Source organism: Microbacterium sp. NPDC055502 (assembly GCF_053643635.1).
Genome location: NZ_JBSHKJ010000002.1, coordinates 561,721 through 619,391, shown reverse-complemented (window position 1 = coordinate 619,391; position 57,671 = coordinate 561,721). Strand labels below are relative to the sequence as shown.

Genomic DNA, 57,671 nt, shown 5'->3' with positions numbered 1-57,671 from the left:
GGTCCCGGAGAACGTGGAGGGCGGCGAGTACCGCGCGCGTCGCCTGGCCCGCCTCCGCCGGCGGATCCGGCCGCTGCTGCTGCGGCGTACGAAGGAGCTGGTGGCGGCCGACCTCCCTCCGAAGCAGGAGCAGGTGCTCGAGGTGGAGCTCAGCGCGGCGCACCGGTCGCTGTACGAGACGGTGCTGCAGCGGGAGCGCCAGAAGGTGCTGGGGCTCCTCGAGGACCTCGACCGCAACCGTTTCATCGTGTTCCGTTCGCTCACGCTGCTGCGGATGCTCAGCCTCGCACCAGGACTGGTCGACCCCGCGGACGCCCGGATCGGCTCGCGCAAGCTCGACGTGCTGCTGGAACGCGTGGTCGAGCTCCAGGCGGAGGGCCACCGCGCCCTGGTGTTCAGCCAGTTCACGTCCTTCCTCGACCTCGCGGCGGAGCGACTCGCGGCTGCCGGGATCCCCTACGCCCACCTCGACGGTGCGACGCGGCGACGGGATGCGGTGGTCGAGGGCTTCCGGACGGGCGAGCAGCCGGTCTTCCTGATCAGCCTGAAGGCGGGCGGGTTCGGTCTGACGCTCACCGAGGCCGACTACGTGTTCCTCCTCGACCCGTGGTGGAACCCGGCCGCCGAGGCGCAGGCCGTCGACCGCACGCATCGCATCGGCCAGCCGAGCCAGGTGTTCGTCTACCGGATGATCGCGACCGGCACGATCGAGGAGAAGGTGCTCGCCCTGCAGCGCCGCAAGGCCCGGCTCTTCACTGCCGTGCTCGACGACGATGCCCTGTTCGCGCAGTCGCTCTCGGCCGACGACATCCGCGGGCTCTTCGAGGCCTGAGGGTTATCTCCGGCTCGTCCGACCGGTCGCCCAGGGACACCTCGGTACAATCGAACGGTTCATCTTCGAGAGGAATGCAATGCGGATCACGGGACTCGGCCACGCCGGGATGTTCATCGAGACGGTAGGCGGGAACATCATCTGCGACCCGGTCCTCGGGCCCTCGTTCTTCGGCTCCTGGTTCCCGTTCCCCGACAACCGCGCGCTCGACTGGGAGCGATTCGGCCGCGAGGCAGACTTCCTGTACATCTCGCACCGGCACCGCGACCACTTCGACCCCGCCCTCCTGGAGCGGTACATCCGCAAGGACATCGAGGTGCTGCTGCCGGAGTATCCGATCGACGACCTGGAGCAGGACATCCGGGCGCTCGGGTATACGAACATCACCTACGCGCCTGCGGGCGAGATCATCCAGCGCGGTGATCTCAAGCTGATGATCACGCCGCTGCGGGCGCCGAGCGACGGCCCGATCGGCGACTCCTCGCTGAGCGTCGACGACGGCACGGGCTCGATGCTCAACCAGAACGACTCGCACCCTCTCGACCTCGAGAAGCTGCTGCACTTCGGCAAGCCCGATGCCTACTTCACGCAGGTCTCCGGCGCGATCTGGTGGCCGATGGTGTACGACCTGCCGCTCGACGCGAAGCAGAACTTCGCCCGGCTCAAGCGCGAGGCCCAGAACAAGCGGGCGATGTACTACATCGACAAGGTCGATGCCCCGCACGTGTTCCCGATGGCCGGTCCGCCGATGTTCCTGCGCGACGACCTGTTCGACTTCAACGGCACGGGCCGCAACGGCGAGTCGATCTTCACGGATCAGAAGCAGTTCCTGGCGCATATGAAGGAGCTGTCGCCGCAGTACGACGGCCAGCTGTTCATCCCCGGCACGGTCGTCACGATCGACGGCGGCGAGGTCACGACCGCGCAGACCCTGTACACCGAGGCCGAGATCAGCCGCATGTTCGACGACAAGTGGGACTACCTGGAGGAGCAGCGGGCGTCGCGACAGCAGGAGATCCGCGACGAGGAAGCTTCCCGCGCGGAGATCATCCCGCCCGCCGAGATGCTCGAGGCCCTCAAGAACTGGTGGGAGCCGCTGCTGAAGAAGTCGCGCACGATCCGACTCGGCGTGGGCGGCCACGTGCGGTTCCGCATCGGCGAGCTCGACATGGTGGTGGACTTCCCGCGTGCCAAGGTCCGCGAGTACGCGGGGGAGGAGTGCGTCTACTGGTACACGATCCCCGCCGACCTCGTCTCGACCAACATCCGTGATCACGAGATCGACTGGTCGAACTCGATCTTCCTGTCGATGCAGTTCTCCGTGGGCCGCAGCGGCAAGTTCAACGAGTTCCTCACTACGTTCCTCAAGTGCCTGTCGGTGGACCGCATCGAGTACGTCGAGAACTGGTACCAGGAGCAGACCGACCAGACCGAAGACGCCGAGGTGGGCGACTGGGTGGTGCAGCGCCGGTGTCCGCACCTGCGCGCCGACCTGACCCGCACCGGCTCGGTCGACGAGGACGGCGTCCTGACGTGCAGCATGCACGACTGGAAGTGGGATCTGAAGACCGGGCGGTGCCTCTCCACGAGCGGCCACCCGATCCGCGCCCGCAAGATCGACGACGTCACCGACGCCGTGCTCCAGGAGGCGAGCTGAGCGGACGCGGTCTCCCGCTCCGATAGACTGACATCGCAAGCAACCTTTAACACCGTCCTGTGAGGCGGAGAAGGGAGCGGCTGATGAGCGTGCGCACTGTGCTGCACCAAGCCGACATCTCACGAGCGCTGACCCGGATCGCGCACGAGATCCTCGAGTCGAATCGAGGCGCCGACGGCCTCGTCCTCCTCGGGATCCCGACCCGCGGCGTCACCCTGGGGCATCGCCTCGGCACCCTGATCAGTGAGATCGCGCAGGTCTCGGTCCCCGTCGGCTCGCTCGACGTCACGCTCTTCCGTGACGATCTGGCCAAGCACCCGACGCGGTCCCCGCAGCCGACCGAGATCCCGGCCGGCGGCATCGATGGGAAGACCGTGGTGCTGGTCGACGACGTCCTCTTCTCCGGTCGCAGCATCCGTGCCGCGCTGGACGCCATCCAGTCGATCGGCCGCCCGAGCGCCGTGCGCCTGGCGATCCTCGTCGACCGCGGTCACCGCGAGCTCCCGATCCGACCCGACTTCGTCGGCAAGAACATCCCGTCCGCCCGCACCGAGCGCGTGAACGTCCGTCTGTTCGAGACGGACGGCGCCGAGGAGGTGACCATCGGCGAATGAGGCACCTCCTGGACACCCGGACCCTCGACCGCGCCACGGCGCTGCGCATCCTCGATGTCGCGGAGGACATGTCGGACACGCAGTCGCGCGAGGTCAAGAAGCTCCCGACGCTGCGTGGCAAGACGGTCGTCAACCTCTTCTTCGAGGACTCGACCCGCACCCGGATCTCGTTCGAGGCCGCGGCCAAGCGGCTCTCCGCCGACGTGATCAACTTCGCCGCGAAGGGCTCCAGCGTCTCCAAGGGCGAGAGCCTCAAGGACACGGCGCAGACCCTGGAGGCGATCGGCGCCGATGCGGTCGTCGTCCGTCACCCCGGCTCGGGCGCCCCGCAGACCCTCGCGACGAGCGGTTGGATCTCTGCGGGCGTCGTCAACGCGGGTGATGGCACGCACGAGCACCCGACGCAGGCACTGCTCGACGCGTTCACGATCCGCAAGCGCCGCTATGGCGCGGACAGCCGTGGACGCGACCTGACCGGGCTCCGCGTCACGATCGTCGGCGACGTGCTGCACTCGCGGGTCGCGCGCTCGAACGTGTGGCTGCTGACGACCCTGGGCGCCGAGGTCACGCTGGTCTCGCCGCCGACGCTGGTGCCGCAGAACGTGTCGCTCTGGCCGGTCCGGGTCGTCTACGACCTCGACGAGGCGCTGGCGGCCGGGCCGGACGCGGTCATGATGCTGCGGATCCAGCTGGAGCGCATGAACGCCGCGTATTTCCCGACTGAGCGGGAGTATTCGCGCCGGTGGGGTCTGGACGCACGGCGTGTGGCCGCTCTTCCGGCCGGTAGCATTGTGATGCACCCCGGACCCATGAACCGGGGACTGGAGATCTCCTCCGAAGCAGCCGATTCCCCCCGCTCGACGGTGCTGGAACAGGTCTCGAACGGGGTTTCCGTGCGGATGGCTGTGCTGTACCTGCTGCTGGCGGGCGAACGAGACGACGAACGAGGGGGAGACCTGTGAGCGAGACCCTCGTCATCACCGGTGCACGGCTGCTCGGCGCGGAGAGCGCCGACCTGATCATCGAGGACGGCCGGATCGCCGAGATCGGCTCCGGGCTCAGCCGTGCCGGCGCGCGCGTGATCGATGCCGGCGGCCTCATCGCCCTGCCGGGTCTGGTCGACCTGCACACGCATCTGCGCGAGCCCGGATACGAGGCGTCGGAGACGATCCTCAGCGGCACCCGCGCGGCGGCGGCCGGTGGCTTCACGGCCGTGTTCGCGATGCCGAACACGTCGCCCGTGGCCGACACGGCCGGCGTCGTCGAGCAGGAGCTGGCCCTCGGCGAGGCTGCGGGCTACGCCACGGTGCAGCCGATCGGCGCGGTCACGGTGGGCCAGAAGGGCGAGCGCCTCGCCGAGCTCGGCGCCATGGCGACCTCGCGTGCGCAGGTGCGGGTGTTCAGCGATGACGGCTTCTGCGTGTGGGACCCGCTGATCATGCGCCGCGCGTTGGAGTACGTGAAGTCTTTCGGCGGTGTGATCGCCCAGCATGCCCAGGACCCCCGCCTGACCGAGGGCGCCCAGATGAACGAGGGCACCGTCTCGGCGGAGCTCGGCCTCACGGGCTGGCCCGCGGTCGCCGAGGAGTCGATCATCGCGCGTGACGTGCTTCTCGCCGAGCACGTCGGCTCGCGCCTGCATGTGTGCCACCTGTCGACGGCCGGCTCGGTCGACATCATCCGCTGGGCCAAGAAGCGCGGCGTGAACGTGACGGCGGAGGTCACTCCGCACCACCTGCTGCTCACCGACGAACTCGTCCGCGGCTATGACGCGCGGTTCAAGGTCAACCCGCCGCTGCGCCGCGAGGAGGATGTCCTCGCGGTGCGGGAGGGCCTCGCCGACGGCACGATCGACATCGTCGCGACCGATCACGCCCCGCACCCGAGCGAGCACAAGGCGTGCGAATGGCCGGCGGCCGCGAACGGCATGGTGGGGCTCGAGAGCGCACTGCGCGTCGTGCACCAGGCCATGGTGCAGACCGGCCTGCTCGACTGGCCGGATGTGGCCCGCGTGATGAGCGCGGCACCCGCGCGCATCGGCGGTCTGGCCGGGCACGGCACCCCGCTCGAGGTCGGGCAGCCGGCGCAGCTCGCGCTGTACGACGCGGCGGTCGACGGCGTGTTCACCGAGGCGGACCTGCGCGGACGCAGCACGAACTCGCCGTACCTCGGCCGCGAACTGCCGGGCCGCGTGCAGTACACGCTGCACGGCGGCGTGCTGACCGTCGACGGCGGAGCTGTCGTCGAGGAGCTCGGCGCATGAGCGCACGGGACCTCGCGGTCGCGATCCTGATCGCCCTCGCGCTGCTGGTGCTGCTCGCGATGCTGTTCGCCTGGCGACGACGAGTGCGGCGCGATGCCGCGTTCACCGCGCCCCTCGGTGTGCCGGAGCACGCGGAGGTGATGCGCCGCGACGAGGTGCTGTACGTGTCGACGACGACGCACGAGCAGCCCCTCGAACGCGTGGCCATCACGCCGCTCGCCTTCCGGGCCCGCGGGGAGCTGGCGGTGACCGACCGCGGCGTCGCGCTGGCCCTCGACGGCGCCCCCACGGTCTTCCTCGCGCGCGACCAGCTCGTCGCGGTCGACCGGGCCACCGTCACGATCGACCGCGTGGTCGAACCGGGCGGCCTCGTCCGCATCGCGTGGCGCGTCGCCGACACGACGATCGTGGACAGCTACCTCCGGCTCACCGGCGGCGATCCCCAGAACCTCATCTCCGACCTGCAGCGGCTCGTCCCCGCTGCCCCCGACACAGGAGCAACGTCATGACCAACCAGACATCCTCCCCGGCGGACTCCCCGTCCCGCCTGCCCGATCCCGCCGTGCTCGTCCTCGAGGACGGCACCCGTCACGCCGGTCGCGCGTACGGCGCCCGCGGCCGCACCCTCGGCGAGGTCGTGTTCGCCACCGGCATGTCGGGATATCAAGAGACCATCACCGACCCCTCGTACGCGGGTCAGATCGTGCTGCAGACGGCGCCGCACATCGGCAACACCGGCATGAACGACGAGGACACCGAGTCGCGCCGCATCTGGGTCGCCGGCTACATCGTCCGCGACCCCTCGCGCGTGGTCTCGAACTGGCGGGCCAACGCCTCCCTCGACGACGTCCTCGTGGAGGACGGCATCGTCGGCATCAGCGGTATCGACACCCGCGCGGTCACGCGCCACATCCGGTCCGCCGGATCCATGCGCGGCGGCATCTTCTCGGGCGACGACGCCGCTCTCGACGCGGAAGAGCAGCTGCGCATCGTGCGGGAGGCCCCCGAGATGACCGGACTCAACCTGTCGGCGCAGGTCTCGGTCGAGAGCGCGACCGTGACCCCGGCGGTGGGGGAGCGCATCGGCAACCTCGCCGTGCTCGACCTCGGCGTGAAGCAGGCGACGATCGACAACCTCGCCGCCCGCGGGTTCGACGTGCACGTGCTCCCGCAGGACGTGAGCATCGACGACATCCGGGCGATCGAGCCGGTGGCGGTGTTCTACTCCAACGGGCCGGGCGACCCGGCCGCCTCGGGCGACCACGTGGAGCTGCTGCGCGCCGTGCTGGACGACGGACTGCCCTTCTTCGGGATCTGCTTCGGCAACCAGCTGCTCGGCCGTGCCCTCGGACTCGGCACCTACAAGCTGCCGTTCGGCCACCGCGGCATCAACCAGCCCGTGCTCGACAAGCAGACGGGCAAGGTCGAGATCACGGCCCACAACCACGGCTTCGCGGTCGAGGCGCCCCTGGAGGGCTCCTTCGACAGCCCGCGCGGCTACGGCAAGGTCGAGGTCAGCCACGTCGGCCTCAACGACAACGTCGTGGAGGGCCTGCGCGCCCTCGACATCCCCGCGTTCTCGGTGCAGTACCACCCCGAGGCCGCGGCCGGTCCGCACGACGCCAACTACCTCTTCGACCGCTTCCGCGACATGGTCATCGCGAACAAGAAGGACGCCCAGTAATGCCCAAGCGCGACGACATCTCCTCCGTCCTCGTCATCGGCTCCGGCCCGATCGTCATCGGCCAGGCCTGCGAGTTCGACTACTCCGGCACCCAGGCGTGCCGCGTGCTGCGCGAAGAAGGGGTCAGGGTCATCCTGGTCAACTCCAACCCGGCCACCATCATGACCGACCCCGACTTCGCCGACGCGACCTACATCGAGCCGATCACCCCGGCCGTGATCGAGACGATCATCGCCAAGGAGAAGCCCGACGCGATCCTGCCGACCCTCGGCGGCCAGACCGCCCTCAACGCGGCCATGGCGCTGCACGAGCAGGGGATCCTCGAGAAGTACGGCGTCGAGCTGATCGGCGCGAAGGTCGACGCCATCCGCAAGGGCGAGGACCGCCAGATCTTCAAGGAGCTCGTGCTGGAGGCCGGCGCCGACGTCGCCCGCAGCGTGATCGCGCACACCATGGACGACCTGCTCGCCGGCGCCGAAGAGCTCGGCTATCCGCTCGTCGTGCGGCCGTCGTTCACGATGGGCGGCTTGGGTTCCGGCTTCGCGTACGACGAAGAGGACCTGCGGCGCATCGGCGGTGCGGGTCTGCGTGACTCGCCCACCACCGAGGTGCTCCTGGAGGAGTCGATCCTCGGGTGGAAGGAGTACGAGCTCGAGCTCATGCGCGACACCGCCGACAACACGGTGGTCGTGTGCTCGATCGAGAACGTCGACCCGGTCGGCGTGCACACGGGCGACTCCATCACGGTCGCGCCCGCGCTGACCCTCACCGACCGCGAATACCAGAAGCTGCGCGACATCGGCATCGACATCATCCGCGCGGTCGGCGTCGACACCGGCGGGTGCAACATCCAGTTCGCGGTGAACCCGGAGAACGGGCGCATCATCGTCATCGAGATGAACCCGCGCGTGTCGCGGTCCAGCGCCCTGGCGTCGAAGGCCACCGGCTTCCCGATCGCCAAGCTGGCCGCCAAGCTCGCCCTCGGCTACCGCCTCGACGAGATCCCGAACGACATCACCGGCGTCACCCCGGCCAGCTTCGAGCCCACGCTCGACTATGTCGTCGTCAAGGTGCCGCGCTTCGCGTTCGAGAAGTTCCCGGCCGCCGACGCCACCCTCACCACCACCATGAAGTCGGTGGGCGAGGCGATGGCGATCGGCCGTAACTACGCGACCGCGCTGCAGAAGGCGCTGCGTTCGCTCGAGAAGCGCGGCTCCAGCTTCCACTGGGGCGACGAGCCGCGCAGCGTCGAAGAGCTGCTGGAGGTCGCCAAGACCCCGACCGACGGCCGCATCGTGACTCTGCAGCAGGCGCTGCGCAAGGGCGCGACCATCGAGCAGGCGTTCGAGGCGACGGCGATGGACCCGTGGTTCCTCGACCAGATCGTGCTCATCAACGAGGTCGCCGAGGTGGTGCGCACGGCCCCCGAGCTCGACGCGGCGACCCTGCGCTACGCGAAGGAGCACGGCTTCTCCGACGCGCAGCTCGCCCAGCTGCGCGGCGAGACCGAGGCGGAGATCCGCGGCGTGCGCCACGGCCTCGGCATCCGGCCGGTGTACAAGACGGTCGACACGTGCGCCGGGGAGTTCCCCGCGCTCACGCCGTACCACTACTCCAGCTACGACGCGGAGACCGAGGTGGAGCCCTCCGACCGCACCAAGGTCGTGATCATCGGCTCGGGCCCGAACCGCATCGGGCAGGGCGTCGAGTTCGACTACTCGTGCGTGCACGCCTCGTTCGCGCTGTCGGACGCCGGGTTCGAGACCGTCATGGTCAACTGCAACCCCGAGACCGTGTCCACCGACTACGACACGTCCGACCGGCTCTACTTCGAGCCGCTGACCCTGGAGGACGTCCTGGAGGTGCTCGACGCGGAGGCCGCGAGCGGCACCATCCTCGGCGTGGTCTGCCAGCTCGGCGGCCAGACGCCGCTCGGGCTCGCGAAGGGCATCGAGGCCGCGGGATACACCGTGCTCGGCACCAGCCCCGAGGCGATCGACCTGGCGGAGGAGCGCGAGCTCTTCTCGCGCCTGCTCGACGACGCCGGGCTGCTCGCGCCGCGCAACGGCACGGCGATCGACGTCGAGGGCGCCGTGCGCATCGCGGAGGAGATCGGCTACCCGGTGCTCGTGCGCCCCAGCTTCGTGCTCGGCGGACGCGGCATGGAGATCGTCTACGGCACCGACGCGCTGCGCGACTACTTCGTCCGCACGGCCGGGGAGGTCGTGATCGAGGAGGGCAAGCCCCTCCTGGTCGACCGCTTCCTCGACGACGCGATCGAGCTCGACGTGGATGCGCTCTACGACGGCACCGACCTGTTCATCGGCGGGGTCATGGAGCACCTGGAGGAGGCCGGCATCCACTCCGGTGACTCCAGCTGCACGCTGCCGCCGGTCTCGCTCGGCCGCAGCGACGTCGACCGGGTGCGCGAGGCCACGCTCAAGATCGCCGAGGGCGTCGGCGTCCGGGGCCTGCTGAACGTGCAGTTCGCGATCAGCGCCGGCGTGCTCTACGTGATCGAGGCCAACCCGCGCGCGAGCCGCACCGTTCCGTTCGTGTCGAAGGCGCTCGGCATTCCGATGGCGAAGGCCGCGAGCCGCATCATGGCCGGGTCCACCATCGCCGAGCTGCGGGCCGAGGGCATGCTGCCGGAGCAGGACGGCTCCCGGGTGCCGCTGGACGCCCCGGTCTCGGTCAAGGAGGCCGTGCTGCCGTTCAAGCGGTTCCGCACGGCCGACGGCAAGACGGTCGACTCGGTCCTGGGCCCGGAGATGCGCTCGACCGGTGAGGTCATGGGCATCGATCGCGACTTCCCGACCGCGTTCGCGAAGAGCCAGGCCGCGGCGTACGGCGGGATGCCGACCTCCGGCACCGTCTTCATCTCGGTCGCCGACTCCGACAAGCGCGCGGTGATCCTCCCGGCCCACCGGCTGCAGCAGCTCGGCTTCACGATCGTGGCGACCGAGGGCACGGCGGAGATCCTGTCGCGCAACGGCATCGCGGTGACCGTGGTCGAGAAGTACAGCGAGACGCAGGAGTCCGGAGCGCGCAACATCGTCGACCTGATCAACGACGGGGAGATCGACATCGTCGTGAACACGCCGTCCGGTGGGGCGGCGCGCGCGGACGGCTACGAGATCCGCGCGGCCGCCGTCGCCGCCGACAAGGCGCTGTTCACCACCATCGCGGTGCTCGGTGCCGCGGTGAGCGGCATGGACGCGGCCGACGAGGGCTTCCAGGTGAAGAGCCTGCAGGAGTACGCGCTCGACCGGGCGGCCGCCGTATGACCGCACGCTTCGGAGAGCGGATCCGCGCGGCGCTGGACGCGCACGGACCGCTCTGCGTCGGCATCGACCCCCACGCCGCCATGCTCGCGGCGTGGGGGCTCTCCGCCGACGCCGCCGGGGTGCGGGAGTTCGGGCTGCGCACGGTCGCCGCCGCGCAGGACCACGTGGGCGTCGTGAAGCCGCAGGTGTCCTTCTTCGAGCGCTACGGTTCCGCCGGGATCGCCGCACTGGAGGACGTGATCTCCGCGGCGCGGGCGGCGGAGCTGCTCGTGATCGCCGACGCCAAGCGCGGAGACATCGGGTCGACGATGGACGACTATGCGCAGGCGTGGCTCGCTCCGGGATCGCCACTGGAGGCCGACGCGCTCACCGTGAGCCCTTACCTCGGCGTTGGCGCTCTCGGCGGCGCGTTCGCGCTGGCAGACGAGCACGGCAAGGGCCTGTTCGTCCTCGCGGCGACGAGCAACCCCGAGGCCGCCGACCTGCAGCGCGCGCGGACCGCGTCGGGCGAGACCGTGTCGGCGGCGGTCGTCGCCGAGGTCTCGGCGCGCAACGCGACGAGCACCCCGGCGGGGGAGTGGGGCAGCTTCGGTTTCGTGATCGGCGCCACTCTCGACCTGGCCGCGACCGGGATCGACGCGATCAGCCCGGCGGTGCCGATCCTCGCGCCCGGCTTCGGTGCGCAGGGGGCCGAGCCGGCGGACCTCGGGCGGCGCTTCGGCTCGCTGTCGCCCACCGTGCTCGCGAGCGAGAGCCGCAGCATCCTCTCCGCGGGTCCCGACGACCTGGCCGAGACCATCGCCCGACGTGCCGCCCAGTACCGCGAGGTGACCCGTGCCTGACACCAACCGCACCGTTCCCGAGGTCGACAGGGCCGCCGCCGCCCGCCGTGCGGTCGAGCGCCGCCGGGCCCGCGCCTCGCTCAAGCGCGACCTGACGATGCGTGTGGTGACGCCGCAGGCCGTGCTGCGACGCGCGACCGCCGACCCGGACTCCGTCGAGGGCTCGCTGCGCATCACCGACTTCCTCCTGGCGCTCCCGGCCATCGGTGCCGGCAAGCGCGACCGCGTGCTGGAGGAGCTGCGTATCTCCCCGGTGAAGCGGCTCGGCGGCCTGGGAGCGCGTCAACGACGTGTCCTGGAGGAGTGGCTCGACGGCCGGTTCCCGCCGGCCACGCCGCGCGAGGCCCGCAGTCGCCTGCTGGTGCTGGCCGGGCCGACCGCGGTGGGCAAGGGCACCGTCGCGGCGCACATCCGGGAGAACAACCCCGAGATCCACCTGTCGGTGTCGGCGACGACTAGGGCGCCGCGTCCCGGCGAGATCGACGGCGTGCACTACTACTTCGTCGACGACGCCGAGTTCGACCGCCTGATCGCCGACGGCGAGCTGCTGGAGTACGCCGTGGTGCACAACCGCTCGCGCTACGGCACCCCGCGCGCTCCGATCGATGCGGCGCTGGCCGAGGGCAAGACGGTGCTGCTCGAGATCGACCTGCAGGGCGCACGGCAGGTGCGCGCCGCGGAGCCCTCGGCGACGCTCATCTTCCTGCTTCCTCCGAGCTGGGACGAGCTGGTGCACCGGCTGGTCGGCCGCGGGACGGAGGACGCGGAGGAGCGGGCGCGGCGACTGCGCACCGCGAAGGTCGAGCTGGCCGCGCAGAACGAGTTCGACCACCTCGTCGTGAACGAGGACGTCGCCACCGCCGCTCGCGAGGTCGTAGACTTGTCTACAAGCTCTGCGCGCTGACGCTTTCCTCGCGCGCCCGCAGCACCGTCTTCGCGACGAACCCCGTCGCCTGATCAGGAGGTCCCCCCCCATGGCCGGACGCAACAACGGCATCATCGATCCCCCCATCGACAACCTGCTGGAGCGCGTCGACTCCAAGTACGAGCTCGTGATCTACGCGGCCAAGCGCGCACGCCAGATCAACGACTACTACTCCGACCTCCACGAGGGCAACCTGTTCGACAACGTCGGTCCGCTCGTGGACTCGTCCGTCGAGGACAAGCCGCTGACCATCGCGCTGCACGAGATCAACGAGGACAAGCTCCGCCTGCGTCACGCGGAGTGACTCGACGACCGCGCCGCCGCTTCGTCGGTGGCGCGGTCCAGAATGGGTGCCACACCCTCCCCCCGTCCGTCCCCGTTCTGGAGCATCGATGAGCGCGCTGCGTCTGTTCACGTCCGAGTCCGTCACCGAAGGGCACCCGGACAAGATCTGCGACCAGATCTCGGACAGCATCCTCGACGGCCTGCTCGCGAAGGACCCGGGGTCCCGTGTCGCCGTCGAGACGCTCGTCACGACCGGGCTGGTGCACGTCGCCGGAGAGATCCGCACCGACGCCTACGTCGACATCCCGACGATCGTGCGCCAGGTGGTCAACGGCATCGGCTACACATCGTCCGACACCGGGTTCGACGGGGACTCCTGCGGCGTGAGCGTCTCCGTCGGGGAGCAGTCCACCGACATCGCGCACGGCGTCGACAACGCCCAGGAGCACCGTGACGGCACGTCGGTCGATCCGCTCGACGGCCTCGGCGCCGGCGATCAGGGCATCATGTTCGGCTTCGCGACGAACGAGACGCCACAGCTGATGCCGATGGCCGCGTGGACGGCGCACCGCATCGCCGAACGCCTGACCGAGGTGCGCCGCAGCGGCCTGCTGCCGTATCTCCGCCCCGACGGCAAGACCCAGGTCACGCTCGGGTACGACGGCTTCACCCCGAAGACGATCGACGCGGTCGTGCTCTCCACGCAGCATCACCCCGACATCTCGCAGGACGAGCTCAAGGCGCAGGTGCGCGAGCACGTGATCGACCCCGTCCTGGCGACCACGGGCCTCGCGCTCGACGACGTGACCTACTACATCAACCCCGCCGGTCCGTTCGTGACGGGCGGGCCGAAGGGCGACGCGGGCCTCACCGGACGCAAGATCATCATCGACACGTACGGCGGTGCCGCGCGTCACGGTGGCGGCGCGTTCAGCGGCAAGGACCCGTCCAAGGTCGACCGTTCCGGCGCCTACGCCACACGCTGGGTGGCCAAGAACGCCGTGGCGGCGGGACTGGCCGACCGCCTCGAGGTGCAGGTCGCCTATGCGATCGGTGTCGCGCGCCCCGTGGGGCTCTACGTCGAGACGTTCGGCACCGGCCGGGTGTCGGACGAGGTCATCACGCGCGCGATCGAGGAGGTGTTCGACCTGCGCCCGCAGGCGATCATCGAGCAGCTCGACCTGCTGCGCCCGATCTACGCGCAGACCGCGGCGTACGGCCACTTCGGGCGCGAGCTCCCCGACTTCACGTGGGAGCGCACCGACCGCGCCGACGAGCTGCGCCGCGCTGCCGGGCTCTGAGGGGGCCGAGGTCCTGATGTCGCCCGAGAGCCGTCGCATCGCGCGCGTGCTCCTCGACTCGCCGCTGCCGCAGCTCGACCGGCTCTTCGACTACGCCCTTCCCGCCGAGCTCGGGCCCGTCGAGCCCGGCGTGCGGGTGAAGGTGCCGCTGCGCACGGCCGGCCGCGTGGTGGACGGCTACGTGGTGGAGGTCGACGTCGAGAGCGACGCGGAACGACCCCTGTCCGAGGTGGAGACCGTGGTGTCGGCGGTCCCGGTGCTGCCCGACCGCCTGTACCGCCTGGCGCGGCGGGTCGCCGACCGTGCCGCGGGCTCGGCGTCCGATGTGCTGCGGCTCGTGATCCCGAAGCGACAGGTGCGCGTGGAGAAGGCCTGGCGCGCCGACGCCCCGGTCGTGGCGCCCGACGCCGAGCAGTCGGCCGAGGCGGAGCGTGTGCTGGCGGCGTACGACGGTCTCGATGCCGTGCTCGACGAGGGAGGCCGCGCCGCGGTCGAGGCCATCCCGCAGCTGGACGACGGCGCACAGGGCTGGGCGCGACTGCTCGCGGCCGCGGCGGCGCGCACTCTCGCCGCGGGACGCTCGACGATCCTCGTGGTGCCCGACCATCGCGACCTCGACCGTCTGCTCGCGGCGCTCGAGGCCGTGGTGCCTCCGGAAGCCGTGGTGCGGCACGACTCGCGCCAGGCGAACCCCGACCGCTACCGGGCGTTCCTGCGGACCCTCGAGGACGCCCCGTGCATCGTGGTGGGCAACCGCTCGGCCGTGTACGCCCCGGTGACGGCGGGCCTGGTGGTCGTGTGGGACGACGGGGACCCGCTGCTCGGCGAGCCGCTCGCCCCCTATGTGCACGCGCGTGATGCGGCGCTGCTGCGGCAGGAGTCGGAGGGCTCCGCGCTGCTGTTCGCCGGGCACACCCGCACGACGGAGGTCGAGCGGCTCGTGGCGCGCGGCTGGCTGCGCGACGTGCGGGCCGGGCGCCGGGTGCTGCCGCGCGTGCTGCTGAGCACACCGCAGGAGCTGGAGCGTCCCGCCGCCCAGAGGCTGCCGTCGTCGGCGTTCCTCGCGGCGAGGGCGGCGGCCGCGGAGGGGCCCGTGCTGGTGCAGGTGTCGCGCCCGGGGTTCTCGCCGTCGCTCGTGTGCGCGGACTGCCGGACCCCCGCGCGCTGCGCCCACTGCGGCGGGCCGCTCGGCGCGCGGCATCGCGGTGCCGTTCCGGTGTGCGGCTGGTGCGGGCGCGGCGCGAGTGCGTGGATCTGTCCGGCGTGCTCGTCCCCGCGGCTGCGGCTGGCGTCGTCGGGCAGTGAGCGCACCGCGGAGGAGCTCGGCAGGGCGTTTCCCGGCGTGCGCGTGATCGTGGCGGACGGCAGCCACCCCGTGGAGCGGGTGGACGCCCGCCCCGCGCTCGTCGTGGCGACCCGCGGCGCCGAGCCCCTCGCGGAGGGCGGGTACCGCGCGGTCGTGCTGCTGGACGGGCCGCGCATGCTGCAGTCGCCCGACCTGCGGATCGGCGAGGCGTGTCTGCGCTGGTGGTCGAACGCTGCCGCGCTGGCCGCCCCCGGGGCTCCGGTGCATCTGGTGGGGGTGGACGGCGCGGTCGCCAAGGCCCTCGCGACGTGGAACCAGGCGGGCTACGCGCGCTCGGAGCTGGAGAACCGCGCCCCGCTGCACATGCCGCCCGCCGCTCGCGTCGCGCTCGTGGAGGGCACGTCGGCCGCGGTCGCCCGCGCTCTTGCCGCTCTCGGGGAGCTGTCGCTGCCGTCCGACGCGGTGCTCGGCCCCGTCCCCGTCGAGGGCGACGACGACCCTCCGCGCGTGCGCGCCCTGGTCCGCTTCGACTACGGCGCCGGGGTGCGGGTGGCTACCGTCCTGCGCGCAGCCGTGGTGGCGGAGGCCGTGAACGGACGGCGGGGCCGAGCGCGCGCGGCCCGGAGCGCGCTCACGGTGCGCCTCGATATCCTCGATCCAGAGCTCTGACCCCTTCCGGAGAACCTTCATGCGCCTCGTCTTCGCCGGCACGCCCTCCGCTGCCGTGCCCACACTCCATCGCCTCGCTGCGGAGCACGACATCGCCGCGGTGGTGACGAGACCGGATGCGCCGCTCGGCCGCAAGCGCGTGCTGACGCCGTCGCCCGTCGCCCAGGCTGCCGCAGAACGGGGCCTCCCGGTCATCCGGGCGGCCCGTCTGGATGACGCGGTGACCGCGGAGATCGCCGCGCTCGAGCCCGAGCTGGGCGTGATCGTCGCCTACGGCGGGCTCGTGCGCGAGCCGTTGCTGTCGACGCCGGACGCCGGATGGATCAACCTGCACTTCTCCCTACTGCCCGCCTGGCGTGGCGCGGCGCCGGTGCAGCGCGCGCTGATCGCGGGCGACGAGGTGCTGGGCGCCAGCGTCTTCCAGCTCGTGCCGGAGCTCGACGCGGGCGACGTGTTCGCACGGCGCACCGTGGCGGTGCCGTCGTCGGCGACGGCCGGCGAGGCGCTGGAGGCGCTCGCGCGCGATGGCGCCGACCTGACCGCGGAGGTGGTCGCGGCGATCGCGGCGGGAGAGGCGCGGGCGGTGCCGCAGGAGGGCGAGCCGACGTTCGCGGCGAAGCTGAGCCTGGCGGACGGACTCCTCGACTTCACGCAGCCCGTGTCGTCGGTGTTCGCACGGTTCCGCGGGGTGACGCCCGAGCCCGGCGCCCACACGACGGTGGACGGGCAGCGCCTGAAGATCCTCGCCGCCGAGCCCGCGGCCGGGGAGGAGCAGTTGCCTCCCGGCGTGCTCTCGGGCACCAGGACGGCGCTGCTGATCGGCACCGCGACCGCGCCCCTCGCGGTGACCCGCGTGCAGCCGGCAGGCAAGGGGGCGATGAACGCCGCCGACTGGTGGCGGGGCCTGCAGGGCGGCGAGCGGCGGGCGGGATCGTGAGCAGGCAGGAGCGACACCAGCAGCAGGGGGTCCGCCGTCCCCGACCCGCAGCGCGCACCGACGAGCGCGGGCCCCTGCGGACGGTGCAGCCGGCGCGGCTCGTCGCCTACGAGGTGCTGCGGGCGGTGTCCGACTCCGACGCGTACGCCAACCTCGTGCTTCCCCCGGCGATCGCGGAGGCCGGGCTGGACGCGCAGGACGCGGCCCTCGCCACCGAGCTCACCTACGGGACGCTGCGCCGCCGAGGCACGTACGACGCGGTGATCGCGGCGGCCGCGGATCGCAGCACCTCCTCGATCGATCCGGCCGTGCTGGACGCACTGCGGCTCGCGGTCCATCAGCTCCTGGCGACCAGGGTCGCCTCGCACGCGGCCGTGAACGAGTCGGTGAACCTCGTGGCGACGCGGGCGGGCCGTGGCGCGGCCAGTTTCGCGAACGCGGTGCTGCGTCGCGTGGCGCGCGAGTCGCCCGGGCAGTGGATGGAGCGCATCGAGGCCGAGGCGCGCTCCGACGATGAGCGCCTCGCCCTCCGCGCGGCGCATCCGGTGTGGGTCATCCGGGCTCTGCGGCGCGCACTGGCGGCCGAGGGCAGGGTCGACGAGCTCGGCGCCCTGCTCGAGGCCGACAACGCGTCGCCCGAGGTGACGCTGGTGGCCCTCCCCGGACTCGCGCAGCCGGGTGAGCCCCGTCGCCCGTTCGCGCCGACCGCGTTCGCGTCACCCGGGGGCGACCCTCGTCGTCCGGTCGCGGAGTCCGCCGGCACGGTGCGCGTCCAGGACGAGGGGTCGCAGCTCGTCGGGCTCGCGCTGGCCGCCGCGGCACCGGTCCGGGCGGGGGAGCGGTGGCTCGACCTGTGCGCCGGGCCGGGCGGCAAGACGGCGCTGCTGGCCGCGATCGCCCGCGAGCACGAGGTGACGTTGGAGGCCAACGAGGTCGTGCCGACGCGCGCTCGACTGGTGCGGAAGGCGCTGCGGGCCGTCCCCGGAGACGTGACCGTGCACGAGCGCGACGGCAGAGAGCTGGCGCGCGAGAACCCCGGCGGGTTCGACCGCATCCTCGTGGACGCGCCGTGCACCGGGCTGGGAGCACTGCGGCGTCGTCCGGAGGCGCGCTGGCGCAAGACGCCCGCCGATGTGGCCGAGCTCGTGCCGCTGCAGGTGGACCTGCTGTCCGCCGCTCTCGACGCGCTCGCTCCGGGCGGCGTCGTGGCCTATGTCACGTGCTCGCCGCACCTGGCCGAGACCACCGGGGTCGTGCGCGAGGTGCTGCGGGACCGCGCCGACGTGGTGGAGCTGGATGCGCGGCGCGTGGTGCGCGACGTCTCCCGCTCGCCGATCGACCTCGCCGACGACGGTCGTGCCGCCACGGGCAGCGCCCAGCTGTGGCCGCACCGCCACGGCACCGACGCCATGTTCCTCGCGCTCCTGCAGCGCACCGACGACACCGAAGGGTAGGACAGAGACCGTGGAGCTTCCTCGCGCACCGCGCATCAACCCGAGCATCCTCGCCGCCGACTTCGTCAACATGCAGACGGAGCTCGCCCGCATCGCGACGGCCGACTTCGCCCACGTCGACGTGATGGACAACCATTTCGTGCCCAACCTCACGTTCGGGCCGCAGATGGTGCAGCGCATCCAGGAGACCAGTCCCGTCCCTCTCGACGTGCACCTCATGATCACGGACCCCGAGCGCTGGGCACCCGGGTACGCGGAGCTGGGCGCGGCGAGCGTGACCTTCCACCTGGAGGCCGCGGTCGACCCGGTGTCGCTCGCGCGGCGGTTGCGCGACATCGGTGCCAGAGCCGGTGTCGCGGTCAAGCCGGACACCCCGGTCGAAGGACTGTTCCCGGTCCTCGACGAGTTCGACCAGATCCTGGTGATGACGGTGGAGCCCGGGTTCGGCGGTCAGGGGTTCATGCCGGAGACGATGCCGAAGCTGCGCGCGCTGTCGGAGGAGGCACGACGTCGAGGGTCGCAGGTGTGGCTCCAGGTCGACGGGGGGATCTCCGACGACACGATCGCGCAGGCGGCGGCCGCGGGGGCGGACACCTTCGTCGCGGGCTCGGCCGTGTACGGGCAGGACGACGTGGAGGCGGCGGTCTCGCGGCTCAGGCACCTCGCGCGAGCCGCTAGCCTGGAATCGTGAAGACTTTCGACGAGCTGTTCGCCGAGCTCAGCGTCAAGGCCGAGACCCGACCGGAAGGGTCGGGCACGGTCGCGGAGCTCGACGGCGGCGTGCACACGATCGGCAAGAAGATCGTGGAGGAGGCCGCCGAGGTGTGGATGGCGGCCGAGTACGAGTCCGACGAGGCGGCGGCGGAGGAGATCTCGCAGCTGCTGTACCACCTGCAGGTGATGATGCTCGCGAAGGGCCTCACCCTGCAGGACGTCTATCGACATCTGTGATGCGCTCCGCCCCCACTCCTTCGAACTGAAAGCCGTTCATGCTGCGCATCGCCGTTCCCAACAAGGGCTCGCTGTCCGAGACCGCCGCCGAGATGCTCGCGGAGGCGGGCTACGCCGGCCGCCGCGACCCCAAGACCCTGCACGTCGTCGACACCGAGAACGACGTCGAGTTCTTCTTCCTGCGTCCGCGTGACATCGCCACGTACGTCGCCTCCGGCGCTCTCGACGTCGGCATCACCGGACGCGACCTGCTGCTCGACGTGCAGCAGCCGGCGCGCGAGATCGAGCAGCTCGGCTTCGGCGCGTCGACGTTCCGCTTCGCCGGCCCTCCCGGACGCTTCACGTCGATCGACGACCTCGACGGCGTGCGCGTGGCCTCGGCCTACCCCGGACTGGTGGGCTCGTTCCTCCGGGAGCACGGCGTGAACGCCGAGCTGGTGCAGCTCGACGGTGCGGTGGAGTCGGCCGTGCGCCTCGGCGTCGCCGATGCCGTCGCCGACGTGGTCTCCACGGGGACCACGCTGCGACAGGCGGGGCTGGAGATCTTCGGCCCCGTCATCCTGGAGTCCGAGGCCGTGCTGATCAGCCGCCCGGGTGACGCGGACGGCGTCGACACGCTGCTGCGCCGTCTCCGAGGCGTCATGGTGGCCCGCCGGTACGTGCTCCTCGACTACGACCTGCCGACCGAGCTGGTCGACCAGGCGGTCGCGATCGCTCCCGGCCGGGAGTCGGCCACCATCTCCCCGCTGCGCGACCCGGCCTGGGTGGCCGTGCGCGTGATGATCCCGCGTCGCCGGGTCAACCAGGTGATGGACGACCTGTACGCGCTGGGGGCCAGGGCGATCCTCGTCACGGCGATCCACGCGGCGAGGCTCTGATGACTCTCGCGAGCAGGGTCATCCCGTGCCTCGATGTGGCCGACGGCCGCGTCGTGAAGGGCGTGAACTTCGAGAACCTGCGCGACATGGGGGATCCGGTCGAGCTCGCCCGGCACTATGCGGCGCAGGGCGCGGACGAGATCACCTTCCTCGATGTGACCGCGACCGTCGACGCGCGGGCCACGACCTACGACGTCGTGCAGCGCACCGCCGAGCAGGTGTTCGTGCCGCTGACGGTCGGCGGGGGAGTGCGCAGCGTGGAGGACGTGGCCCGGCTGCTGTCCGTCGGCGCCGACAAGGTCGGGGTGAACTCCGCCGCGATCGCCCGGCCCGAGCTGATCGGCGAGATCGCGGACCGCTTCGGCGCTCAGGTGCTCGTGCTCTCGCTCGACGTGAAGCGCGCCGACACGACGCATTCCGGTTTCGTCGTCACGACGCACGGCGGTCGCACGCAGACCACGCTGGACGCTCTCGACTGGGCCAGGGAGGCCGCGGAGCGCGGGGCGGGTGAGCTGCTGGTGAACTCGATCGACGCGGACGGTACGCGCGACGGGTTCGACCTGGAACTCGTCCGGCTCATGCGCGAGGCGGCGCCGGTGCCCGTGATCGCCTCCGGCGGCGCCGGACGAGCGACCGATTTCGCCCCGGCCATCAAGGCGGGTGCCGACGCCGTGCTCGCGGCGAGCGTCTTCCACACGGGAGCGCTCACGGTCGGCGACGTGAAGGACGCGCTGCGCGCGGAGGGGGTGCTGGTCCGATGACGGAGGCGCAGCAGGGGCAGAGCGAGCCGGATGTCGAGGCGCGCATCGCCCAGGTGGCTTTCACGGCCGAGGGCCTGGCGCCCGCGATCGTGCAGCAGTGGGACACGCGCGAGGTGCTGATGCTCGCATGGGTCGATGCGGAGGCGCTGCGGCGCACGCTCACGTCGGGTCGTGCGACGTACTGGTCGCGGTCCCGGCAGGAGTACTGGCGCAAGGGCGACACCTCCGGGAACATCCAGGTGGTGCGCGAGGCCCGACTCGACTGCGACGGCGACGCGATCCTGCTGCTGGTCGACCAGACCGGCCCGGCGTGCCACACGGGGACCCGCACGTGCTTCGACACAACCGACCTGGGTGCCGTCGACGGATCGGCGGCGTCGTGAGCCTCGCCCGGCGGGGGCGCTCGCTCGCGGTCTCCGGCTTCCTGCTCGCCGGCGCCCTCGGCATCATCTCCTCCACGCAGACCTGGTTCACGGTCGAGCGCGCCGATGCGGGAGAGGCGATCCTCGTGCCGGGGGCCGCGGCGATGGTGCTGCTCGCGCCGCTGAGCCTCGCGGTGCTGGCGCTCGGCGCGGCCCTGTCGATCGCCGGTCGCGCGGTGCGACTGGTCTTCGGGGTGCTCGCCGCGGTCGCGGCGGTGTTCCTCGGCTGGTCGACCGTGCAGCTGCTGGTCGCTGAGCCCTTCGACGCCGTCGCCGCGACCGTGACCGAGACCACGGGGCTCGCGGGCGACACCGCCGTGCACGAGGTGGCGGCGCACATCGTGGCGTCCGCGTGGCCGTGGGTCGCGCTCGTCGGCTGGGTGATCCTGCTGCTCGCGGCCGTGCTGGTACTGGTCACCTGGCGTCAGTGGAAGTCGGGCGGCCGCCGTTACCGCACCGAGACCGCGCACCCCGCGACGCACGAGGGCCCGGTCGACGCGGTCGACTCGTGGGACGACCTGTCCCGCGGGACGGATCCCACGCGCTGACCCCGATAGACTGAACACATCCGCACGTCGTCCCCGGAGGAAACATGACCAACCCGATCGCCGACCCTGGCCACGGACACTCGCCTGCGGCCTGGACCGCCGTCGTGATCATGCTCGTCGGCTTCACCGCCGCGACCGTCGCGTTCTGCTTCGAGCAGCCGACCCTGGTCTGGATCTCCGCCGCGCTGATCCCGATCGGGGCCATCGTGGGTTGGGCGCTCGCGAAGGCGGGCTACGGCGTGAAGGGCCCCAAGTACTCCCCGAAGGCGCACTAGTGGTCCTCGCCGACCTGACGGCCGGCGCTGTCGCAGACGCCGAGCGTCGCTCCCTCTCCCGGCCGATCGAGGTCGTCGAGCGCGAGGCTCTCGCGCGCCCGGCGGCGAAGGACGCCCTGGCGTTCCTCGCTCCCGCCGAGCGGGTCAAGATCATCGCCGAGGTCAAGCGGGCGAGCCCGTCCCGTGGCGCACTCGCCGAGATCCCGGACCCCGCCCACCAGGCGTCGCTGTACGAGCAGGGCGGCGCCTCGGCGATCAGCGTCCTAACCGAGGAGCGCCGTTTCGGCGGCAGTCTGGCGGATCTCGAGGCCGTGACCGCACGGGTGTCGCTGCCGGTGCTGCGCAAGGACTTCATCGCCACGCGGTATCAGGTGCTGGAGGCGCGGGCGGCGGGTGCTGATCTCGTCCTGCTGATCGTCGCCGGGCTCGAGCCGGAGGCGCTGCGCGACCTGTACGCGTTCATCCTGGAGCTCGGCATGACCCCGCTCGTCGAGACGCACTCGGCGGAGGAGCTCGACGTGGCGATCGACCTCGGCGCCGCGCTGATCGGCGTGAACGCGCGCGACCTGAAGACCCTCGAGCTCGACCGTGACCTCTTCGGCCGGCTCGTCGACCGCATCCCGGACACGGCGATCAAGATCGCGGAGTCCGCGGTGCTCACCCCCGCCGATGTCGCGCACTACCGTTCGGCCGGTGCCGACGTCGTGCTGATCGGTGAGGCCCTGGTGACCGGAGATCCGGTCGCCACGCTCGAGAGCTTCCTGGAGGCGAAGTGAGTCTGCGTGACCAGCACGGCCCGTACTTCGGTGACTTCGGCGGCCGGTTCATGCCGGAGTCGCTGATCGCCGCGATCGACGAGCTGACGGTCGCGTACGAGGAGGCGATCGCCGATCCGGAGTTCCGTGCCGAGCTGGCCCACCTGCTGTCCTCCTACGCCGGACGCCCCTCGGCGCTGACCGAGGTGCCGCGGTTCGCCGAGCACGCCGGGGGCGCGCGGGTGTTCCTCAAGCGCGAGGACCTCAACCACACCGGCTCGCACAAGATCAACAACGTGCTGGGCCAGGCGCTGCTCACCAAGCGCCTCGGCAAGACCCGGGTGATCGCCGAGACGGGTGCAGGACAGCACGGTGTCGCGACGGCCACCGCGGCGGCCCTGTTCGGCCTGGACTGCACGATCTACATGGGCGAGGTCGACACCGAGCGTCAGGCGCTGAACGTCGCCCGCATGCGCCTGCTGGGCGCCGAGGTCGTGCCGGTGACCTCGGGCTCGCGCACGCTGAAGGACGCGATCAACGACGCGTACCGCGACTGGGTCGCCTCGGTCGAGACCACGAACTACATCTTCGGCACCGCCGCGGGGCCGCACCCGTTCCCGGCGATGGTCCGCGATTTCCAGAAGATCATCGGCGAGGAGGCGCGCGCCCAGCTGCTCGACGAGGTGGGCCGGCTGCCCGACGCGGTGTTCGCGTGCGTGGGCGGCGGCTCGAACGCGATCGGCATGTTCGACGCGTTCCTCGACGACGAGGGCGTGCGCCTGTACGGCGTCGAGGCGGCCGGCGACGGAGTGGACACCCCGCGGCACGCGGCGTCGATCGAACGCGGTCGTCCCGGTGTGCTGCACGGCGCGAAGACCTATGTCCTGCAGGACGAGGACGGCCAGACGGTCGAGTCGCACTCGATCTCCGCCGGGCTCGACTATCCCGGCGTCGGCCCGGAGCACTCGTGGCTGGCCGACATCGGCCGCGCGGAGTACATCCCGGCGACCGACGACGAGGCGATGCAGGCCCTGCGGCTGCTGAGCCGCACCGAGGGCATCATCCCGGCGATCGAGTCCGCGCACGCCCTCGCGGGAGCCCTGCGGATCGGCCGCGAGCTGGGACCGGACGCCGTCCTGGCGATCTGCCTCTCCGGCCGGGGCGACAAGGACATGGACACGGCCGCCCGGTACTTCGAGCTCTACGACGAGGCGGCGCTCGCGCACGACGCGACCGAGGAGAGCTCCGCCGAAGAAGCCGCCTCGAAGGGAGAGCCGCAGCTGTGAGCCGCGTCGAACAGGCCATCCAGCGCGCGCACGACGCCGGCCGCAGCGCCTTCGTCGGCTACCTGCCCGTCGGCTTCCCCGACCTGGAGACGAGCATCCAGGCGGCGATCGCCCTCGCCGAGAACGGCGTGGACATCATCGAGCTCGGGCCGCCCTACAGCGACCCCGTGATGGACGGCGCGATCATCCAGGAGGCGACGACCGCCGCCCTCGCCGCCGGCTTCCGGATGAAGGACCTCTTCACCGCGATCCGCGCGATCACCGCCGCGACCGACGTCCCGGTGCTCGTGATGACCTACTGGAACCCGGTGCTGCAGTACGGCGTCGATCGCTACGCCGACGACCTGCTGGCGGCGGGCGGCGCCGGGCTGATCACGCCCGACATCACGCCGGACGCGGCGGCGGAGTGGATCGCGGCGAGCGAGCGGACCGGGCTCGACCGGGTGTTCCTGGCCGCGCCGACCTCGTCGGACGAGCGCCTCGAGCTCGTGGTGAAGTCGTCGACCGGTTTCGTGTACACCGTCTCCACGATGGGCATCACGGGGGAGCGGGCCGAGCTCGACCGCGCCGCACGCACCCTCGTCGCCCGCCTGCGCGAGCACGGCGCCCGGCGCGCCTGCGTCGGAATCGGCATCTCCACCGCCGAGCAGATCGCCGGTGTCTCCGAGTACGCCGACGGCGCCATCGTCGGCACCGCGCTCGTGCGCGCCCTGCGCGACGGCGGCGTCCCCGCCCTCGCGGCCGTCGCCCGAACCCTCGCCACCGGCACGTCGTCGGTGCGCTCCGTCCCCGAGAACTAGAATCGCACTCATGTCCCTCGCGCTCCCCAGCAGCTTCACCGGCGTGCTCGCCAGCATCCCGAGTCCTCCCGTCGCGTACTTCGACCTGGGCCCGGTGCGGATCCACTTCTACGCGCTCTGCATCATCGCCGGCATCATCGTCGCGGTGCTGCTGACCAACCACCGCCTCACGAAGCGCGGTGCGGAGCCGTGGGTCGTGATCGACATCTCGATCCTCGCGGTGCCGCTGGCCATCATCGGCGCCCGCATCTTCCACGTGCTGACCCACCCGAACTTCTACTTCGGCGAGGGCAAGAACACCTGGAACCCCTTCGAGCCCGGCTCGGTGTGGGCGATCTGGGAGGGCGGCATCGCCATCTTCGGCGCGCTGATCGGCGGCGCCATCGGCGCGTACCTCGGCTGCCGCTGGACCGGTATCCGCTTCTGGACGTTCGCCGACGCACTCGCTCCCGGGCTGCTGCTCGCGCAGGCCATGGGCCGGTTCGGCAACTGGTTCAACCACGAGCTCTTCGGCCTGCCGACCGACCTGCCGTGGGGCCTCGAGATCGAGTCCACCAACTCGGCCTTCCCTCCCGGGCTCCCCGAGGGCACGCTGTTCCACCCGACGTTCCTGTACGAGGTGCTGTGGAACGGGCTCGGCGTGATCGTGCTGCTGTGGCTGAGCCGCAAGCTCTTCTTCCAGTGGGGCCGGCTGTTCGCGATCTACCTCATCTGGTACAGCGCTGGTCGCATCGTGTGGGAGTCGATCCGCATCGACCCGAGCGAGATCATCCTGGGTCTGCGCAGCAACGTCTGGGCGGCGATCATCGGCGTCGTCGTCGGCCTCGTCATCCTCGTGGTGCAGACGCGCCGTCACCCGGGTCTGGAGCCTTCGCCGTATCAGCCCGGCCGCGGCCGGAAGGACCTGGACGCTGATGTACAATCGCAAGACAATCCCTCTGATTTCGTGGACGTGAGCGAGCCTCCGACCGACGAGGTCACCGCAGGAGCCACCGCCACAAGCACTGCTCCCACGAGCGAGGACGGCTCCCGATAACGCCGCGTCCCGCGGCGGGAGAACCATTGCACTGAACGAGCGGGCCGACGACGTCCCCGGGTTTCACTGAAGATCTGAGGACGGTAACTGGTGTACTTCCAGCCCCCTTACGGCGCCTCCGGCGCATACCCCCCGAAGCAGGGCATGTACAACCCGGCGTTCGAGAAGGACGCCTGCGGCCTGGCCATGGTCGCAACGCTGCGCGGCGAAGCCGGGCACGACATCATCGCGCTGGCCCTCGAGGCCCTGCGCAACCTGGAGCACCGCGGGGCCATCGGGTCCGACGCGGGCACGGGAGACGGGGCCGGCATCCTCACGCAGATGCCAGACGCCTTCCTCCGCGCGGTCACCGGCTTCGAACTGCCGCCCGTGGGGGAGTACGCCGCAGGACTCGCGTTCCTGCCTCGCGACTCGAGCGAGCGCCGCCAGCAGAAGGCCGGCATCGAGAAGATCGCGCGCGCCGAGGGCCTCCGCGTCCTCGGGTGGCGTGAGGTCCCCACCGCGAACGAGAACCTCGGCAAGCTCGCCGACGAGGCCCGCCCCGCGTTCGAGCAGCTCTTCGTGAGCGCCGGCGGGGCCACGCACGCCGACGCGCCGCTCACCGGTATCGCCCTCGACCGCGTCGCCTACCGCCTGCGCAAGCGGGCCGGCCACGAGCTCGGCGCCTACTTCGTGTCGCTGTCCAGCCGCACCCTCGGCTACAAGGGCATGGTCACCACGCTGCAGCTGGAGCCGTTCTACCCCGACCTGCAGGATGAGCGGTTCGCGTCCGAGCTCGCGGTCGTGCACTCCCGCTACTCCACCAACACGTTCCCGTCGTGGCCGCTCGCGCAGCCGCTGCGCATGCTGGCGCACAACGGCGAGATCAACACGGTCGGCGGCAACCGCAACTGGATGCGCGCCCGCCAGTCGCAGCTCGAGTCCGAGCTGCTCGGCGACATCTCACCGCTGCTGCCCATCTGCACCGACGGCGCGAGCGACTCGGCCTCGTTCGACGAGGTGCTCGAGCTGCTCACCCTGACCGGTCGCAGCCTGCCGCACGCGATCATGATGATGGTGCCGGAGGCGTACGAGAAGCAGGCCGACATCACGCCGGAGCTGCGCGCGTTCTACGAGTACCACTCCAACCAGATGGAGCCGTGGGACGGCCCGGCCGCGCTCATCTTCACCGACGGCACGCTGGTCGGCGCGACGCTCGACCGCAATGGACTGCGCCCGGGGCGCTGGACCGAGACCACCGACGGACTGGTCGTGATCGGCTCGGAGACGGGCGTGCTGCACTTCGAGCCCGAGCGCATCAAGCGCCGCGGGCGTCTGCAGCCCGGCAAGATGTTCCTCGTCGACACGGCCCAGCGCCGTATCGTCGAAGATCGCGAGATCAAGCAGGAGCTGGCCACGCTGCACCCGTGGCAGGAGTGGCTCGACGCGGGGGCCGTGCGCCTGGCCGACCTGCCCGAGCGCGAGCACATCGTGCATCCGCCGGCGTCGATCACCCGCCGCCAGCGCACCTTCGGGTACACCGAGGAAGAAGTGCGCATCCTGCTGACCCCCATGGGCCAGACCGGCGTCGAGCCGCTCGGTGCCATGGGCTCGGACACCCCGATCGCGGTGCTCAGCAAGCGACCGCGACTGCTGTTCGACTACTTCACGCAGCAGTTCGCCCAGGTCACGAACCCGCCGCTGGACTCGATCAGGGAAGAGGTCGTCACGAGCCTCAAGCTCGGCCTCGGTCCCGAGGCGAACCTGCTCAGCTGGGGTCCGGAACACACCCGCACGGTGTCGCTCGACTTCCCCGTGATCGACAACGACGAACTGGCGAAGATCCGCCACATCGACAAGGCGCTGCCCGGCCGGTCGAGCGCGACGATCCGGGGCCTGTACCACTTCGACTCCGGCCCGCACTCGCTCGCCGAGCGCCTGACGGAGATGTGCGCCGAGGTCGACCAGGCCATCGCGGACGGCGCGGAGTTCCTCATCCTGTCCGACCGCGACTCCAACAAGGACCTCACGCCCATCCCGTCGCTGCTCATGGTGTCGGCGATCCACCACCACCTCATCCGGCGCGAGAACCGCATGAAGGTGGGCCTGATCGTCGAGGCCGGAGACGTGCGAGAGGTGCACCACGTCGCGACGCTGATCGGCTACGGCGCGTCGGCGATCAACCCGTACCTGGCGATGGAGACGGTCGAGCACCTCGTCCGCACCGGCTACATCACCGGCATCACGCCCGAGAAGGCGGTCAAGAACCTGATCTACGCGCTCGGCAAGGGCGTGCTGAAGATCATGTCGAAGATGGGCATCTCCACCGTGTCGTCGTATGCCGGCGCCCAGGTGTTCGAGGCTGTCGGTCTCAGCCAGGAGTTCATCGACGCCTACTTCACCCGCACGGAGTCGAAGCTGGGCGGCATCGGGATCGAGGAGATCTTCGCCGAGAACCAGGCGCGGCACGACTACGCGTACCCCGAGGATGCCGCAGCCCGCGCGCACGAGCGCCTGTGGACGGGCGGCGAGTACCAGTGGCGCCGCGACGGCTCCCCGCACCTGTTCAACCCGGAGACGGTGTTCAAGCTGCAGCACTCCACCCGGACGCGGCGGTACGACATCTTCCGTGAGTACACGAAGCTCGTGGACGAGCAGGCGGCCGAGCTCAAGACCCTCCGCGGACTCTTCACGCTGCGCACCGGCACCCGCAAGCCGGTCCCGCTCGACGAGGTCGAGCCGGTGTCCGCGATCGTGAAGCGCTTCTCGACCGGGGCGATGAGCTACGGCTCCATCTCCAAGGAGGCGCACGAGACCCTGGCGATCGCGATGAACCGGATCGGCGGCAAGTCGAACACCGGTGAGGGCGGCGAGGACCCCGACCGTCTGGTCGACCCCGAGCGGCGCAGTGCGATCAAGCAGGTGGCCTCCGGCCGCTTCGGCGTCACGAGCCTGTACCTCACCGAGGCGGACGACATCCAGATCAAGCTCGCCCAGGGCGCGAAGCCCGGCGAGGGCGGTCAGCTGCCGCCGACGAAGGTGTACCCGTGGGTCGCGCGCACGCGTCACGCCACGGCCGGCGTCGGGCTCATCTCGCCGCCGCCGCACCACGACATCTACTCGATCGAAGACCTCAAGCAGCTCATCTTCGACCTGAAGCGCGCGAACCCCGAGGCACGCATCCACACGAAGCTGGTGAGCCAGTCCGGCATCGGTGCGGTGTCGGCGGGTGTGGCGAAGGCGCTGAGCGACGTCATCCTTGTGTCCGGCCACGACGGCGGCACGGGTGCGAGCCCGCTGAACTCCCTCAAGCACGCGGGTACCCCCTGGGAGCTGGGGCTCGCCGAGACGCAGCAGACGCTGATGCTCAACGGCATGCGCGACCGCGTGGTGGTGCAGGTCGACGGCCAGCTCAAGACCGGGCGCGACGTCGTGATCGGCGCGCTGCTCGGCGCGGAGGAGTTCGGCTTCGCGACGGCTCCGCTCGTGGTGAGCGGCTGCATCATGATGCGCGTCTGCCACCTGGACACCTGCCCGGTCGGCGTCGCCACGCAGAACCCGGTGCTGCGCGATCGGTTCACGGGCAAGCCGGAGTTCGTCGTCAACTTCATGGAGTTCATCGCGGAAGAGGTGCGCGAGCTCCTCGCCGAGCTGGGCTACCGCTCGATCGACGAGATCGTCGGACGCACCGAGCTCCTGGAGACGAATGCGGCCGTCGAGCACTGGAAGGCCGAGGGTCTCGACCTGAGCCCCGTGCTGGAGGGCCCGGCGTTCCCGGCCGGCGAGCCGCGCCGCAGCGGTCGCGCGCAGGACCACGAGCTCGACAAGCACTTCGACGTGCAGCTCATCGACATCGCGAAGGGGGCGCTGCTCAACGGCGAGCCCGTCGTGGTGGAGCTGCCGATCGCCAACACGGAGCGCGCGGTGGGCACGATGCTCGGCCATCAGGTGACGTCGCGGCACGGTGCCACCGGGCTGCCGAAGGAGACGATCGACGTCACCCTCACAGGGACTGCGGGGCAGTCGCTCGGCGCGTTCCTCCCGCCGGGCATCATCCTCCGCCTCGAGGGCGACGCGAACGACTACGTCGGCAAGGGCCTCTCGGGCGGAGACATCACGATCCGTCCGCCGCGCGGGGCGTCGATCGCACCGCACGAGAACGTGATCGCGGGCAACGTGATCGGCTACGGCGCGACCTCGGGCACGATGTTCATCTCCGGTGTCGTCGGCGAGCGGTTCCTGGTGCGCAACTCCGGGGCGACCGCGGTCGTCGAAGGCGTGGGCGACCACGCCCTGGAGTACATGACCGGCGGGCTCGCGGTGATCCTCGGGCCGACCGGGCGCAACTTCGGCGCCGGCATGTCCGGGGGAGTGGCCTATGTGCACGCCCTCGACACCGCGAAGGTGAACGCGCAGTCGCTCGGCAGCGGAGAGCTGCGGCTGGAGCCGCTGGACCGCGCCGACCTGGAGGTGCTGCGCGGACTGCTCGTCGAGCACGTCGAACGTACGGCGTCCCCGCGCGCGACCGAGCTGCTGGACGACTTCGACGCGCGCGCGGCGGAGTTCGTGAAGGTGCTTCCCCGTGACTTCGCCGCCGTGCGGAGCATGCGCGAGGAGGCTCTGGCCGAGGGGATCGACCCCGACGGCGACATCGTGTGGAACCGCATCCTGGAGGTGACCGGTGGCTGACCCCAAAGGCTTTCTGAAGGTGACCGAGCGGGAACTTCCCGCTCGCCGTCCGGTGCCGGTGCGCATCATGGACTGGAAAGAGGTCTACGAGCCGGGCGACAAGGCCGTCCTGCGCCGTCAGGCCGGTCGCTGCATGGACTGCGGTGTGCCGTTCTGCCACTCGGGCTGCCCGCTCGGCAACCTCATCCCCGAGTGGAACGACCTCACGTGGCGCGGTGAGGGCCGGGCCGCGATCGAGCGTCTGCACGCCACGAACAACTTCCCGGAGTTCACCGGTCGTCTGTGCCCTGCGCCCTGCGAGAGCTCATGCGTGCTGGGCATCAACCAGCCGGCGGTCACGATCAAGCAGATCGAGGTCTCCATCATCGACGAGGCCTTCGCGAAGGGCTGGGTCGAGCCCGAGCCGCCGCAGCGCCTCACCGGCAAGACGGTGGCCGTCGTCGGCTCGGGGCCCGCGGGCCTCGCCGCCGCCCAGCAGCTGACGCGCGCGGGGCACACGGTCGCGGTGTTCGAGCGCGACGATCGCATCGGCGGGCTGCTGCGCTACGGCATCCCCGACTTCAAGATGGAGAAGACGCAGCTCGAGACGCGTCTGCGCCAGATGCAGGAGGAGGGGACCCGGTTCCGTGCGGGTGTCGAGATCGGCAAGGACATCTCCTGGGCCGACCTCCGCGCGCGGTACGACGCGGTCGTGATCGCGACCGGAGCCACGGTTCCCCGCGACCTGCCCATCCCCGGGCGCGACCTCGACGGCGTGCACTTCGCGATGGAGTACCTCGTGGAGTCCAACCACGCGGTCGCCGGCGACGCGGTGCCAGGGCAGATCACGGCCGAGGGCAAGCACGTCATCGTGATCGGCGGCGGCGACACCGGTGCGGACTGCATCGGCACGGCGCACCGTCAGGGAGCGTTGAGCGTGACGAACCTGGCGATCGGCAAGCAGCCCGGCGACACGCGCCCCGACCACCAGCCGTGGCCGATGATGCCGACCGTGTTCGAGGTGTCGTCCGCGCACGAGGAGGGCGGGGAGCGCGTGTTCCTCGCCTCCACGGTGGAGTTCCTGTCGAACGAGGTCGGCGAGGTGCGCGCGCTGCGGGTGGCCGAGACCGAGTACATCGACGGACGCCGGGTTCCCAAGAGCGGCACCGAGCGGGAGATCCCCGCCGATCTCGTGCTCATCGCGATGGGCTTCACGGGTCCGGAGCAGGACGGCTACACGGAGGACACCCGTCCGCAGGTGACCGACCGCGGCTCCTTCCACCGCGACGCGTCGTACGAGTCGTCGGTGCCCGGCGTGTTCGTGGCCGGTGATGCCGGACGCGGGCAGTCGCTCATCGTGTGGGCCATCGCGGAGGGTCGTGCGGCGGCGGCGAACGTCGATCGCTACCTCATGGGCACCACGGTGCTGCCCGAGCCGGTGCGTCCGAGCGATGTCGCGATCGGTCTCCAGCCCGCGTAGGCTGGGGCAGGCACCGTCGCCCGAACGTTCATCCCCCACTTCTACCCTGGAGAGTTCTTTGAGACGCGCGAAAATCGTCGCCACTTTGGGTCCGGCCACCTCGACGTATGAGACGGTGCGTGCACTGATCGATGCGGGTGTGGACGTGGCACGTCTGAACCTCAGCCACGGCGACTACTCCGTGCACGAGAACAACTACGCGAACGTGCGTCGCGCGGCGGAGGACTCCGGCCGTGCCGTGGCGATCCTCGTCGACCTGCAGGGACCGAAGATCCGTCTCGGCCGTTTCGAGGACGGGCCGTACGAGCTCGCCAAGGGCGACATCTTCAAGATCACCACCGAAGACATCATCGGCAACAAGGAGATCTGCGGCACCACGTTCAAGGGGCTGCCCCAGGACGTGAAGCCCGGTGACTTCCTGCTGATCGACGACGGCAAGGTCCGCGTCGAGGTGGTCGAGACCGACGGCGTCACCGTCACCACGCGCGTGGTCGTCGCCGGCGCCGTGTCGAACAACAAGGGCATCAACCTGCCCGGTGTCGCCGTGAACGTCCCCGCTCTGAGCGAGAAGGACGAAGACGACCTGCGCTGGGGTCTGCGCACGGGTGCCGACCTCATCGCCCTGTCCTTCGTGCGCAACGCGGAAGACGTGTCGCGCGTGCACGAGATCATGGCGGAGGAGGGCGTGCGCGTCCCCGTGATCGCCAAGATCGAGAAGCCGCAGGCGGTCGATGCGCTGGAGGAGATCGTCGACGCGTTCGACGGCATCATGGTCGCCCGTGGCGACCTGGGTGTCGAGCTGCCTCTGGAGGCCGTGCCGATCGTGCAGAAGCGCGCGGTGGAGCTCGCCCGGCGCAACGCGAAGCCGGTGATCGTGGCGACGCAGATGCTCGAGTCGATGATCAACAGCCCGGTGCCCACGCGCGCGGAGACCTCCGACGTCGCGAACGCGGTGCTCGACGGCGCCGACGCGGTGATGCTCTCGGGCGAGACCAGCGTGGGCGACTACCCGGTCGTCGTGGTGGAGACCATGGCCCGCATCATCGAGTCCACCGAGGAGCACGGCCTGGAGCGGATCCTCCCGCTGACGACCAAGCCCCGCACGCAGGGTGGTGCCATCACGCTGGCCGCCCTCGAGGTCGCGGAGTTCGTCGACGCGAAGTTCCTCTGCGTCTTCACCCAGTCGGGCGACTCCGCCCGCCGCCTGTCGCGTCTGCGCTCGCGCATCCCGATGCTGGCGTTCACCCCGGAGCCGGCGATCCGTCGTCGGATGGCGCTCACGTGGGGCCTGCGCTCCACGCTGGTCGACATGGTCCAGCACACCGACCTGATGTACCACCAGGTCGACGAGTACCTGCTCGAGAACGGCCTGGCGGTCGAGGGCGACAAGGTCGTCGTGATCTCCGGTTCCCCTCCCGGGATCGTGGGCTCGACGAACGACCTCCGCGTGCACAAGGTGGGCGACGCGATGCGTGGTGCTGCGCCGATCTACAAGGCCGGCGTCTGACGCACGAGGTGTCCGGAAGGGGCGGGGCTACGGCCCCGCCCCTTCCGTATGTCCCGGGCCCGCGTCAACCCTCTGCGACCGCGCTGGCGGGGCGGATAGCGTGGGCGCATGGTCGTTCGTACGCGCCTCGTGCTCACGTCGGGGTTGATGTTCCGCCTTCGGGAGACTCCGCGACCGGCGGGATCCGTCGTCCCCGCGATGGTGCTGGTGCACGGCATCGGCATGTCGCACCGCTACCTGTCCCGCCTGCACGAGGCGCTCGCGGAGCACACCCGTGTGGTGTCGGTGGATCTTCCGGGCTTCGGCGGACTGCCCAAGCCCTCCGTCGACGTCGGGGTGGAGCGGATGGGCAGTGCACTGGCCGAGGTGATCGGAACGCTCGGCGATGACCGCGTGGTGCTCGTCGGACACTCGATGGGCGCGCAATGGACCGTGGAGGCTGCTCTGCACCGCCCGGAGTACGTGCGCGCCGTGGTCGCGATCGGCCCGGTCGTGGACGAGCGGTGGCGCACGATTCCGGCACAGGCGCGTGCCCTCGCGATCGACACCGTGGGGGAGACGCCCGCGATCAACACGATCGTCTTCACCGACTACCTCCGCTGCGGCGTGCGTTGGTATCTGCGGCAGGCGCGCCACATGATCGGCTATCGGCTTCAGGAGCGGGTGGCGGAGCTGACCGTGCCGCTGCTGGTGATCCGCGGGGGAGCGGATCCGATCGCGGGTCGCGCGTGGTGCCGCCGGCTGCGGGACAGCGCCCGCGTCTCGCGTCTCGTCGAGATCCCCGGTCACCACCACGTGGCCCAGCAGTCCGCGCCCCGCGCCGTCGCGTCGGCGATCCTGGCGCACACGGCCGGTGCGTGGCCGCACGCTGCCACGTCGAGGAGCATGGACGAGAAGCGGAGCGCGCCATCGACGTCGTGAGGCGGCTGGGCTGGTGGGCCGCCGACTACGCGTATGCGGGGTTCTGGCAGGTGCGCTCCTTCTTCGGACGAGACGACGCGAGGGCGTTCACCGACGGCGATGGCGTGCCGATCGTGGTGCTCGCCGGGGTGTACGAGACGTGGCGGTTCCTGGAGCCGCTCATCGTCGCGCTGCACCAGCGGGGTCATCCGGTCCACGTGGTGGATGCGCTGCGGCGCAACCGGTTCCCGGTCGCGGACGAGGCGGAGCAGATCGCGGAGCATCTGCGTGCGCGCGACCTCACCGGGGTGATCCTCGTCGCGCACAGCAAGGGAGGTCTGGCGGGCAAGCTCGCCATGACCGGACCGGAGGGGCACCGCATCCGGGCGATGCTGGCGGTCGCGACGCCGTTCGGAGGCTCCCGGTACGCCCGGCGCATGCCGGGGCGGGTGCTGCGCGCCTTCTCCCCGGACGACCCGTCCATCCTGGCGCTCGCGCGCGAGGTCGAGGTCAACGCCCGGATCGTGTCGGTCTATGCGGAGTTCGACCCGCACATCCCCGAGGGCAGCGCGTTGCCGGGAGCGAAGAACGTCGTGCTCGACACCGGCGGCCATTTCCGCATCCTCGCCCACCCCCGGGTGCTCGCCGAACTCGCGGCCCTGGCGGAATCCTGAGCGCTCACCCGCAGGTACCGCGGGCCTCCCGCGGTGCGTCCAGCGTCGGGAGCCACAGGAGGAGCTCGGGCAGGGTCGCGTACGCCGCATAGCCGTGGTCGACCGCCGGGAACCGGTGGTAGGCGACATCCGTCCCCGCCGCGCAGAGGCGGGCGACGTACCCGTCGGTCGCGGCGGGACGCACGAGTTCATCCGCCTCGCCCTGGCCGACGAGCACGGGGACCGTGATGGGCTGGCCGCCCGCGCTGTTCTCGGCGAGCATCGTCCGCCAGGGCTCGGTCGTGGCGGGATCGGCGGTGACGTAGGAGCCGACCAGGGGCTCGGCGATCGCGTGGATCTCCTCGGTGTGGGTCAGCAGGCAGAGCGCGGCCATGTCGGGAGTCGCAGCCGCGCCCTCCGGGGTCAGGATCGACAGGATGGCCTCCTCGCCGAACCGTTCGGCGTAGGCATCCCGGTAGGCGGCGATGGCGAACGAGGCGATGGTGATCCCGGAGACGTCGACGATGTCGTCGGTCATCAGGGCGTTGAGATCGGCCGCCGGCGCCGCCACCGCCACCCCGCGCACCGACAGCTCGGGCGCGTACGTCTCGGCGCGCTCGGCGGCGAAGAGCGCCGCCTGACCGCCCTGGGAGTGCCCCCACAGCACGACGCGAGCGATCGTCCCCACGCCGTCGAGGCGGCCGGCCGCACGCACGATGTCCAGCACGCTGTTCGCCTCCGGGACGCCCAGCAGATAGGACGACGCGCCCTCCACACCGAGGCCCGGATAGTCGGTGGCCACGACGGCGTATCCCTCGGCGAGCAGCTCGTGCATCCCGGCGATGAGCTCGAACGGATCGAGCGCGAGCGACGGGGCGCACGCCGTCGCCGCTCCCGTGGTCGGGTGCGCCCAGGAGACGACCGTGCGTCCCTTCTCCGGCGCCGGCCCCTCGGGCACGACGACCAGGCCGGACACGGCGATGTCCGAACCGGCCAGGTCGCGGGAGTGGTACAGCACGCGCCACGCTCTCGTGCCGACGGGAGCACTGTCGATCTCCTCGGAGCGGATGAGCGAGCCCGGGGCTCCGGAGGGCAGCGGGGTCGGGGCGGTGACGAAGGCCGGATCGCTCGCGCGCTCCGCCTCCTCCGCGCTCGTGCGCCTGAACACCTCTGCGGCGATCAGGAGCAGGATGACGAGCGCGACCGCCAGGACGACGAGAGTGGCCCGCGCGGTGCGATGCGACCTCCGGGCATGCGCTGCCGGTGCGTCCCCGCTGTGCATAGAGCATGTATAGCGCACCGTGTGCCGGCGGTGGGACTCGAACCCACACGCCCTTTCGGACAAAGCATTTTGAGTGCTCCGCGTCTGCCATTCCGCCACGCCGGCCCGTGTGTCGCGTCTTCGACTGTAGCGCAGGGCGAGCCGATCACCCGGCGCCGATGAGCGCTTCGGCCGAGCGCCGCGCCCTCTCCAGTAGGATGGAGTCCGTGACCGAGCAAGAACAGGCTGAGCAGCCCACGGCATCCGCACCCCGACGCGTCGTCGTCGCCGAAGACGAGTCGCTGATCCGTCTCGACATCGTCGAGATCCTTCGCGACAACGGCTTCGATGTCGTCGGCGAAGCCGGTGACGGGGAGACGGCCGTCGCCCTCGCGACCGAGTTGCGCCCCGACCTGGTCATCATGGACGTCAAGATGCCCCAGCTCGACGGCATCAGCGCGGCCGAGAAGCTGCACAAGGGCAACATCGCCCCGGTCGTGCTGCTGACGGCCTTCAGCCAGAAGGAGCTTGTGGAGCGGGCGAGCGAGGCGGGCGCCCTGGCGTACGTCGTCAAGCCGTTCACCCCGAACGACCTGCTGCCGGCCATCGAGATCGCGCTCGCGCGTCACGAGCAGATCATCACGCTCGAGGCCGAGGTCGCCGACATGGTCGAGCGCTTTGAGACCCGCAAGCTGGTCGACCGCGCCAAGGGACTGCTGAACGAGAAGATGGGCCTGAGCGAGCCCGAGGCGTTCCGCTGGATCCAGAAGGCCTCGATGGATCGCCGCCTCACGATGCAGGACGTCGCGAAGGCCATCATCGAGCAGCTCGCCCCGAAGAAGTAGCTGGTCCGGTGCTCCGCCTCGACGCCGAGCACCTGCTGCGGCCCGTGCGTGCGGGCGACGGCCCCGGCATCGCTGCCGCCTACCGCGCGAATCGTGCACACCTGGCTCCGTGGGAGCCCGAGCGCGACGCCGCCTTCTTGACCGACGAGTGGCAGGAGCGGCACGTCGCGCAGTGCCTGGCGGAAGCCGAGGCGGGACGGAGCCTGCGGTTCGTCGTGGTCGGGGATGATGGCTCGATCCGCGGCCGCGTCAACCTGAACTCGATCGTCCGCGGCGCGTTCTGGAGCGCGGACCTCGGCTACTGGATCGACGCCTCACGGCTGCGGCGCGGGCTGGCCGGGCGTGCGGTGGCCCTCGTCGCGGAGCACGCGAGGACGGAGCTCCACCTGCATCGGCTGCAGGCTGCCACGCTGCTCCACAACCTGGCTTCGCAGCGCGTGCTGGCGGGATGCGGTTTCGAGCGCATCGGCCTGGCGCCGAAGTACCTGCGCATCGCGGGGGAGTGGCAGGATCACCTGCTGTTCCAGCTGCTGCTGGAGGAGCCTCTCAGCGCCCCGCGGGAACGTCCTTGATCATGTTGGTGATGCGGATCGTCGAGCAGCGTCGGCCCTGATCATCCGTGACGACGATCTCGTGCACCGTGATGCTGCGTCCGAGGTGCACCGGCGTGCATACCCCCGTGACGGTCCCGGAGGTCGCGGAGCGGGTGTGGGTCGCGTTGATGTCGACGCCGACCGCGAGGCGCCCCTCTCCGGCGTGGAGGTTCGCCGCCATCGAGCCGAGGGACTCGCCGAGCACGACATACGCGCCGCCGTGCATCAGGCCGACGGGCTGGGTGTTGCCGGCGACCGGCATGGTCGCGACGCACCGGTCGACGCCGAACTCCACGAACTCCATGCCCATCTTCTCGGCCAGTGCGCCCATGCCGCGGGCGGCCGCCCACTCGAGCCCTTCGCTGGTCGCGACCTCGCCCATGCATCCTCCTCTGCGGGTGTCCGTGCTCCTCGTTAGGCTGACAGGGTGACGGACTCCGCAAAGCCTACCCTCATGGTCGTCGACGGCCATTCGCTCGCCTACCGCGCCTTCTTCGCCCTCCCGGTCGACAACTTCACGACCAAGGACAACCAGCACACGAACGCCATCTACGGCTTCCTGTCGATGCTGGTGAACCTCATCAAGGCCGAGCAGCCGACGCATCTCGCCATCGCCTTCGACACGTCACGGCACTCGTTCCGCACCGACGAGTACCCCGAGTACAAGGCCACCCGCTCGGAGACCCCCTCCGAGTTCAAGGGCCAGATCCCGCTGCTGCAGGACTGTCTCGCGGCCATGTCCATCCCCGTCCTGACGCAGGAGGGCATCGAGGCCGACGACATCCTCGCCACGCTGTCGACCCAGGGCGCCGCGCAGGGCTACGACGTGCTCGTGGTGTCGGGCGACCGCGACACCATCCAGCTGGTCACCGACGACATCACCCTGCTGTACCCGTCCGTGCAGGGCGTGTCCCAGCTCAAGCGCTACGACCCCACGACCGTGCAGGAGCGCTACGGCGTCCGCCCGGAACAGTACCCCGACATCGCGGCGCTCGTGGGCGAGACCAGTGACAACCTGCCCGGCGTCCCGAAGGTGGGGGAGAAGACCGCGGTCAAGTGGCTCACCCAGTTCGGCTCTCTCGACGAGCTCCTCGATCGCGCCGACGAGATCAAGGGCGTCGTGGGCGGCAACCTGCGCGACCACATCGACGACGTGCGTCGCAACCGCAAGCTGAACCGCCTCCTGACCGACGTCGAGCTGCCGGTGGCCCCGGGAGACCTCGCGGTCACGCCCATCGACGCCCAGGCCGTGCGCGACATCTTCGCCCGCCTGGAGTTCCGCACGCTGCTGCCGCGGGTGTTCGAGGCGGTGGGCGCGGGCGAGGTGGCCGACGACCCGGCGGCCGTGGTCGAGATGCCCGTTCCCGCGCAGGTGAGCGGCGCCGAGCTCGCCTCGTGGGCTGCCGCGCAGGAGAGCGATGTGGCACTGCGCGTGACGATCGCGGCGGGGGCTCCCGTGCGCCTGGGGGCCGCCACCGAGACGGAGCTGCGCGAGCTCGACTGGTCCGACGACGCGGCCGCGGCTCTTCGCGAGTGGCTCGAGTCCTCTGCCCCGAAGGTGCTGCACGACGCGAAGCCGCAGGTGAAGGCGCTGCGGCGCCAGGGCATCCGGCTCGGCGGACTGGCGTACGACACGAGTCTCGCGGGCTGGCTCCTGCGCCCGAGCTTCCCCGACAAGACGCTGTCCGACCTGGTGCAGCGTTACCTCGGAGAGAAGCTGCCCGAGGCCGACCCCTCGCAGCTGGTTCCCGAGACCGAAGGGGCGACACCGTCGCAGGAGGCCTGGTTCGTCCTGCGCGTGGCCGAGGCGCTGCGCGGCGACCTGCCGGAGCCGGTCGCCGCCGTGCTCACCGACATCGAGCTGCCGACCCTGCTCACCCTCGCCGACATGGAGCTCGCGGGGGTCGCCGTCTCACACGAGGTGCTGTCCACGTTCTCGAGCGAGCTGGCGGCACGAGCGGATGTGCTCGCGCAGGAGGCGTTCTCGGTGGTCGGGCGCGAGTTCAACCTCGGCTCGCCCAAGCAGCTGCAGGAGGTGCTGTTCGAAGACCTGCAACTGCCGAAGACGCGCAAGACCAAGACGGGCTATTCGACCGACGCCGCGGTGCTGGCCGATCTGCAGGAGTCCCACCCGCACCCGTTCCTGAGCCTGCTGCTGCAGCACCGCGAGGCGACCAAGCTGCGGCAGATCATCGAGTCGCTGGACGGGGCGATCGGACCGGACCATCGGGTGCACACCACGTACGTGCAGACGGGGAGCCAGACCGGCCGGCTGTCGAGCACCGACCCCAATCTGCAGAACATCCCGGTGCGCACCGAGGAGTCACGTCGGATCCGCAGTGCGTTCGAGGTGGGCGAGGGGTACGAGACGCTGCTGACCGCGGACTACTCGCAGATCGAGATGCGCATCATGGCGCACCTGTCGGGCGACGAGGGGCTCATCGAGGCGTTCAACAGCGGCGAAGACCTGCACCGGTTCGTGGGTGCGCGGGTGTTCGGCGTCGAGCCGGGCGATGTCACCCCGGCGATGCGCACCAAGGTCAAGGCCATGTCGTACGGTCTGGTCTACGGGCTGTCGGCGTTCGGTCTGTCGAAGCAGCTGCGCATCGAGCAGGCCGAGGCCAAGCAGCTCATGATCGAGTACTTCGCCCGCTTCGGCGCGGTGCGCGACTACCTGCGCGCGTCGGTCATGAAGGCGAAGGAAGACGGCTACACCGAGACGATCTTCGGTCGGCGCCGCCCGTTCCCCGATCTCGCGAGCCCGAACCGGGTGCTGCGCGAGAACGCCGAGCGTGCCGCGCTCAACGCCCCGATCCAGGGCAGTGCGGCGGACATCATGAAGATCGCGCTGTTCCACATCCACGACGACCTGCAGGCCGCGGAGCTCTCGTCCCGGGTGCTCCTCCAGATCCACGACGAGCTCGTGGTGGAGGTCGCGTCGGGGGAGTGGGATCGGGTCGAGCAGATCGTCCGCACCCGCATGGGCGATGCCGCGCAGCTCTCGGTCCCTCTCGACGTGCAGGTCGGTCGCGGTCGAGACTGGAACGAGGCCGCGCACTGACCTCACTGGCGAGGGGTCGGGGATTAGGCTGGAAACCATGACTTCCGCACCCCGCACCCCCTCCGCCATCGACAAGGTCGCCGATGACTGGGTCGACACCATCGCCGTGCTCGCCCCGACCCTGGGCACCTACATCGGTCGCTCGGAGGTCAACGATCGATTCGGCGACCTGAGCCCGGAAGGCCACGAAGAGGTCGCCGCGGCGACCAGGGCGACGCTCGACAAGCTGTCCGCGCTCGAGCCCGTCGACGCGATCGACGAAGTCACGAAGACCGACCTGAGCGCCGAGCTGCGCCTGGACCTCGAACTGCACGACGCGAAGTGGCATCTGCGCGACCTCAACGTGATCGCCTCCGCGGCGCAGGACGTCCGCGCCGTGTTCGACCTGATGCCGACGTCGACGGTCGACGACTGGGAGGTCATCTCGACCCGTCTCGCGGCGGTCCCTGGTGCCCTGCGCGGGTACGTCGAGACGCTGCGCACGGGGATCGCCAAGGGGGTCACGCCCGCACGGCGCCAGGTCGCAGAGGTCGCGACGCAGATCGACCGCTACATCGCCGATGACGGGTTCTTCGCGGCCTTCGTCGCGCACGCCGACCCGGACGAGGGGCAGCTGCCCGCGTCGCTCGCGCGCACGCTCGCCGACAACTCCGCCGCCGCGCGCGTGGCCTACGGCGAACTGCGCCGCTTCCTCGCCGAGGAGCTCGCCCCCGAGGCGGGGGAGCAGGATGCGGTCGGACGCGAGCTCTACGCCCTCAACTCGCGTCGGTTCCTCGGGGCGACGATCGACCTCGACGAGACGTACGAGTGGGGCCGCGAGGAACTCGCGCGGATGGTCGCCGAGCAGACGGCGATCGCGAACGAGATCCTCCCGGGAGCATCGGTCGAGGAGGCTGTCGCTCACCTCGAGGGCGATCCCGCACGCAAGCTCGTGGGCACGGAGGCACTGCAGGCGTGGATGCAGGAGACGAGCGACCGCGCGGTCGCGGAGCTCGGCGCCTCGCACTTCGACATCCCCGAAGCGATCCGCACGCTCGAGTGCATGATCGCCCCGACACAGGAGGGCGGGATCTACTACACCGCTCCCACGGACGACTTCTCCCGCCCCGGTCGCATGTGGTGGTCGGTTCCCGAGGGCGTGACCGAGTTCGACACCTGGCGTGAGCTCACGACGGTGTACCACGAGGGTGTTCCCGGTCACCACCTGCAGATCGCCCAGGCCGTGTACAACCGCGCCGAGCTGAACTCCTGGCGCCGGCTGCTGGCGGGAACGTCCGGTCATGCGGAGGGCTGGGCGCTGTACGCCGAGCGTCTGATGGAGCAGCTCGGGTATCTGGACGACCCCGCCGACCGCCTCGGCATGCTCGACGGACAGCGCATGCGCGCCGCTCGGGTGGTGCTCGACATCGGAGTGCACCTCGGCAAGCCCCGCCCCGACGGCGAAGGTGTCTGGGACGCGGATTATGCACTCGACTTCCTGCGCCGCAACGTGAACATGTCGGACCAGTTCGTTCAGTTCGAGGTGAACCGCTACCTCGGTTGGCCGGGGCAGGCGCCGTCCTACAAGGTCGGTCAGCGCATCTGGGAGCAGGTGCGGGACGCGGTCGAGCAGGCGGAGGGCGACGCGTTCTCCTTCAAGGACTTCCATAAGCGCGCACTCGACCTGGGCGGCGTCGGTCTCGACACGCTGCGCAGCGCTCTGCTTCCGCGCTGAGTCCACGGGAATGCCCCTTCGGCGTCCGCTGTTCATTCAGCTGAATAGAGAGGCATGACATGGACATCGAATTCGGGCTGGACACCTTCGGGGACATCACGCGGGATCAGGACGGCGAGCTGCTCACGGCGGCGCAGACGATCCGCAACGTCGTCGCTCAGGCAGAACTGGCCGATGCGGTCGGCGTCGACTTCTTCGGCGTGGGGGAGCACCACCGTCGCGAGTTCGCGGTGTCGTCTCCGGAGATGGTGCTCGCGGCGATCGCGGGCCGGACGAAGAGCATCCGTCTCGGCACCGCCGTGACCGTGCTGTCCTCCGATGATCCCGTCCGGGTGTTCGAGAGGTTCGCCACGCTCGACGCGCTGTCCGACGGTCGCGCCGAGGTCGTGCTCGGTCGCGGCTCCTTCATCGAGTCGTTCCCGCTCTTCGGCTACGACCTGCGCGACTACGACACGCTGTTCGAGGAGAAGCTCGACCTGTTCGTGCACCTCCTGGAGGAGAAGCCGGTGACCTGGTCGGGCACCATGCGGGCATCGCTGGAGAACGCCGACGTCTTCCCGAAGACCGAGAAGGGTCTGCGGACGTGGGTCGGCGTCGGCGGCAGTCCGGAGTCGGTCGTGCGCGTGGCACGCCATGGTCTGGGATTGATGCTCGCGATCATCGGCGGACCGGCCGCGCGGTTCCGGCCCTTCGTCGACCTGTACCACCGCTCCGTCGCCTCGTTCGGCACGACGTCGCACCCCGTCGCGGTGCACTCGCCGGGACACATCGCCGACACGGACGCCGAGGCCTGGGACGCCGCGTACTCGGGCTTCGAGGCGATGAACAACACCATCGGACGCGAGCGTGGATGGCCGCCGTACAGCCGTGCGCGCTTCCAGAACGACGTGGGGCCGGAGGGCGCGCTCTATGCCGGTTCGCCCGATCGCGTGGCGACGAAGATCGCCGACACGGTGACGACCCTCGGCCTCGGCCGCTTCGACCTCAAGTACGCCACCGGCACCCTGTCGCACGAGGCGATGATGCGCAGCATCGAGCTCTACGGCACCGAGGTGATTCCGCGCGTGCGGCGCTTGCTGGCCGACCGCGACTGACGACGGCGGGCGGGCGGGCACCGCGCCCGCCCGCCTCTACGATGAGTGGCATGGCCAACACCGCCCTGCCGAGCCGCACCTCGCTCGCCCAGCGCCTCGATGTCCTTCCGTTCACGCGCCGGCACCTGCGAGTGCTCTCCGGCTCCGGGGTGGGGTGGGCGCTGGACGCGATGGACGTCGGTCTCATCTCGTTCATCATCGCGGCGCTCACGCAGCAGTGGGACCTGTCGAAGGGCGAAGCGGGGCTCATCGCATCGATCGGCTTCGTCGGCATGGCTGTGGGGGCGACGCTCGGGGGACTGCTCGCCGACCGGTTCGGCCGTCGTCAGGTGTTCGCCCTGACGCTCCTCGTGTACGGCGTCGCCACCGGAGCGAGCGCCCTCGTCGGGGGAGTGGCGGCCCTGCTGGTGCTGCGCTTCTTCGTCGGCCTCGGACTGGGCGCCGAGCTTCCGGTGGCCTCGACGTACGTCAGCGAGTTCGCCCCGGCACGCATCAGGGGACGCCTGATCGTGATCCTCGAAGCGTTCTGGGCCGTGGGCTGGACCGCCTCCGCGCTGATCGGCTTCCTCGTGATCCCGGCCTCGGAGTCCGGGTGGCGCTGGGCGTTCGCGGTGGGTGCGATCCCCGCCGTCTACGCGCTCATCGTGCGGTGGGGCCTTCCGGAGTCGCCGCGCTGGCTCGCCTCCCGCGGCAGGATCGCGGAGGCCGACCGGATCGTGTCCGCCTTCGAGGCCGAGGCGGGGATGACGGCGGCCCCCGCGATCCGCAAGGAGCCGGCCTCGCGGGCGATCGCCGCCACGGCCGGGGCGAGGCTCGCGACGCTGTGGAACCGGGAGTTCCGCGTGCGCACGCTCTGTCTGTGGCTGGTGTGGCTGTCCGTGAACTTCGCGTACTACGGAGCGTTCATCTGGATTCCGAGCATCCTCGTCGACGCGGGTTTCGACCTCGTGCGGTCGTTCGGCTTCACGCTCATCATCACGCTCGCGCAACTGCCGGGGTACGCGGTGGCCGCGTGGCTGATCGAGGTGTGGGGGCGCCGCGTCACGCTGTCGGTGTTCCTCCTCGGCTCGGCCGTCTCCGCCGTGCTCTTCGGCACCGCGAGCACCGAGGCCGCGATCATCGCGACCGGTATGGCGCTGTCGTTCTTCAACCTCGGCGCCTGGGGGGCACTGTACGCGGTGACACCGGAGATCTATCCGACCTCGCTGCGGGGGACGGGCGCCGGATGGGCCGCGGGCATCGGCCGCATCGCCTCGGTCGTGGCACCGATCGCGGCCCCGGTGCTGCTCCTCGCGGGTGGTGCGCCGGTGCTCTTCGTCGTCTTCGCCGCCTGTTTCCTCCTCGCGGCGGGGGCGTCGTGGGGGCTCGTGGATCGACGCGGTGCAGCCCTCGACGACCGCTGACGCCGCTGTCCGGGCACGGCAATAGGCTGGGTCCGTGACCGATGTGCGATTCGTGGCGATAGGCGACTCCTTCACGGAGGGCGTGGGGGATGTGCTGCCCGACGGGCGCGAGCGCGGATGGGCGGACATCGCGGCACAGGGGTGGGCCGACGCCGCCGGTCACCCGATCCAGTACGCCAACCTCGCGATCCGCGGCAAGCTCGCCTGGCCGATCGTGGAGCAGCAGCTCGAGCCCGCGCTGGCGCTGCGCCCCACCCATCTGTCGTTCAACGGGGGCGGCAACGACATGCTCCGTCCGCGGGCCGATCCCGAGCACATCGCCGACGCGTTCAGCCGCGTGCTCCGGCGCTGCGACGAGGAGGGCGTCACCATGATCCTGCTCTCCGGAGCGAACCCGAGCGGCCAGCTGCCCATGGGGTCGCTCGTGCAACGCCGGGGCGACCTGCTGTCGGAGGCCGTGCTGCGCCGCATCGAGGATCGCCCTGATGTGATCCGCGCCCTGAACTGGCCGGACCGCGAGCTCTCGAAGCCGCCGTACTGGTCGGAGGACCGCCTGCACATGAACGCCGCCGGACATCACCGGGTAGCTGCGCGGGTGCTCCACGCACTGGGCTTCGAACCCCCGGAGGCCTGGTGGGCGCCGCTCGACCGCCCGGGTCTCGGCCCGTCGGGTCTCGCGTACTATCGCGAGTTCGTGGGTCCCTGGGTGCGCCGCCGGGTCACCCGCACCTCCTCGGGTGACGGGCGCACGGCGAAGTACCCGACCTGGATCGAGTGCACGCCCGCGTGAGCGACATCGAGCTGACGCGCCTTCCCGCCGGAGAGGTCACACTGCACGATGCACGGACGCGTTCGACGCGGCAGGTAACCCTGGAGCCGTTCCTGCTCGGCGTCTTCCCGGTGACGGAGGAGCAACTGGCCGAGGTGCTGGGCGTCACCGTGCGACATCCCCGCCGCCCGGCCGCCGACGTGAGCTGGCTGCGAGCCGTGCACTTCTGCAATGCGGCGTCGGAGTGGGAGGGCTTCGACCCCGTGTACCGCTTCGACGGCGAGGACGTGACCTGGGACACGACGGCGGACGGGTACCGGTTGCCGACCGAGGCGGAGTGGGAGTTCGCGTGCCGTGCCGGTTCCGCGGGCCCGCACTATGCACCACTCGCCGATGCGGCGTGGACAGCGGCTGATCACGTCTCCGCGCCGCAGGACGTCGGCGGGAAGCTGCCCAACCTCCACGGGCTGTTCGACACGCTCGGCAACGTGTGGGAGTGGTGCTGGGACCTGCTCGACCCTGCGCGGTACGACGACTATCGCGTCTTCCGCGGGGGCGGGTTCGCCGACGAGGCGTGGAGCGTGCGTGCGTCCGTCCGCCGCGGGGGAGCGCCCCGGATGCACCATGACGACGTGGGCTTCCGCGTCGCTCGCGGCGGCTTCGATCGCGAGGGAGAGGCCCAGGGGTGGTCGGCCGCCGGCGACCGCGCGCGCGCCACCGTCGACGGGCCGCTGCCGGGCGGCTGGACGCCCCGCCGCCGCTGAGTCGTCGCGGCCGTGCCGGGCGAGGATGGGAGACTGGGGGGATGTCCTCCCCGTTCTCGCTCATCCTGTCCCAGGGCCGTGTGGCCGACCGCACCGACGGGGCCCTGGTGGGCGCCCGGCTCGTGGCCGACGCCCTGTCCGCGCTCCTCGGCACTGACGCGCAGGTGGTGGGCACTCCCGACGCTTCCCGCCAGGACGACTGGAGCGAGGCGCTGCCGGCCGCGGCGACGACGCTCACGGGCCTGCGTCACGCCGTCGATACCGCGATCTCCTCGGGCGCGACCCCGCTGCTCGTGACGAACACCTGCGCCGCGAGCCTCGGCACCCTCCCGGCCGTCGCGGAGCATCACCCCGATGCGGTCGTGCTGTGGATCGACGCGCACGGCGACTTCAACACACCGGACACGACCGGATCGGGCTACCTCGGCGGCATGGTGCTCGCGGCCGCCTGCGGGCTCTGGGACAGCGGTCACGGTGCGGGGGTGGATCCGCGCCAGGTGGTCGTGGTGGGCGGGCGCGACATCGACCCCGCGGAGGCCGAGCTGCTGGCGGCCAACGGCGTCACGGTGCTCAGCCCGGGGGAGAGCACCCCGGAGCGACTCCGGGAGCTGGTCGCCGGACGACCCGTGTGGATCCACGTGGACTGGGACGTGCTCGAGCCCGGGTACATCCCCGCCGCGTACCGCGTGGGCGACGGGCTGCTCCCGCACCAGATCGCCGCGCTGTTCGCCTCGCTCCCGGCTGAGAGCGTCCGCGGTGTCGAGCTGGCGGAGTTCGAAGCGGGCGACGCCGAGGTCCCGGAGCGCGTCAGCGTGGAGCTCGTCCTCGAGACCGTCCAGCACCTGCTGCGCTGAAGACAGGGAGCGTACCGGCTACGGGGCTGCCCCGGCGGACGTGTCGAGCTTCCACGCCGTGACCTCGACGGTGGATCCCGCGACGATGTCGAGCTCGACCGGCCACGAACCGCGCTCCAGCCCCGGAAGGCGAGCTGCGTAGAGCTGCCGTGCCACGAGCGCCCCCGCGGTCGCGTTGGCGTCCCAGCCGAGCACCGCGGTCGCCTGTCCCTGCGGGGGAACGGTGATCGTGGCGCTCCCGTCGTCCGTGGCGAGGAACGACGATCCCGGAACCACCTCGACGTCGAGCGCGTGTCCGTTCTGGTCGGCGAAGGCGATGTCCGGATAGCCCTCGATCACGCACGGCTGCTCGCTCACGTTGACCAGGTGGATCGCCTGGGCCCGGTGTCCTGTGGCTCCGTCCGCTGCACCGATGAGCAGCGTGGCGCGGTCGCCGGTGCAGGCGTCGGTCTGGAGGGTCGGTGCACCGACGCCCGGAGCGGTCTCGGCGACGGGATCGCCGACGGCGGTCGGATCGATGAGCGCGCCGGTCTCGTCCGTCGTCGCCTGCTGGGCGGCGTTCTCGCGGATGATGTCCTGCTGTCGCGCGTCGTCGGCGAGCCCGCCGCCGACGACGAACAGCGCGACGCTGACGAGCGCACTGATCAGCGCGGTGCGCGCTCGAACCGGCGGAGCCGCCTGCCCGTCACGACGGCCGAGGAGGACGGCCGGGATCCAGCCGCTCATCACCGCCCAGTACGTCGTCACGGGGGCGCTTTCCACGACGGCCACGGTGAGTCCGCGCAGGCCGAAGTCCTGCAGGTACGAGATCGCCCGGATCGCGTCCAGCCCGAGCCCGAGCACGGCCCCCGCGATGACGGCGGCGAACCACAGAGCCCAGATGCCGCGGCCGGATGGAGCGACGCGGTCGGACACGAACCAGGTGACCGATGCCAGCACCGCCGCCACGAGCACGAGCATGACAGGCGTCCATGCCGCCGGGAGGCCCCAGGTGTTGGCCTGGACGGGACCGACGCCGAAGAAGCTGAGGAGTCGGGTGACCACGATGTCGGAGCCCCAGAGCCTCGCGGCACCCCCGGCGAGCAGCCACAGCGCGGCGAGGATCAGACCGGCCGTGACGCCACGGGGGACGCGAGCGATCCGCCGCCGGTCCGACTCGTCGAGACGGGAAGGAGCCGAAGGGGGAGCGGAGGCCATGCGCTCATCCTAGGGGCGAGCGCCGGCGTCGCTCGGGATCCAGACCCATGCGGATGCGTGTGCGCTTGCGTTCGATCAGGATGAAGGTCACACCCAGCGCCCAGAGGGGGAGGGGCGCGAGGAACGCCAGCCGGAATGCCTCGAGGGAGTAGGTCTCGGGCGTGCCTGCGCCCTGCACGTCGAGGAGCAGCCCGATCAGGAAGATCGCGAGGAGTGCGGCGATGAAGCCCCCCGCGTTGGTGACGCCGGTGGCGGTGCTCAGCCGGTGGCTCGGGTTGTGGGTGCGGGCGTGGTCGAACGCGATCATCGATGCCGGGCCCCCGGTGGCCAGGGCGACGGCGAGCACGGTGAGCAGCCACGCCGGAGCCGGCCCGGGGAGGGCGATCACCGCGATCCATGCCGCCGCCTGCACCCCGACAGCCGGGAGCACGAGGGCGAGGGAACGGTGGTTCGGAAGGCGCCGCGACAGATCGCCGATCACCGGCCCCAGGACCATTCCGGCGACCACGTAGATCGAGATGATCCCAGCGGCAGCCGCGGGCCGAAGCCCTTCGCCGACGGTGAGGAACGGCATGCCCCAGAGGAGGACGAAGGCCGTGCCGGCGAACGGGGTGGTGAAGTGGGACCAGAACGCGAGGCGGGTTCCCGGGTGCGCCCACGCCGCCCGGATTCCGACGCCGGTGTCGATGGCGGACGTGACGACGCGGACGACGCCGGTGTCCGTGTTCACCGTCACGTCCGCGCCCCGCTCCGGCGGATGGTTGCGGATGACGAGCCAGACCAGCACCGTGAACAGCAGTCCGAGCCCGGCGATGCTGCCGAACGTGATGCTCCATGTGGTCGCGTGCAACAGTGCAGCGACGGGTACCAGGGCGATGAGCTGCCCCGCCTGACCGATGATCCCGGTGAACTGCACCATGAGCGGTCCGCGTTGCGCGGGGAACCAGGTCGCCACGAGGCGCAGCACGGCGGGGAACACCGCGGCGTCGCCCGCGCCCAGGAGCACACGCGCGACGATGGCGATGCCGACGCTCGGGGACAGCGCCATGGTGAGCTGCCCGGCCGCCATGAGCAGCATCCCGACCGTGATGATGGGCCGCGACCCGTAGCGGTCGAGGAGCACGCCGATCGGGATCTGCATCCCGCCGTAGACCGCCAGCTGGACGACGGCGAACAGCGCGAGGGTGGATGCGTCGGCCTGGAAGCGATCCGCCGCCTCGACACCCACGGCCCCCAGCGAGGTGCGGTTGGTGATCGCGAGCACGTAGGCGGCGACACCGACCGACCAGATGGTCCACGCGCGCCACCCCGGAGAGGCGGATGCGGGGGAGAGGGGCGGCACCGTTCCACGCTACTCCTGCCCGCCGACGCGCCGGACGAGCGCGATGTCGGTGCCCGCCGGTAGCGTTCGCCGCATGACAGGAACCTCGCAGCACCACACCATCGACTATGTCGAGCTCGTCGTCACCGACCTCGCCGCAGCGAAGCAGTTCTATGCGTCGGCGTTCGGGTGGGAGTTCGTCGACTACGGCCCCACGTACGCCGGGATCGCTTCGGGCAGGGGAGACGGCAGCGAGGTCGGGGGACTGCTCCTCGCCGAGGAGCCGCGGCCCGTCGGAGGCCCCCTCGTGCTGCTCTACTCCGACGACCTCGATGCCACGCGCGACGCGATCGAACCCGCCGGCGGGCGCATCCTGCAGGAGCCGTACGACTTCCCGGGCGGACGACGGCTGCACTTCGCGGACCCGTCGGGCAACGAGCTGGGAGTCTGGTCGGCCGCGTGAGTCCGGGGCGACGGCGTTAGTCTCGTGAGCATGGCCATCGATCCCCACGACAGAGTTTCGGTGGTCATGTTCATCCGTGAGCACGGGCGCGGCGTCGCGGCGACCGTGTCAGCGGGCGGCGAGCCGGAGGCCGCGCTCGTTGGAATGGTGGCTCTCGACGACGGGACGATCCTGTTCACGAGCCGCTCCGAGTCTCGCAAGGTCGCGAACCTCGTGGGCAACGGGGCGGTGGCGCTCGTGGTGGGCACAGAGGGGGCGGTGACCCTGCAGCTCGAGGGGAGCGCCGACGTGGCTTCGGCCGCGCGGGCGAAGGAGCTGGAGCCGGTGTTCGTGCTGCACGCTCCGGGATCGCGCGTGACCGATCCTGGATTCGCGCTCGTCATCGTGCGACCGCGGTGGGTTCGTTCCTACGACGTTTCCGATGCCGTACCCGTGGTCGTCGAAGCCCTCTGGAGCTGAGCGGCCGCGTCAAGACCGCGCGAATCCCTACCGGTCGACCGACGGTACTGCGAGACGCACCGCCTGAGCGCTCGTGCAGCGGTGGCGGGGAAGGGCGGCGGGGAGAGGCGGCAGGGTCGACGACCCCACCCGCTTCTCGTCTGACCTGACATAATGTGCATTATCGGTTAATGCACGAGGGGCACCGCGGCTGAGCGACGTCGCCCACACGCTGTCATGATCGAACCCAGGAACGCTGCACACGAACGCCCGATCGAGTTGTGTTGCCTGCTCTGGGCGCGTCCCGGGCTGGCCGTGGAACTGAGCCGCTATGAAGACGTGGTGCTGGCGTTCCTTCCAGACCACGGCGGCGTTCTCCTGCAGCGTGCGATCTCCACATCCGGTGACGACGCGCCCCACGAGGTCCAGTTGTATCGATTCCCGAACGGTGCGGCGCTGGACGCCTCTCTCGCCGATCCGCGTCGACGTGAACGCTCCGCCGAACGGGACCGCGTCGTCGCACGCACGACGCGGTCCCGTGGCGATCACGTCTGCGTGATCAGCGTCCGCTCACGTACTCCGCCAGGTGCTCCCCCGTGAGCGTCGATTTTTGGGATACCAAATCTGCGGGCGTCCCTTCGAACACGATTTGGCCGCCGTCGTGCCCGGCGCCGGGTCCGACATCGACGATCCAGTCGGCGTGCGCCATGACCGCCTGATGGTGCTCGATGACGATCACGGTCTTGCCCGCGTCCACGAGCCGGTCGAGCAGCCCCAGGAGCGTGTCGACGTCCGCGAGGTGCAGCCCCGTCGTGGGCTCGTCGAGCACGTAGATGTCGCCCTTCTCCCCCATCTGGATGGCCAGCTTGATGCGCTGACGTTCTCCGCCCGACAGCGTCGACAGGGGCTGGCCCAGCGACAGGTAGCCCAGACCGACGTCTTCGAGGCGGCTCAGAATCGCGGCCGCCGCGGGAAGCTTCGCCTCGCCCTCACTGAAGAAGGCCCGCGCCTCCGCAACGGGCAGATCGAGCACCTCGGTGATGTCCTTGCCTCCGAGGGTGTACTCGAGGACCGCCGCCTGGAAGCGCTTACCGCCGCAGTCCTCGCAGGGTGTCTCGATCGTGTCCATGAACCCGAGCTCCGTGATGATGACGCCGGCGCCCTTGCACGTGGGGCACGCGCCCTCGGAGTTCGCGCTGAACAGAGCGGGCTTCACGCCGTTGGCTTTCGCGAAGGCCTTGCGGATGGGCTCCAGCAGACCGGTATACGTCGCGGGGTTGCTGCGCCGCGACCCCTTGATCGCGGACTGATCGATCGCCACGACGCCCTCGCGACCGGACACCGAGCCGTGGATCAGGGAGCTCTTGCCGGATCCGGCCACACCCGTGACGACCGTCAGCACGCCCGTCGGGATGTCGACATCGACGTTCTGCAGATTGTTGGTCGAGGCGTCGCGGACTTCGATCCGCCCCGCGCCCGTGCGCACGGCGGGCTTGAGCTTCGCGCGGTCGTCCAGGTGCTCTCCCGTGCGGGTGCCGCTGGCCTTCAATCCGTCGACCGTACCTTCGAAGCAGATCTCGCCGCCCGCGCTCCCCGCTCCTGGACCGAGGTCGACCACGTGATCGGCGATCGCGATCGTCTCGGGCTTGTGCTCCACGACCAGGACCGTGTTCCCCTTGTCCCGGAGTTGCAGCAGCAGCCTGTTCATGCGCTGGATGTCGTGCGGATGCAGGCCGATTGTCGGCTCGTCGAACACGTACGTGACGTCGGTGAGCGCGGACCCGAGGTGCCTCAGCATCTTGATGCGCTGCGCCTCACCCCCCGACAGCGTCCCGGACGGGCGTTCCAGGCTGAGGTAGCCGAGGCCCAGCGTGACGAAAGCGTCGAGGTTCGCGCTGAGGGCCTCCAGCAGAGGCGCAGCCCCGGGAAGCGTCAGGCCTCGCACCCAGGCGGCGAGATCGGTCACCTGCATGCGGCACGCGTCGGCGATGCTGATCCCCTCGATCTTCGACGACCGCGCGCCCTCGGTGAGGCGGGTCCCGTCGCACTCCGGGCATACCGCGAACGTGGCGACGCGCTCCACGAACGCACGGACGTGCGGCTGCAGCGCGTCGAGGTCTTTGGAGAGCATCGACTTCGTGATCTTGGGGATCAGGCCCTCGTAGGTCATGTTGATGCCCGAGATCTTCACCTTGGTGACCTCGCCGTAGAGGAAGAGGTGCCGCTGCTTCTCGGTGAACTCCGCGATGGGCTTGTCCGCGGGGTAGAAGCCCGACTGCGAGAAGCCTTTCACCATCCAGCCGTCTGCCGTGTACCCGGGCACCATGATGGCGCCCTCGTCGAGCGACCGGGACTCGTCGACGATCTGCGACAGGTCGAGGTCAGACACCGCTCCCCTGCCCTCGCAGCGCGGGCACATGCCGCCGAGGTAGATCGCGTCCTTCACGATCTTCTTCTCGCCGCCCGGCCCGGTCATGACGCCGCTGGCTTTCTGCGTCGGGATGTTGAACGAGAACGCGGTCGGTCCCCCGATGTACGGCTGCCCGAGCTTGCTGAACAGGATGCGCAACATGGCGTTCGCGTCGGTCACGGTCCCGACGGTCGAGCGCGGGTTGGCGCCCAGCCGCTCCTGGTCCACGATGATCGCGGTGGTCAGACCCTCCAGGACGTCGACGTCGGGGCGCGGCACCGACGGCATGAATCCCTGCACGAACGCGCTGTACGTCTCGTCGATCATGCGGCGGGACTCCGCGGCGATCGTGTCGAAGACCAGCGAGCTCTTGCCCGAGCCGGACACACCGGTGAACACCGTGAGCCGTCGCTTCGGGATGTCGGCGCTGACGTCCTTCAGGTTGTTCTCGCGCGCACCCTGCACGCGGATCAGGTCGTGGGTGTCCGCGGGGTGCGGTGCAGCGGTCATCGGTGTCCTTCTGTTCGGGGCGGCGTCGCCGGTGGCGTCAGCCGGCCTGGTTGATACGGAGGAGGTTGCCCGCCGGGTCGCGGAACGCGCAGTCGCGCACGCCGTACGGCTGATCCATCGGCTCCTGCACGACATCGGCCCCCGCCTCCACGAGACGCTCGAACACGGCGTCGAGGTCATCGCTCGCGAGGGTGAGCGCGCCGTAGCTTCCTTTCGCGATCAGCTCGAGGATGGTCTGCCGCTCGGTGTCGGTGATGCCCGGGTCCGTCGCCGGCGGATGCAGCACGAGGGAGGTCTCCGGTTGGTCCGTCGGGCCGACGGTCAGCCAACGCAGCCCGTCGTAGCCGACATCGTTGCGCACCTCGAAGCCGAGGGCGTCGCGGTAGAACCCGAGCGCCGCCTCGGCGTCGGTGTGCGGGAGGAACGCGTAGTGGATGCTGATGTTCATGATGCTCACGTTAGGTCCGCGTCGGGACGCGGCGCTTCTCGATTCCTGATCGGTCGGATGACCTGCTTCGCCTGGAACGACGGGATCCCCTCGACGGTGGCGGCGCGTTCACGGTACACGCTGGGTGGGACACCGACCAGCTCCGAGAACCGCGTGCTGAACGTTCCGAGCGATGAGCAGCCCACCGCGAAGCAGACCTCGGTCACGCTGAGATCTCCGCGACGCAGCAGCGCCATCGCACGTTCGATCCGGCGCGTCATGAGGTACGCGTACGGCGACTCGCCGTATGTCTCACGGAACCGACGACTCAGGTGCCCCGCCGACATGTGCACGCCGCGGGCCAACGCCTCGACATCGAGCGGTCTGGCGTATTCGCGATCGATCCGGTCCCGCACCATGCGCATCAGGACGAGCTCACGCAGCCGGGCATCATCCACCGCCATCACGAGACGATCCTGCCATGACGTGGGGTGTCGCGTGGTGTCGGAGTGCGACGCGTTCCGGCGGTCCTCCCCCGCGAACGCCTGCCGAGCGCTACCCTGGGGGCATCCTCACAGGATCTTCTCAGAAAGGGTCCCCAACCATGTCTGAAGCAATCAACGAGACGAAGTCGTTCTTCTCCTCCATCCGCATCGCCCTCGCCGTGTCCGGCGCGCTCGCCCTGCTCGCAGGTATCGTCCTGCTCGTCTGGCCGGTCAAGTCGGCCGTCATCGTCACGGCGATCTTCGCGTCGTACCTCGTCGTCGCCGGCATCGTCTACATCGGGCTCGGCATCTTCTCGCAGGCGAAGGGTGGCTGGGCACGGGTCGGCCACATCGTCCTCGGCCTGCTGTACATCGCGGCCGGAGTCATCGCGTTCTTCAACCTCAACGTGGCGGCGGCGACGCTCGCCCTGGTCGTGGTCATCTTCATCGGCGTGAGCTGGATCGTCGACGGTGTCGTGGCCCTCTCGCTCCTCGGCAGCGACGGGTCCCGCGTCTGGACCGTGCTCTACGCGATCCTCAGCATCGTCGCTGGAATCATCGTGCTGTTCTCGCCGGCCATCGCGGGCTTCGCGTTCTGGCTGCTCCTCGGCATCTCGCTGATCGTGCTCGGCATCGTCCAGATCGTCCGGGCCATCACGCTGGGCAAGGACGAGAAGAACGTGATCGCCGACGTGCAGGGCTCCCCCGCCGTCTGACCTCACGAGACGACTCCGCCCCGGTGCCGCACAAGCGGGCCGGGGCGGAGTCGTATCCGAGGATCAGGAGGCGGTGAAGGCGCTCACGTCGCCGACGAGCCGCGTGTTGTCCTCGGGGACCGGATCGATGACCGCCTTCGCGACCTCGGCCGCGAACTCGGACACGTTGTACAGGCGCCCGGCCGACTCGCGGCGCTCCGCAATGGCCCCGGGGTTCGCACGCTCCAGGAGCGTGGCCGTGATGGTGCCCTCGATCATGTCGCCGGAGACCACGGTGAAACCGACGCCCTTCTCGGCGAGACCGGGGATGAGCTCGCGCAGCGCATCCTCACCGGCGCGCTTGGAGAGGGCGACCGGCTCGTACTCCGGCATCGTCGGGGTGGTGCGGATGAAGTGGGCCTGGTGGCTCGTCACGAAGACGACACGGGCGCCGTCGTCGAGCAACGGGGTGGCCGCGTTCAGCACGTTCAGCTGCGCGTCGCGGTTCAGCGTGAGGGCGTAGTCCTCCGCCATCCCGGACTCCATACCGCCCGAGGCGTTGAGCACGAGCACGTCGAGGCGGCCGAACTCCGCGCGCACCGCGTCGAACATGGCGTCCACCGACGCCGTGTCAGTCAGATCCGCGCCGACGACGAGGACCCTCCGACCGAGTTCGCGCAGTTGTGCAGCGAGCTTCTCCGCGCGCGGAGCCTTGTTGCGGAAGTTGATCACGACGTCGGCGCCCGCCTCGGCGAGGTAGCGGACGGTGTCGGCGCCGATCCCCCGGGACGAGCCGGTCACGAGGGCGACCTTGCCGTCGAGGGATCCTGCGGGAAGAACGTCGGTCACGGTGACTCCTCATGATGCGTGAAACGCCGTGAGCGCACGGCTCTCTCACATTACCAAGCGGTCGCGAGGGCACCCCGATCGCCGGGGCAGCGCGTGATACGTTGACCACAAAGGAGGCCGAATGGACAACTTCTCGACTTTCGTCGTGTTCATCGACCAGTGGGCGTGGATCGGATGGCTGGTCCTCATCGCCGTCTTCCTCGTGATCGAGATGCTCTCGCTGGACTTCACGTTCCTCATGCTCAGCTTCGGCGGCCTGGTCGGACTCGTCACGGACTTCCTCGGCGTGCCGGTGTGGATCCAGATCATCATCGCCGGCATCGCTGCCGCCCTCTTCATCCTGTTCCTCCGGCCTCCGCTGCTGCGGCGGCTGCATCGCGGCGCCGACCCGGCCCGGTCGAACGTGGATGCTCTGGTCGATCTGCGCGGCTTCGCACTGAGCGACATCACGCAGGTGTCCGGGCAAGCCAAGCTCGCCAACGGCGACACCTGGACGGCCCGCTCGTCCTCCCCCGTGCCCATCCCCCAGGGCGCTCCGATCGCCGTCACCGCCATCAACGGCGCCACGGCGATCGTCCGTCCCCTCAACGACTAGGAGAACACGTGGACGACGCATCGTTCATCCCCACGGTGATCATCTGGATCCTGGTGATCGCGGTCATCATCTTCGTGATCGTCACCATCGCCAGGGCCATCCGCATCATCCCCCAGGCGACCGCGGGTGTCGTCGAGCGGCTCGGGCGCTACCACAAGACCCTCTCCCCCGGGCTGAACATCCTGGTGCCCTTCATCGATCGCCTCCGCCCGCTGATCGACATGCGCGAGCAGGTCGTCTCCTTCCCGCCCCAGCCGGTGATCACGGAGGACAACCTGGTCGTGTCGATCGATACGGTCGTCTATTTCCAAGTGACGGACGCGCGCGCGGCGACATACGAGATCGCCAACTACCTCGGCGCCGTCGAGCAGCTCACCACGACCACCCTGCGCAACGTCGTCGGCGGTCTCAACCTCGAAGAGGCACTGACCAGCCGCGACAACATCAACGGGCAGCTCCGCGTGGTGCTGGACGAGGCCACCGGCAAGTGGGGCATCCGCGTCGGTCGCGTCGAGCTGAAGGCCATCGACCCGCCCGTCTCGATCCAGGACTCCATGGAGAAGCAGATGCGCGCCGAGCGGGACCGTCGTGCCGCCATCCTCACGGCGGAGGGCACCAAGCAGTCCGCCATCCTCGAGGCGGAGGGTCTGCGGCAGGCGGAGATCCTGCGGGCGGAGGGCGACAAGCAGGCGGCCGTGCTCCGTGCCCAGGGCGAGGCGGAGGCGATCCAGAACGTCTTCAGCGCGATCCATCAGGGCGCTCCCGACGACAAGCTCCTCGCGTATCAGTACCTCCAGATGCTGCCGAAGATCAGCGAGGGCCCGTCCAACAAGCTGTGGATCGTGCCCAGCGAACTGACGGAGGCACTGAAGGGCATCGGCAGCGCCTTCACCCCGAAGCCGGGCCAGGGGCCCACGGACCCCGCACCCCGCGTGTGACGCACCCGTTCTTCTCGAACGCCCGCTCCC

Annotated in this window: 54 protein-coding genes and 1 tRNA gene (2 of these 55 only partly in view); 46 read left to right on the top strand and 9 right to left on the bottom strand. The window is 70.4% G+C overall.

All coding sequences use genetic code 11. The features are described 5' to 3' along the window. The 31 genes from ACWH95_RS14000 to ACWH95_RS13850 form a co-directional block, all read left to right on the top strand. A protein-coding gene (locus ACWH95_RS14000; protein ID WP_454120838.1) for a DEAD/DEAH box helicase crosses the window boundary here: on the top strand, positions 1-832 show its 3' end. The gene continues 2,129 nt to the left of window position 1, outside the view; the window shows 832 of its 2,961 coding nt (coding positions 2,130-2,961); its start codon lies off the left edge, out of view; the stop codon is at positions 830-832. Between the two features lie 79 nt (positions 833-911). Further along, positions 912-2,489 carry a Rieske 2Fe-2S domain-containing protein gene (locus tag ACWH95_RS13995; protein WP_136033683.1) on the top strand — a complete coding sequence of 526 codons (1,578 nt, stop codon included), beginning with the start codon at positions 912-914 and terminating at the stop codon, positions 2,487-2,489. 83 nt (positions 2,490-2,572) lie between these two features. Beyond that, positions 2,573-3,103 carry a bifunctional pyr operon transcriptional regulator/uracil phosphoribosyltransferase PyrR gene (gene pyrR, locus ACWH95_RS13990; protein ID WP_136036228.1) on the top strand — a complete coding sequence of 177 codons (531 nt, stop codon included), beginning with the start codon at positions 2,573-2,575 and terminating at the stop codon, positions 3,101-3,103. After that, the gene (locus tag ACWH95_RS13985) at positions 3,100-4,065 is read left to right on the top strand and encodes an aspartate carbamoyltransferase catalytic subunit (RefSeq protein WP_136033687.1); all 966 of its coding nucleotides are present in this window, start codon (positions 3,100-3,102) and stop codon (positions 4,063-4,065) included. Before pyrR ends, ACWH95_RS13985 begins: the two co-directional genes overlap by 4 nt. Beyond that, positions 4,062-5,366, top strand: coding sequence for a dihydroorotase (locus ACWH95_RS13980; protein ID WP_136036227.1), 1,305 nt, complete (start codon positions 4,062-4,064; stop codon positions 5,364-5,366). Before ACWH95_RS13985 ends, ACWH95_RS13980 begins: the two co-directional genes overlap by 4 nt. Further along, complete coding sequence (locus tag ACWH95_RS13975; RefSeq protein WP_136033690.1) at positions 5,363-5,875, top strand: PH-like domain-containing protein; 513 nt, start codon at positions 5,363-5,365, stop codon at positions 5,873-5,875. The genes ACWH95_RS13980 and ACWH95_RS13975 overlap by 4 nt, the downstream gene beginning before the upstream one ends. Then, positions 5,872-7,050, top strand: a complete 1,179-nt coding sequence (gene carA, locus ACWH95_RS13970) for a glutamine-hydrolyzing carbamoyl-phosphate synthase small subunit (protein WP_378803697.1) — start codon at positions 5,872-5,874, stop codon at positions 7,048-7,050. Before ACWH95_RS13975 ends, carA begins: the two co-directional genes overlap by 4 nt. Further along, on the top strand, positions 7,050-10,337 hold the full coding sequence (carB, locus tag ACWH95_RS13965; RefSeq protein WP_136044803.1) for a carbamoyl-phosphate synthase large subunit: 3,288 nt from the start codon (positions 7,050-7,052) through the stop codon (positions 10,335-10,337). Before carA ends, carB begins: the two co-directional genes overlap by 1 nt. Then, complete coding sequence (gene pyrF, locus ACWH95_RS13960; protein WP_136033696.1) at positions 10,334-11,179, top strand: orotidine-5'-phosphate decarboxylase; 846 nt, start codon at positions 10,334-10,336, stop codon at positions 11,177-11,179. Before carB ends, pyrF begins: the two co-directional genes overlap by 4 nt. Continuing rightward, complete coding sequence (gene gmk / locus ACWH95_RS13955) at positions 11,172-12,083, top strand: guanylate kinase (RefSeq protein ID WP_136033697.1); 912 nt, start codon at positions 11,172-11,174, stop codon at positions 12,081-12,083. Before pyrF ends, gmk begins: the two co-directional genes overlap by 8 nt. A gap of 70 nt (positions 12,084-12,153) precedes the next feature. Then, complete coding sequence (gene rpoZ, locus ACWH95_RS13950) at positions 12,154-12,408, top strand: DNA-directed RNA polymerase subunit omega (RefSeq protein WP_025103490.1); 255 nt, start codon at positions 12,154-12,156, stop codon at positions 12,406-12,408. Positions 12,409-12,496: 88 nt separating this feature from the next. Further along, the gene (metK, locus tag ACWH95_RS13945) at positions 12,497-13,690 is read left to right on the top strand and encodes a methionine adenosyltransferase (RefSeq protein WP_136033699.1); all 1,194 of its coding nucleotides are present in this window, start codon (positions 12,497-12,499) and stop codon (positions 13,688-13,690) included. Between the two features lie 16 nt (positions 13,691-13,706). Further along, entirely contained in the window at positions 13,707-15,665 is a 1,959-nt protein-coding gene (locus tag ACWH95_RS13940) for a primosomal protein N' family DNA-binding protein (protein ID WP_454120837.1), read from the top strand. A gap of 19 nt (positions 15,666-15,684) precedes the next feature. Continuing rightward, positions 15,685-16,602 carry a methionyl-tRNA formyltransferase gene (gene fmt, locus ACWH95_RS13935; RefSeq protein WP_136032439.1) on the top strand — a complete coding sequence of 306 codons (918 nt, stop codon included), beginning with the start codon at positions 15,685-15,687 and terminating at the stop codon, positions 16,600-16,602. A gap of 83 nt (positions 16,603-16,685) precedes the next feature. Continuing rightward, on the top strand, positions 16,686-18,056 hold the full coding sequence (locus tag ACWH95_RS13930) for a transcription antitermination factor NusB (protein WP_136032456.1): 1,371 nt from the start codon (positions 16,686-16,688) through the stop codon (positions 18,054-18,056). Positions 18,057-18,066: 10 nt separating this feature from the next. Next, positions 18,067-18,747 carry a ribulose-phosphate 3-epimerase gene (gene rpe, locus ACWH95_RS13925; RefSeq protein WP_136032437.1) on the top strand — a complete coding sequence of 227 codons (681 nt, stop codon included), beginning with the start codon at positions 18,067-18,069 and terminating at the stop codon, positions 18,745-18,747. Next, entirely contained in the window at positions 18,744-19,007 is a 264-nt protein-coding gene (locus tag ACWH95_RS13920) for a phosphoribosyl-ATP diphosphatase (RefSeq protein WP_136032435.1), read from the top strand. The genes rpe and ACWH95_RS13920 overlap by 4 nt, the downstream gene beginning before the upstream one ends. A gap of 38 nt (positions 19,008-19,045) precedes the next feature. Further along, positions 19,046-19,885 carry an ATP phosphoribosyltransferase gene (gene hisG / locus ACWH95_RS13915; protein WP_136032433.1) on the top strand — a complete coding sequence of 280 codons (840 nt, stop codon included), beginning with the start codon at positions 19,046-19,048 and terminating at the stop codon, positions 19,883-19,885. Further along, positions 19,885-20,646 carry an imidazole glycerol phosphate synthase subunit HisF gene (hisF, locus tag ACWH95_RS13910; protein WP_136032431.1) on the top strand — a complete coding sequence of 254 codons (762 nt, stop codon included), beginning with the start codon at positions 19,885-19,887 and terminating at the stop codon, positions 20,644-20,646. Before hisG ends, hisF begins: the two co-directional genes overlap by 1 nt. Further along, on the top strand, positions 20,643-21,029 hold the full coding sequence (gene hisI / locus ACWH95_RS13905; protein WP_247638789.1) for a phosphoribosyl-AMP cyclohydrolase: 387 nt from the start codon (positions 20,643-20,645) through the stop codon (positions 21,027-21,029). Before hisF ends, hisI begins: the two co-directional genes overlap by 4 nt. Next, complete coding sequence (locus tag ACWH95_RS13900) at positions 21,026-21,616, top strand: Trp biosynthesis-associated membrane protein (RefSeq protein WP_136032427.1); 591 nt, start codon at positions 21,026-21,028, stop codon at positions 21,614-21,616. Before hisI ends, ACWH95_RS13900 begins: the two co-directional genes overlap by 4 nt. Before the next feature lie 44 nt (positions 21,617-21,660). Further along, complete coding sequence (locus ACWH95_RS13895; RefSeq protein WP_136032424.1) at positions 21,661-21,891, top strand: HGxxPAAW family protein; 231 nt, start codon at positions 21,661-21,663, stop codon at positions 21,889-21,891. After that, positions 21,891-22,667 carry an indole-3-glycerol phosphate synthase TrpC gene (trpC, locus tag ACWH95_RS13890; RefSeq protein ID WP_136032422.1) on the top strand — a complete coding sequence of 259 codons (777 nt, stop codon included), beginning with the start codon at positions 21,891-21,893 and terminating at the stop codon, positions 22,665-22,667. Before ACWH95_RS13895 ends, trpC begins: the two co-directional genes overlap by 1 nt. After that, positions 22,664-23,932 carry a tryptophan synthase subunit beta gene (gene trpB / locus ACWH95_RS13885; protein ID WP_136032420.1) on the top strand — a complete coding sequence of 423 codons (1,269 nt, stop codon included), beginning with the start codon at positions 22,664-22,666 and terminating at the stop codon, positions 23,930-23,932. The genes trpC and trpB overlap by 4 nt, the downstream gene beginning before the upstream one ends. Next, complete coding sequence (trpA, locus tag ACWH95_RS13880) at positions 23,929-24,732, top strand: tryptophan synthase subunit alpha (protein ID WP_136032418.1); 804 nt, start codon at positions 23,929-23,931, stop codon at positions 24,730-24,732. The genes trpB and trpA overlap by 4 nt, the downstream gene beginning before the upstream one ends. Before the next feature lie 10 nt (positions 24,733-24,742). Continuing rightward, on the top strand, positions 24,743-25,768 hold the full coding sequence (gene lgt / locus ACWH95_RS13875) for a prolipoprotein diacylglyceryl transferase (RefSeq protein WP_136032416.1): 1,026 nt from the start codon (positions 24,743-24,745) through the stop codon (positions 25,766-25,768). A gap of 144 nt (positions 25,769-25,912) precedes the next feature. Further along, complete coding sequence (gene gltB / locus ACWH95_RS13870; protein WP_452312828.1) at positions 25,913-30,436, top strand: glutamate synthase large subunit; 4,524 nt, start codon at positions 25,913-25,915, stop codon at positions 30,434-30,436. Next, on the top strand, positions 30,429-31,895 hold the full coding sequence (locus ACWH95_RS13865) for a glutamate synthase subunit beta (protein ID WP_136032414.1): 1,467 nt from the start codon (positions 30,429-30,431) through the stop codon (positions 31,893-31,895). Before gltB ends, ACWH95_RS13865 begins: the two co-directional genes overlap by 8 nt. A 58-nt stretch (positions 31,896-31,953) precedes the next feature. Then, a complete protein-coding gene (pyk, locus tag ACWH95_RS13860; protein WP_136032411.1) occupies positions 31,954-33,402 on the top strand; it encodes a pyruvate kinase in 1,449 nt (482 codons plus the stop codon). A 108-nt stretch (positions 33,403-33,510) separates the two neighbouring features. Next, entirely contained in the window at positions 33,511-34,323 is an 813-nt protein-coding gene (locus ACWH95_RS13855) for an alpha/beta fold hydrolase (protein WP_454120836.1), read from the top strand. After that, positions 34,320-34,976, top strand: a complete 657-nt coding sequence (locus ACWH95_RS13850) for an esterase/lipase family protein (RefSeq protein ID WP_240744594.1) — start codon at positions 34,320-34,322, stop codon at positions 34,974-34,976. The genes ACWH95_RS13855 and ACWH95_RS13850 overlap by 4 nt, the downstream gene beginning before the upstream one ends. Before the next feature lie 4 nt (positions 34,977-34,980). On the opposite strand, the gene ACWH95_RS13845 is transcribed toward ACWH95_RS13850, so the two are convergent. Together ACWH95_RS13845 and ACWH95_RS13840 are read right to left on the bottom strand one after the other, a co-directional pair. After that, the gene (locus ACWH95_RS13845; RefSeq protein ID WP_454120835.1) at positions 34,981-36,237 is read right to left on the bottom strand and encodes an alpha/beta fold hydrolase; all 1,257 of its coding nucleotides are present in this window, start codon (positions 36,235-36,237) and stop codon (positions 34,981-34,983) included. A 22-nt stretch (positions 36,238-36,259) separates the two neighbouring features. Beyond that, positions 36,260-36,342 (bottom strand) — tRNA-Leu (locus tag ACWH95_RS13840). Positions 36,343-36,434: 92 nt separating this feature from the next. On the opposite strand from ACWH95_RS13840, the gene ACWH95_RS13835 reads away from it, so the two are divergent. Continuing rightward, complete coding sequence (locus tag ACWH95_RS13835) at positions 36,435-37,061, top strand: ANTAR domain-containing response regulator (protein WP_206253382.1); 627 nt, start codon at positions 36,435-36,437, stop codon at positions 37,059-37,061. A gap of 8 nt (positions 37,062-37,069) precedes the next feature. Continuing rightward, entirely contained in the window at positions 37,070-37,633 is a 564-nt protein-coding gene (locus ACWH95_RS13830; RefSeq protein ID WP_454120834.1) for a GNAT family N-acetyltransferase, read from the top strand. Here the strand turns inward: ACWH95_RS13830 and ACWH95_RS13825 are convergent. Beyond that, a complete protein-coding gene (locus tag ACWH95_RS13825; protein WP_378803686.1) occupies positions 37,608-38,036 on the bottom strand; it encodes a hotdog fold thioesterase in 429 nt (142 codons plus the stop codon). The genes ACWH95_RS13830 and ACWH95_RS13825 overlap by 26 nt on opposite strands. A 45-nt stretch (positions 38,037-38,081) precedes the next feature. Here ACWH95_RS13825 and polA point away from each other — a divergent pair, with 45 nt between their 5' ends. From polA to ACWH95_RS13790, 7 genes are read left to right on the top strand one after another with little or no spacing between them, the layout of a single operon-like run. Then, complete coding sequence (gene polA, locus ACWH95_RS13820) at positions 38,082-40,715, top strand: DNA polymerase I (RefSeq protein WP_452312809.1); 2,634 nt, start codon at positions 38,082-38,084, stop codon at positions 40,713-40,715. Positions 40,716-40,752: 37 nt separating this feature from the next. Continuing rightward, positions 40,753-42,429 carry a DUF885 domain-containing protein gene (locus ACWH95_RS13815; RefSeq protein WP_454120833.1) on the top strand — a complete coding sequence of 559 codons (1,677 nt, stop codon included), beginning with the start codon at positions 40,753-40,755 and terminating at the stop codon, positions 42,427-42,429. Positions 42,430-42,488: 59 nt separating this feature from the next. Next, positions 42,489-43,523, top strand: coding sequence for an LLM class flavin-dependent oxidoreductase (locus tag ACWH95_RS13810; protein WP_241115011.1), 1,035 nt, complete (start codon positions 42,489-42,491; stop codon positions 43,521-43,523). Positions 43,524-43,573: 50 nt separating this feature from the next. After that, positions 43,574-44,926, top strand: a complete 1,353-nt coding sequence (locus ACWH95_RS13805) for an MFS transporter (protein WP_136037342.1) — start codon at positions 43,574-43,576, stop codon at positions 44,924-44,926. Positions 44,927-44,969: 43 nt separating this feature from the next. Next, a complete protein-coding gene (locus tag ACWH95_RS13800; protein WP_136037408.1) occupies positions 44,970-45,716 on the top strand; it encodes an SGNH/GDSL hydrolase family protein in 747 nt (248 codons plus the stop codon). Beyond that, positions 45,713-46,459, top strand: coding sequence for a formylglycine-generating enzyme family protein (locus tag ACWH95_RS13795; RefSeq protein WP_454120832.1), 747 nt, complete (start codon positions 45,713-45,715; stop codon positions 46,457-46,459). Before ACWH95_RS13800 ends, ACWH95_RS13795 begins: the two co-directional genes overlap by 4 nt. 41 nt (positions 46,460-46,500) lie before the next feature. Further along, positions 46,501-47,313, top strand: coding sequence for an arginase family protein (locus ACWH95_RS13790; protein ID WP_136045223.1), 813 nt, complete (start codon positions 46,501-46,503; stop codon positions 47,311-47,313). 18 nt (positions 47,314-47,331) lie between these two features. Here ACWH95_RS13790 and ACWH95_RS13785 read toward each other — a convergent pair whose 3' ends face one another. Further along, complete coding sequence (locus ACWH95_RS13785) at positions 47,332-48,510, bottom strand: DUF4232 domain-containing protein (protein ID WP_454120831.1); 1,179 nt, start codon at positions 48,508-48,510, stop codon at positions 47,332-47,334. Between the two features lie 4 nt (positions 48,511-48,514). Continuing rightward, positions 48,515-49,852 carry an MFS transporter gene (locus ACWH95_RS13780; RefSeq protein ID WP_454120830.1) on the bottom strand — a complete coding sequence of 446 codons (1,338 nt, stop codon included), beginning with the start codon at positions 49,850-49,852 and terminating at the stop codon, positions 48,515-48,517. A gap of 73 nt (positions 49,853-49,925) precedes the next feature. Between ACWH95_RS13780 and ACWH95_RS13775 the strand changes: the two genes are divergently transcribed. Both ACWH95_RS13775 and ACWH95_RS13770 read left to right on the top strand, forming a co-directional pair. Continuing rightward, complete coding sequence (locus ACWH95_RS13775; protein WP_136037347.1) at positions 49,926-50,294, top strand: VOC family protein; 369 nt, start codon at positions 49,926-49,928, stop codon at positions 50,292-50,294. Positions 50,295-50,324: 30 nt separating this feature from the next. Beyond that, on the top strand, positions 50,325-50,753 hold the full coding sequence (locus tag ACWH95_RS13770; RefSeq protein WP_454120829.1) for a pyridoxamine 5'-phosphate oxidase family protein: 429 nt from the start codon (positions 50,325-50,327) through the stop codon (positions 50,751-50,753). Positions 50,754-51,291: 538 nt separating this feature from the next. Here ACWH95_RS13770 and ACWH95_RS13765 read toward each other — a convergent pair. The 3 genes from ACWH95_RS13765 to ACWH95_RS13755 are packed head-to-tail and all read right to left on the bottom strand — an operon-like array spanning position 51,292 to position 54,543. Further along, complete coding sequence (locus tag ACWH95_RS13765) at positions 51,292-53,652, bottom strand: ATP-binding cassette domain-containing protein (protein ID WP_454120828.1); 2,361 nt, start codon at positions 53,650-53,652, stop codon at positions 51,292-51,294. 37 nt (positions 53,653-53,689) lie between these two features. Further along, positions 53,690-54,100, bottom strand: a complete 411-nt coding sequence (locus tag ACWH95_RS13760; RefSeq protein ID WP_136032376.1) for a VOC family protein — start codon at positions 54,098-54,100, stop codon at positions 53,690-53,692. A 5-nt stretch (positions 54,101-54,105) separates the two neighbouring features. Next, positions 54,106-54,543 (bottom strand): helix-turn-helix transcriptional regulator, encoded by a 438-nt coding sequence (locus ACWH95_RS13755; protein WP_454121004.1) that lies wholly within the window; start codon positions 54,541-54,543, stop codon positions 54,106-54,108. A 140-nt stretch (positions 54,544-54,683) separates the two neighbouring features. Here ACWH95_RS13755 and ACWH95_RS13750 point away from each other — a divergent pair, with 140 nt between their 5' ends. After that, positions 54,684-55,280 (top strand): HdeD family acid-resistance protein, encoded by a 597-nt coding sequence (locus ACWH95_RS13750; RefSeq protein ID WP_454120827.1) that lies wholly within the window; start codon positions 54,684-54,686, stop codon positions 55,278-55,280. Between the two features lie 63 nt (positions 55,281-55,343). Here the strand turns inward: ACWH95_RS13750 and ACWH95_RS13745 are convergent, their stop codons facing one another. Beyond that, a complete protein-coding gene (locus ACWH95_RS13745; RefSeq protein ID WP_454120826.1) occupies positions 55,344-56,108 on the bottom strand; it encodes an SDR family oxidoreductase in 765 nt (254 codons plus the stop codon). A gap of 121 nt (positions 56,109-56,229) precedes the next feature. Between ACWH95_RS13745 and ACWH95_RS13740 the strand changes: the two genes are divergently transcribed. The 3 genes in view from ACWH95_RS13740 to ACWH95_RS13730 are tightly spaced (at most 8 nt apart) and all read left to right on the top strand, a layout consistent with a single transcriptional unit that may run on beyond the window. Beyond that, positions 56,230-56,703 (top strand): NfeD family protein, encoded by a 474-nt coding sequence (locus ACWH95_RS13740; RefSeq protein WP_136032370.1) that lies wholly within the window; start codon positions 56,230-56,232, stop codon positions 56,701-56,703. Positions 56,704-56,711: 8 nt separating this feature from the next. Beyond that, positions 56,712-57,641, top strand: coding sequence for an SPFH domain-containing protein (locus ACWH95_RS13735; protein WP_136032368.1), 930 nt, complete (start codon positions 56,712-56,714; stop codon positions 57,639-57,641). Then, positions 57,638-57,671: the beginning of a glycerophosphodiester phosphodiesterase family protein gene (locus tag ACWH95_RS13730; RefSeq protein WP_454120825.1), read on the top strand. It continues 743 nt past the right edge of the window; the window shows 34 of its 777 coding nt (coding positions 1-34); the start codon lies at positions 57,638-57,640; the stop codon falls past the right edge of the window. The genes ACWH95_RS13735 and ACWH95_RS13730 overlap by 4 nt, the downstream gene beginning before the upstream one ends.

Excerpts from the sequence above, each read along its gene's own strand:
- ACWH95_RS13895 (WP_136032424.1), top strand. The coding sequence starts at position 21,661 with ATGACCAACCCGATCGCCGACCCTGGCCACGGACACTCGCCTGCGGCC.
- ACWH95_RS13765 (WP_454120828.1), bottom strand. The coding sequence starts at position 53,652 with ATGACCGCTGCACCGCACCCCGCGGACACCCACGACCTGATCCGCGTG.
- hisI (WP_247638789.1), top strand. The coding sequence starts at position 20,643 with ATGACGGAGGCGCAGCAGGGGCAGAGCGAGCCGGATGTCGAGGCGCGC.
- ACWH95_RS13810 (WP_241115011.1), top strand. The coding sequence starts at position 42,489 with ATGGACATCGAATTCGGGCTGGACACCTTCGGGGACATCACGCGGGAT.
- ACWH95_RS13815 (WP_454120833.1), top strand. The coding sequence starts at position 40,753 with ATGACTTCCGCACCCCGCACCCCCTCCGCCATCGACAAGGTCGCCGAT.
- rpoZ (WP_025103490.1), top strand. The coding sequence starts at position 12,154 with ATGGCCGGACGCAACAACGGCATCATCGATCCCCCCATCGACAACCTG.
- ACWH95_RS13985 (WP_136033687.1), top strand. The coding sequence starts at position 3,100 with ATGAGGCACCTCCTGGACACCCGGACCCTCGACCGCGCCACGGCGCTG.
- ACWH95_RS13805 (WP_136037342.1), top strand. The coding sequence starts at position 43,574 with ATGGCCAACACCGCCCTGCCGAGCCGCACCTCGCTCGCCCAGCGCCTC.
- ACWH95_RS13775 (WP_136037347.1), top strand. The coding sequence starts at position 49,926 with ATGACAGGAACCTCGCAGCACCACACCATCGACTATGTCGAGCTCGTC.
- metK (WP_136033699.1), top strand. The coding sequence starts at position 12,497 with ATGAGCGCGCTGCGTCTGTTCACGTCCGAGTCCGTCACCGAAGGGCAC.
- pyrF (WP_136033696.1), top strand. The coding sequence starts at position 10,334 with ATGACCGCACGCTTCGGAGAGCGGATCCGCGCGGCGCTGGACGCGCAC.
- ACWH95_RS13740 (WP_136032370.1), top strand. The coding sequence starts at position 56,230 with ATGGACAACTTCTCGACTTTCGTCGTGTTCATCGACCAGTGGGCGTGG.
- gltB (WP_452312828.1), top strand. The coding sequence starts at position 25,913 with ATGTACAACCCGGCGTTCGAGAAGGACGCCTGCGGCCTGGCCATGGTC.
- lgt (WP_136032416.1), top strand. The coding sequence starts at position 24,743 with ATGTCCCTCGCGCTCCCCAGCAGCTTCACCGGCGTGCTCGCCAGCATC.
- ACWH95_RS13975 (WP_136033690.1), top strand. The coding sequence starts at position 5,363 with ATGAGCGCACGGGACCTCGCGGTCGCGATCCTGATCGCCCTCGCGCTG.
- ACWH95_RS13825 (WP_378803686.1), bottom strand. The coding sequence starts at position 38,036 with ATGGGCGAGGTCGCGACCAGCGAAGGGCTCGAGTGGGCGGCCGCCCGC.
- ACWH95_RS13785 (WP_454120831.1), bottom strand. The coding sequence starts at position 48,510 with ATGGCCTCCGCTCCCCCTTCGGCTCCTTCCCGTCTCGACGAGTCGGAC.
- ACWH95_RS13835 (WP_206253382.1), top strand. The coding sequence starts at position 36,435 with ATGGAGTCCGTGACCGAGCAAGAACAGGCTGAGCAGCCCACGGCATCC.
- ACWH95_RS13760 (WP_136032376.1), bottom strand. The coding sequence starts at position 54,100 with ATGAACATCAGCATCCACTACGCGTTCCTCCCGCACACCGACGCCGAG.
- ACWH95_RS13855 (WP_454120836.1), top strand. The coding sequence starts at position 33,511 with ATGGTCGTTCGTACGCGCCTCGTGCTCACGTCGGGGTTGATGTTCCGC.
- ACWH95_RS13940 (WP_454120837.1), top strand. The coding sequence starts at position 13,707 with ATGTCGCCCGAGAGCCGTCGCATCGCGCGCGTGCTCCTCGACTCGCCG.
- carA (WP_378803697.1), top strand. The coding sequence starts at position 5,872 with ATGACCAACCAGACATCCTCCCCGGCGGACTCCCCGTCCCGCCTGCCC.
- ACWH95_RS13770 (WP_454120829.1), top strand. The coding sequence starts at position 50,325 with ATGGCCATCGATCCCCACGACAGAGTTTCGGTGGTCATGTTCATCCGT.
- ACWH95_RS13845 (WP_454120835.1), bottom strand. The coding sequence starts at position 36,237 with ATGCACAGCGGGGACGCACCGGCAGCGCATGCCCGGAGGTCGCATCGC.
- fmt (WP_136032439.1), top strand. The coding sequence starts at position 15,685 with ATGCGCCTCGTCTTCGCCGGCACGCCCTCCGCTGCCGTGCCCACACTC.
- pyrR (WP_136036228.1), top strand. The coding sequence starts at position 2,573 with ATGAGCGTGCGCACTGTGCTGCACCAAGCCGACATCTCACGAGCGCTG.
- ACWH95_RS13995 (WP_136033683.1), top strand. The coding sequence starts at position 912 with ATGCGGATCACGGGACTCGGCCACGCCGGGATGTTCATCGAGACGGTA.
- hisG (WP_136032433.1), top strand. The coding sequence starts at position 19,046 with ATGCTGCGCATCGCCGTTCCCAACAAGGGCTCGCTGTCCGAGACCGCC.
- ACWH95_RS13790 (WP_136045223.1), top strand. The coding sequence starts at position 46,501 with ATGTCCTCCCCGTTCTCGCTCATCCTGTCCCAGGGCCGTGTGGCCGAC.
- ACWH95_RS13750 (WP_454120827.1), top strand. The coding sequence starts at position 54,684 with ATGTCTGAAGCAATCAACGAGACGAAGTCGTTCTTCTCCTCCATCCGC.
- hisF (WP_136032431.1), top strand. The coding sequence starts at position 19,885 with ATGACTCTCGCGAGCAGGGTCATCCCGTGCCTCGATGTGGCCGACGGC.
- ACWH95_RS13755 (WP_454121004.1), bottom strand. The coding sequence starts at position 54,543 with ATGGCGGTGGATGATGCCCGGCTGCGTGAGCTCGTCCTGATGCGCATG.
- carB (WP_136044803.1), top strand. The coding sequence starts at position 7,050 with ATGCCCAAGCGCGACGACATCTCCTCCGTCCTCGTCATCGGCTCCGGC.